At 54.5% G+C, this 56077-nt stretch carries 53 protein-coding genes and 1 other RNA gene (1 of these 54 running past the window's edge); 27 read left to right on the top strand and 27 right to left on the bottom strand.

The window, feature by feature from the left end; translation table 11 throughout:
• The 5 genes from ACJTMZ_RS08395 to panE form a co-directional block, all read right to left on the bottom strand.
• Window positions 1–517: the 5' portion of a 6-phosphogluconolactonase gene (locus ACJTMZ_RS08395; protein ID WP_214602287.1), read on the bottom strand. 206 nt of this gene lie to the left of the window's left edge; only the first 517 of its 723 coding nucleotides appear in the window; its start codon is at window positions 515–517; the stop codon falls past the left edge of the window.
• Complete coding sequence (locus tag ACJTMZ_RS08390) at window positions 514–1839, bottom strand: 6-phospho-beta-glucosidase (RefSeq protein WP_015571289.1); 1326 nt, start codon at window positions 1837–1839, stop codon at window positions 514–516. Before ACJTMZ_RS08390 ends, ACJTMZ_RS08395 begins: the two co-directional genes overlap by 4 nt.
• 12 nt (window positions 1840–1851) lie before the next feature.
• Entirely contained in the window at window positions 1852–3120 is a 1269-nt protein-coding gene (locus ACJTMZ_RS08385; RefSeq protein WP_408626899.1) for a PTS sugar transporter subunit IIC, read from the bottom strand.
• A gap of 300 nt (window positions 3121–3420) precedes the next feature.
• Entirely contained in the window at window positions 3421–4014 is a 594-nt protein-coding gene (gene yajL, locus ACJTMZ_RS08380) for a protein deglycase YajL (protein ID WP_015571288.1), read from the bottom strand.
• Window positions 3977–4888, bottom strand: a complete 912-nt coding sequence (gene panE / locus ACJTMZ_RS08375) for a 2-dehydropantoate 2-reductase (RefSeq protein WP_047051146.1) — start codon at window positions 4886–4888, stop codon at window positions 3977–3979. Before panE ends, yajL begins: the two co-directional genes overlap by 38 nt.
• A gap of 125 nt (window positions 4889–5013) precedes the next feature.
• Between panE and ACJTMZ_RS08370 the strand changes: the two genes are divergently transcribed.
• On the top strand, window positions 5014–5505 hold the full coding sequence (locus tag ACJTMZ_RS08370) for a YajQ family cyclic di-GMP-binding protein (RefSeq protein WP_017383179.1): 492 nt from the start codon (window positions 5014–5016) through the stop codon (window positions 5503–5505).
• 32 nt (window positions 5506–5537) lie between these two features.
• Here the strand turns inward: ACJTMZ_RS08370 and ACJTMZ_RS08365 are convergent, their stop codons facing one another.
• The 8 genes from ACJTMZ_RS08365 to ACJTMZ_RS08330 all read right to left on the bottom strand — a co-directional run bounded on the left by ACJTMZ_RS08365 (window position 5538) and on the right by ACJTMZ_RS08330 (window position 14410).
• On the bottom strand, window positions 5538–6899 hold the full coding sequence (locus tag ACJTMZ_RS08365) for an MFS transporter (protein ID WP_252010929.1): 1362 nt from the start codon (window positions 6897–6899) through the stop codon (window positions 5538–5540).
• 148 nt (window positions 6900–7047) lie between these two features.
• Window positions 7048–7935, bottom strand: coding sequence for a heme o synthase (gene cyoE / locus ACJTMZ_RS08360; protein ID WP_252010928.1), 888 nt, complete (start codon window positions 7933–7935; stop codon window positions 7048–7050).
• Between the two features lie 11 nt (window positions 7936–7946).
• The gene (locus tag ACJTMZ_RS08355) at window positions 7947–8273 is read right to left on the bottom strand and encodes a cytochrome o ubiquinol oxidase subunit IV (RefSeq protein WP_006809888.1); all 327 of its coding nucleotides are present in this window, start codon (window positions 8271–8273) and stop codon (window positions 7947–7949) included.
• The gene (locus ACJTMZ_RS08350) at window positions 8273–8887 is read right to left on the bottom strand and encodes a cytochrome o ubiquinol oxidase subunit III (protein ID WP_003859057.1); all 615 of its coding nucleotides are present in this window, start codon (window positions 8885–8887) and stop codon (window positions 8273–8275) included. The genes ACJTMZ_RS08355 and ACJTMZ_RS08350 overlap by 1 nt, the downstream gene beginning before the upstream one ends.
• Window positions 8877–10868: a cytochrome o ubiquinol oxidase subunit I gene (cyoB, locus tag ACJTMZ_RS08345; RefSeq protein WP_017383189.1), complete on the bottom strand. Its 1992-nt coding sequence runs from the start codon at window positions 10866–10868 to the stop codon at window positions 8877–8879. Before cyoB ends, ACJTMZ_RS08350 begins: the two co-directional genes overlap by 11 nt.
• A 16-nt stretch (window positions 10869–10884) precedes the next feature.
• Window positions 10885–11832, bottom strand: a complete 948-nt coding sequence (cyoA, locus tag ACJTMZ_RS08340; RefSeq protein WP_006809886.1) for a cytochrome o ubiquinol oxidase subunit II — start codon at window positions 11830–11832, stop codon at window positions 10885–10887.
• A 478-nt stretch (window positions 11833–12310) separates the two neighbouring features.
• Entirely contained in the window at window positions 12311–13786 is a 1476-nt protein-coding gene (gene ampG, locus ACJTMZ_RS08335) for a muropeptide MFS transporter AmpG (protein WP_047718592.1), read from the bottom strand.
• 45 nt (window positions 13787–13831) lie between these two features.
• The gene (locus ACJTMZ_RS08330) at window positions 13832–14410 is read right to left on the bottom strand and encodes a lipoprotein (RefSeq protein WP_003859052.1); all 579 of its coding nucleotides are present in this window, start codon (window positions 14408–14410) and stop codon (window positions 13832–13834) included.
• A gap of 303 nt (window positions 14411–14713) precedes the next feature.
• Between ACJTMZ_RS08330 and bolA the strand changes: the two genes are divergently transcribed.
• The 9 genes from bolA to ACJTMZ_RS08285 all read left to right on the top strand — a co-directional run bounded on the left by bolA (window position 14714) and on the right by ACJTMZ_RS08285 (window position 25079).
• Window positions 14714–15031: a transcriptional regulator BolA gene (gene bolA, locus ACJTMZ_RS08325; RefSeq protein ID WP_003859051.1), complete on the top strand. Its 318-nt coding sequence runs from the start codon at window positions 14714–14716 to the stop codon at window positions 15029–15031.
• 331 nt (window positions 15032–15362) lie between these two features.
• Window positions 15363–16661 (top strand): trigger factor, encoded by a 1299-nt coding sequence (gene tig / locus ACJTMZ_RS08320; protein ID WP_015571277.1) that lies wholly within the window; start codon window positions 15363–15365, stop codon window positions 16659–16661.
• A 260-nt stretch (window positions 16662–16921) separates the two neighbouring features.
• Window positions 16922–17545, top strand: coding sequence for an ATP-dependent Clp endopeptidase proteolytic subunit ClpP (clpP, locus tag ACJTMZ_RS08315; RefSeq protein ID WP_006809880.1), 624 nt, complete (start codon window positions 16922–16924; stop codon window positions 17543–17545).
• Window positions 17546–17673: 128 nt separating this feature from the next.
• Window positions 17674–18948, top strand: coding sequence for an ATP-dependent protease ATP-binding subunit ClpX (clpX, locus tag ACJTMZ_RS08310; protein ID WP_015571275.1), 1275 nt, complete (start codon window positions 17674–17676; stop codon window positions 18946–18948).
• 184 nt (window positions 18949–19132) lie between these two features.
• Complete coding sequence (gene lon / locus ACJTMZ_RS08305; protein WP_014882775.1) at window positions 19133–21487, top strand: endopeptidase La; 2355 nt, start codon at window positions 19133–19135, stop codon at window positions 21485–21487.
• Between the two features lie 210 nt (window positions 21488–21697).
• A complete protein-coding gene (hupB, locus tag ACJTMZ_RS08300) occupies window positions 21698–21970 on the top strand; it encodes a nucleoid-associated protein HU-beta (RefSeq protein WP_002444653.1) in 273 nt (90 codons plus the stop codon).
• 212 nt (window positions 21971–22182) lie between these two features.
• Window positions 22183–24054, top strand: a complete 1872-nt coding sequence (gene ppiD / locus ACJTMZ_RS08295) for a peptidylprolyl isomerase (protein ID WP_252010927.1) — start codon at window positions 22183–22185, stop codon at window positions 24052–24054.
• Between the two features lie 148 nt (window positions 24055–24202).
• Window positions 24203–24583, top strand: a complete 381-nt coding sequence (locus tag ACJTMZ_RS08290) for a helix-hairpin-helix domain-containing protein (RefSeq protein ID WP_017383193.1) — start codon at window positions 24203–24205, stop codon at window positions 24581–24583.
• Between the two features lie 97 nt (window positions 24584–24680).
• Window positions 24681–25079 (top strand): YbgC/FadM family acyl-CoA thioesterase, encoded by a 399-nt coding sequence (locus ACJTMZ_RS08285; protein WP_017694410.1) that lies wholly within the window; start codon window positions 24681–24683, stop codon window positions 25077–25079.
• A gap of 62 nt (window positions 25080–25141) precedes the next feature.
• Here the strand turns inward: ACJTMZ_RS08285 and queC are convergent, their stop codons facing one another.
• Both queC and ACJTMZ_RS08275 read right to left on the bottom strand, forming a co-directional pair.
• Window positions 25142–25837 carry a 7-cyano-7-deazaguanine synthase QueC gene (gene queC, locus ACJTMZ_RS08280; protein WP_015571271.1) on the bottom strand — a complete coding sequence of 232 codons (696 nt, stop codon included), beginning with the start codon at window positions 25835–25837 and terminating at the stop codon, window positions 25142–25144.
• A 66-nt stretch (window positions 25838–25903) separates the two neighbouring features.
• Window positions 25904–27718, bottom strand: a complete 1815-nt coding sequence (locus ACJTMZ_RS08275; protein ID WP_408626898.1) for an SgrR family transcriptional regulator — start codon at window positions 27716–27718, stop codon at window positions 25904–25906.
• Between the two features lie 101 nt (window positions 27719–27819).
• Here ACJTMZ_RS08275 and cof point away from each other — a divergent pair, with 101 nt between their 5' ends.
• Window positions 27820–28638, top strand: coding sequence for an HMP-PP phosphatase (gene cof, locus ACJTMZ_RS08270; protein ID WP_408626897.1), 819 nt, complete (start codon window positions 27820–27822; stop codon window positions 28636–28638).
• Between the two features lie 41 nt (window positions 28639–28679).
• Here cof and ACJTMZ_RS08265 read toward each other — a convergent pair whose 3' ends face one another.
• A complete protein-coding gene (locus ACJTMZ_RS08265; RefSeq protein ID WP_017694408.1) occupies window positions 28680–29726 on the bottom strand; it encodes a PLP-dependent cysteine synthase family protein in 1047 nt (348 codons plus the stop codon).
• A 115-nt stretch (window positions 29727–29841) separates the two neighbouring features.
• Here ACJTMZ_RS08265 and ACJTMZ_RS08260 point away from each other — a divergent pair, with 115 nt between their 5' ends.
• The 5 genes from ACJTMZ_RS08260 (at window position 29842) to amtB (ending at window position 35731) form a co-directional block, all read left to right on the top strand.
• Window positions 29842–30300 carry an Lrp/AsnC family transcriptional regulator gene (locus tag ACJTMZ_RS08260; RefSeq protein ID WP_015571267.1) on the top strand — a complete coding sequence of 153 codons (459 nt, stop codon included), beginning with the start codon at window positions 29842–29844 and terminating at the stop codon, window positions 30298–30300.
• A gap of 30 nt (window positions 30301–30330) precedes the next feature.
• Complete coding sequence (locus ACJTMZ_RS08255; protein ID WP_017383197.1) at window positions 30331–32085, top strand: SmdA family multidrug ABC transporter permease/ATP-binding protein; 1755 nt, start codon at window positions 30331–30333, stop codon at window positions 32083–32085.
• Complete coding sequence (locus ACJTMZ_RS08250; RefSeq protein ID WP_023296031.1) at window positions 32078–33859, top strand: SmdB family multidrug efflux ABC transporter permease/ATP-binding protein; 1782 nt, start codon at window positions 32078–32080, stop codon at window positions 33857–33859. The genes ACJTMZ_RS08255 and ACJTMZ_RS08250 overlap by 8 nt, the downstream gene beginning before the upstream one ends.
• Before the next feature lie 211 nt (window positions 33860–34070).
• A complete protein-coding gene (gene glnK, locus ACJTMZ_RS08245) occupies window positions 34071–34409 on the top strand; it encodes a P-II family nitrogen regulator (protein ID WP_006809867.1) in 339 nt (112 codons plus the stop codon).
• Between the two features lie 35 nt (window positions 34410–34444).
• Window positions 34445–35731, top strand: a complete 1287-nt coding sequence (gene amtB, locus ACJTMZ_RS08240) for an ammonium transporter AmtB (RefSeq protein WP_063933135.1) — start codon at window positions 34445–34447, stop codon at window positions 35729–35731.
• Between the two features lie 95 nt (window positions 35732–35826).
• Here amtB and tesB read toward each other — a convergent pair whose 3' ends face one another.
• Entirely contained in the window at window positions 35827–36687 is an 861-nt protein-coding gene (tesB, locus tag ACJTMZ_RS08235) for an acyl-CoA thioesterase II (protein WP_015571264.1), read from the bottom strand.
• Window positions 36688–36890: 203 nt separating this feature from the next.
• On the opposite strand from tesB, the gene ACJTMZ_RS08230 reads away from it, so the two are divergent.
• Window positions 36891–37418, top strand: coding sequence for a YbaY family lipoprotein (locus tag ACJTMZ_RS08230; RefSeq protein WP_023296032.1), 528 nt, complete (start codon window positions 36891–36893; stop codon window positions 37416–37418).
• Window positions 37419–37455: 37 nt separating this feature from the next.
• Here ACJTMZ_RS08230 and ACJTMZ_RS08225 read toward each other — a convergent pair whose 3' ends face one another.
• Window positions 37456–37767, bottom strand: a complete 312-nt coding sequence (locus tag ACJTMZ_RS08225; RefSeq protein WP_003859016.1) for an MGMT family protein — start codon at window positions 37765–37767, stop codon at window positions 37456–37458.
• Window positions 37768–37937: 170 nt separating this feature from the next.
• Between ACJTMZ_RS08225 and ffs the strand changes: the two genes are divergently transcribed.
• An RNA gene (ffs, locus tag ACJTMZ_RS08220) (signal recognition particle sRNA small type) lies at window positions 37938–38034 on the top strand.
• Between the two features lie 121 nt (window positions 38035–38155).
• On the opposite strand, the gene ACJTMZ_RS08215 is transcribed toward ffs, so the two are convergent.
• Entirely contained in the window at window positions 38156–40645 is a 2490-nt protein-coding gene (locus ACJTMZ_RS08215) for a BsuBI/PstI family type II restriction endonuclease (protein ID WP_408626896.1), read from the bottom strand.
• A 422-nt stretch (window positions 40646–41067) separates the two neighbouring features.
• Here ACJTMZ_RS08215 and ACJTMZ_RS08210 point away from each other — a divergent pair, with 422 nt between their 5' ends.
• Complete coding sequence (locus ACJTMZ_RS08210; RefSeq protein ID WP_006809862.1) at window positions 41068–41319, top strand: hypothetical protein; 252 nt, start codon at window positions 41068–41070, stop codon at window positions 41317–41319.
• On the top strand, window positions 41316–41531 hold the full coding sequence (locus tag ACJTMZ_RS08205; protein WP_015571263.1) for a hypothetical protein: 216 nt from the start codon (window positions 41316–41318) through the stop codon (window positions 41529–41531). The genes ACJTMZ_RS08210 and ACJTMZ_RS08205 overlap by 4 nt, the downstream gene beginning before the upstream one ends.
• Window positions 41532–41601: 70 nt before the next feature.
• On the opposite strand, the gene ACJTMZ_RS08200 is transcribed toward ACJTMZ_RS08205, so the two are convergent.
• The gene (locus ACJTMZ_RS08200; protein WP_252010922.1) at window positions 41602–43023 is read right to left on the bottom strand and encodes an aminotransferase class I/II-fold pyridoxal phosphate-dependent enzyme; all 1422 of its coding nucleotides are present in this window, start codon (window positions 43021–43023) and stop codon (window positions 41602–41604) included.
• Between the two features lie 84 nt (window positions 43024–43107).
• Here ACJTMZ_RS08200 and ACJTMZ_RS08195 point away from each other — a divergent pair, with 84 nt between their 5' ends.
• The 3 genes from ACJTMZ_RS08195 to ACJTMZ_RS08185 all read left to right on the top strand — a co-directional run bounded on the left by ACJTMZ_RS08195 (window position 43108) and on the right by ACJTMZ_RS08185 (window position 48060).
• Entirely contained in the window at window positions 43108–43719 is a 612-nt protein-coding gene (locus ACJTMZ_RS08195; RefSeq protein WP_015571261.1) for a YitT family protein, read from the top strand.
• 77 nt (window positions 43720–43796) lie between these two features.
• On the top strand, window positions 43797–44867 hold the full coding sequence (locus ACJTMZ_RS08190; protein ID WP_015571260.1) for a LacI family DNA-binding transcriptional regulator: 1071 nt from the start codon (window positions 43797–43799) through the stop codon (window positions 44865–44867).
• A 103-nt stretch (window positions 44868–44970) separates the two neighbouring features.
• On the top strand, window positions 44971–48060 hold the full coding sequence (locus ACJTMZ_RS08185) for a beta-galactosidase (protein WP_047365342.1): 3090 nt from the start codon (window positions 44971–44973) through the stop codon (window positions 48058–48060).
• Between the two features lie 35 nt (window positions 48061–48095).
• On the opposite strand, the gene ACJTMZ_RS08180 is transcribed toward ACJTMZ_RS08185, so the two are convergent.
• Window positions 48096–48929: a nickel/cobalt efflux transporter gene (locus ACJTMZ_RS08180; protein ID WP_252010921.1), complete on the bottom strand. Its 834-nt coding sequence runs from the start codon at window positions 48927–48929 to the stop codon at window positions 48096–48098.
• 134 nt (window positions 48930–49063) lie between these two features.
• On the opposite strand from ACJTMZ_RS08180, the gene ACJTMZ_RS08175 reads away from it, so the two are divergent.
• Window positions 49064–49336 carry a metal-sensing transcriptional repressor gene (locus tag ACJTMZ_RS08175; RefSeq protein WP_252010920.1) on the top strand — a complete coding sequence of 91 codons (273 nt, stop codon included), beginning with the start codon at window positions 49064–49066 and terminating at the stop codon, window positions 49334–49336.
• Here the strand turns inward: ACJTMZ_RS08175 and ACJTMZ_RS08170 are convergent.
• Complete coding sequence (locus ACJTMZ_RS08170) at window positions 49329–50897, bottom strand: EAL domain-containing protein (RefSeq protein ID WP_252010919.1); 1569 nt, start codon at window positions 50895–50897, stop codon at window positions 49329–49331. The genes ACJTMZ_RS08175 and ACJTMZ_RS08170 overlap by 8 nt on opposite strands.
• A gap of 217 nt (window positions 50898–51114) precedes the next feature.
• On the opposite strand from ACJTMZ_RS08170, the gene ACJTMZ_RS08165 reads away from it, so the two are divergent.
• Window positions 51115–51375, top strand: a complete 261-nt coding sequence (locus tag ACJTMZ_RS08165; protein WP_015571255.1) for a type B 50S ribosomal protein L31 — start codon at window positions 51115–51117, stop codon at window positions 51373–51375.
• Window positions 51376–51377: 2 nt separating this feature from the next.
• The gene (gene ykgO, locus ACJTMZ_RS08160) at window positions 51378–51518 is read left to right on the top strand and encodes a type B 50S ribosomal protein L36 (protein ID WP_003859006.1); all 141 of its coding nucleotides are present in this window, start codon (window positions 51378–51380) and stop codon (window positions 51516–51518) included.
• Here the strand turns inward: ykgO and ACJTMZ_RS08155 are convergent.
• Window positions 51515–52225: a GNAT family N-acetyltransferase gene (locus ACJTMZ_RS08155; RefSeq protein WP_045344589.1), complete on the bottom strand. Its 711-nt coding sequence runs from the start codon at window positions 52223–52225 to the stop codon at window positions 51515–51517. The two genes, ykgO and ACJTMZ_RS08155, sit on opposite strands and share 4 nt — an antisense overlap.
• A gap of 101 nt (window positions 52226–52326) precedes the next feature.
• Here ACJTMZ_RS08155 and ACJTMZ_RS08150 point away from each other — a divergent pair, with 101 nt between their 5' ends.
• On the top strand, window positions 52327–53787 hold the full coding sequence (locus ACJTMZ_RS08150; RefSeq protein WP_045338269.1) for a PLP-dependent aminotransferase family protein: 1461 nt from the start codon (window positions 52327–52329) through the stop codon (window positions 53785–53787).
• On the opposite strand, the gene ACJTMZ_RS08145 is transcribed toward ACJTMZ_RS08150, so the two are convergent.
• The 4 genes from ACJTMZ_RS08145 to tomB form a co-directional block, all read right to left on the bottom strand.
• Window positions 53759–54226 (bottom strand): YlaC family protein, encoded by a 468-nt coding sequence (locus ACJTMZ_RS08145; protein ID WP_023296041.1) that lies wholly within the window; start codon window positions 54224–54226, stop codon window positions 53759–53761. The genes ACJTMZ_RS08150 and ACJTMZ_RS08145 overlap by 29 nt on opposite strands.
• A 116-nt stretch (window positions 54227–54342) precedes the next feature.
• Complete coding sequence (maa, locus tag ACJTMZ_RS08140; RefSeq protein ID WP_015571251.1) at window positions 54343–54894, bottom strand: maltose O-acetyltransferase; 552 nt, start codon at window positions 54892–54894, stop codon at window positions 54343–54345.
• Between the two features lie 208 nt (window positions 54895–55102).
• Window positions 55103–55321 (bottom strand): HHA domain-containing protein, encoded by a 219-nt coding sequence (locus ACJTMZ_RS08135; RefSeq protein ID WP_015571250.1) that lies wholly within the window; start codon window positions 55319–55321, stop codon window positions 55103–55105.
• Between the two features lie 27 nt (window positions 55322–55348).
• A complete protein-coding gene (gene tomB / locus ACJTMZ_RS08130) occupies window positions 55349–55723 on the bottom strand; it encodes an Hha toxicity modulator TomB (protein ID WP_006809850.1) in 375 nt (124 codons plus the stop codon).
• Window positions 55724–56077: the final 354 nt, after the last annotated feature.

The raw sequence follows: 56077 nt of genomic DNA, 5'->3' as shown, positions 1-56077 counted from the left end.
GCTGCTGGCCGAAGTATTTAACCGAAACGGCCTGCGTCACCGCATCCAGGTCCACGACGTGGCAACAGGTATCGAGGGCGGCGCCCGGTTCATTGAAGCCGATATGGCCGTTCATACCGATCCCCAGCACAATGATGTCTGGCCCGCCGTGGGCCGCAATAAAGTTATCCACACGCTGACACTCTTCCTCGGGGGATTGCGTCAGGCCATCAAAGAAACAGATCTGATCGTCGCGCAGAGCCAGGTGGCTGAAGAAATGGCCCCATACCATCTCCCGGCAGCTGCCTTTATCGGCCTGACCCAGCCCCAGCCACTCATCCAGGCCAACAAATGCCGCACGGGAAAAATCGACCTTACCCTGTTTGCTGGCGTGCACCAGCGCGGCAAAAACGCCCAGCGGCGTATCTCCACCCGCGATGCAAATCAGCGCATCGGGTTTTTGCGTAACGGTTTCAATGACCGCTTTCGCCACGACGTCACTCAGCGCCGCATAATCTTCTGTCTGTTCTACGTTCATTGTGCGTCCTTACGTTTAGCATACTGGGGTAAATAACGGTGGTTGACCTCAAGATATTCATTAAGGATCTGTTCTGCCGCGGCGGCAGAAGGCACAAGGGGATTTACGCTCAGCGCCAGCAGCGCCGTGTCGTAATTTCCAGTGACAGCGGCCTCAACGGTGAGCTCTTCATAGGCCTTCACGCTCTGGATCAGGCCGCGGATCTTCACGGGCAGCCTGCCATAGGCGAGGGGATGCGCGCCGTTTCGGTCGATCATGGCGTTGGTTTCCAGCGTAACGTGATCCGGCAGATCGGGTGTTGTGCCCCTGTTAGGAACATTTACGACGTGGATCTCTTTTTTATCGTTATAAATAGCGCTGATGATCGAGCATGCAGTATCGGAGTACCAGGCGCCTCCGCGCTGCTCCAGCTCTTTCGGCTTGTGCGCGAGATGGGGGTCCTGATAAAGCGTAAAAAGCCGTTGCTCAATTTCGCGCGTCTGCTCGCCGCGGGTTCCCTTAGTATTTGCATCGCGCAGCGCGGCGTCGGTCATCTCGCGGGTCAAAAAATAGTATTTGAGGTAGGAGATAGGGTACATGTGGAGTGCCCTGGCAAAGCGGGCACTAAACCCAATGTCCGGTATATTTTTCAGGGAGTTATTTGCGCTGCCCTCGGCCAGTTTTTCAATAAAGTCGTCGGTATAATCCTCTCCCTTGAGGAAAATTTGGTCGGCAAAAATAAGATGGTTCAGACCAATAATGCGTGCGTAAACGTCCGACTTCTGCACGCCGTAGGCTTTGGCGATGTCCATCATCATGCTGTTTGCGCCACTGCAAATGCCTATGGTCCGAATGGCCGAGTGGCGGGTGATTGCCTCGGTGACAATCCCGGCCGGGTTGGTGAAGTTAATCAGCCAGCCGTTCGGGCACCATCTTTCCATGTCCTTACAGATATCCAGCAGGACCGGGATCGTGCGTTGAGCTTTCATAAACCCGCCGGGACCTGTCGTCTCTTGCCCCAGAACGCCGTATTTTAGCGGGATTTTTTCATCGTTGATGCGGGCATCAAGAAAGCCGACACGCAGCTGCGTGGTGACAAAATCGGCATCTTTCAGCGCCTCTTCCCGATCGAGCGTCAGGTGGATATTCATTGGGAGCCCGGCTTCAGCTACCATGCGCTGGGCCAGCTTTCCGACAATCTCCAGCTTCTCTTTTCCCTCTTCAATATCCAGCAAATAATAATCGGTGACCGGCAGCTCTGCGTAGCGTTTGATAAAACCGTCGATCAATTCTGGCGTGTAGCTGGAGCCGCCGCCAATAGTGACAACCTTGAGCTTTTTCATCGTGGTTCCTTTTTACAAGATGGGGTCGGAAAGCGTGTCCGCGTTGCGGCGGGCATTTTCTTCGGCCGCTTCGGTTTCAAGTTGTTTGCGCTCGGCCAGTTTGAAAAACGGCAGCCAGACCAGGGCGGAAATAACCAGCGTGCAGATGGACCAGATCACGGCAGGGATATTGCCGCCGGTCACGAACCATGCGGCGAAAATCGGCGGCATGGTCCAGGGGATCTGTAAGACGGGGCGACCAATGATGTCGAAGTACATCAGCGACCAGGTTGAGATGCACAGGATCATCGGCGTCAGGGTAAACGGGATCATCAGCAGTGGGTTGAAGACTATCGGGCAACCGAAAATGACAGGTTCGTTAATACAAAATATCGCGGAGGGCAGGGAGAGCTTACCCACTGATTTGTACAGCCGACTGCGGGAACGCAGCATGGCAATGACCAGCCCCATGGTCGCGCCCGTTCCGCCCAGGCACATAAAGACGATATAAAACCCGTCGGCGGTAATATGGGGAATGGGCTGATGATGCAGATAGGCCTGAGTATTTTCAGCGATGTATTTCAGGAAAATGGGACTGGTGATGCCGGAAAGCACGTTGTCGCCATGTATGCCGCAGCACCACAGCAGCGAAATCAGAAAAATAAGCACCAGCATGCCCGGCAGCGAACCGAGGCCGGAGACGAGCGGGCTGAGCAGCAGGGTGAAGAAGTGGTTGATATCAAAATTCAGGATGACCCTAATCGGCCAGATCAGAGTGATTGCTACCGCGGCGGGGATCAGGCTCGCAAAAGATTGCGCCACGGCAGGAGGCACGCCCTCCGGCAGGGTGATCACGACGTTGTGCCGGATAAAAAATCGCACGATGTGCACCGTCAAAATCGCCAGGATGATGGCAGAAAACAGCCCCGCCGCACCAAGATTGTCAACGTTGAGCTGATAGCTGTCGTTGAGTTGCGCCAGTAAGAAAACCACCAGCGTGACTATGCAGCAGGTGATAGCGTTGAGGTTGTACTCCTTCGCGAGGTTGTAGCTGATACCCACCGCAGAAATCAGCCCTATCGCACCAAAGGTAACGCCCACCGGGGCGCTGAGCTTTTCGGCAAACGGGCCAAGCCATTCACTCCAGCCGGGTATCGGTAGATTCGCGAGAATGAGAAACAGGCTACCGGTGATGGTGAAGGGTAAGGTCAGCGCAATACCGTTGCGCACGGCGACCAGTATTTTATTTTCGCCTACGCGAATCAGTACAGGAATGACTCTGTGCTCAAGAAATGTAATCACATTGCTTACTCCAGAAGAGATTTCTGCTCTCCCGCCGCTGTTGATGTTATCAGGCTTTGCTGGCGGATTTTTCAACTGGTATATACCAGTTGAATGCAGTTTTTCACGGTTCTTTTAGCCTGTCAAACAGGCATGTAATGCGGTGCAGATGTGATTATTTGTCTGAAAATAAAGGGTTTTTGAAAGGGTAAAACGGTGGGGAGACGCTTCAGGGCAGGAAAATGAATCGCAGAACTGTGACGCTGGCTGCACTATTTCTGTAGGGCAGACGGGCCAGCGCGTTGCCAGCCCGGGAGGACATCAGGCTTCGTAGAAATTATAAATCCCCGCCGCCATCACCAGCGATGACGCCACTTCGTACGCTTTTTCGCGCCCGACCAGCAGGTCAATAATCTTCAGGCCAAAATCAATGGCGGTGCCAGGCCCCTGGCTGGTGAGCAGGTTAACACGCGGATCCCAGACCACACGTTTATCCACCCACTGGTCTTCCGGAATTGTGTCCTTCAGGCCAGGGAAGCCGGTCATATTGCCGATGGGGAAAATGTCGTGCGGAACCAGCACCGTACCCGCGGCCGCACAGATTGCCGCGACGATACGCCCGGAAAGATGAAACTGACGAACGGTTTCAACCAGCAGCGGGCTGTCGCGGAAACACTCTGCCCCCTTCAGCCCACCCGGCAAAACGATCATGTCGTAATCACCGTCCGCCACCTGTACAAGCGGTGCATCCGCCAGGATCTTCACCCCACGCGAGCAGGTAATCGCCAGACTTCCGTCGCTGGCGACGCTGGCGGTAGTAACCTTAATACCACCACGCACCATCAAATCAATGGTGGTGACCGCTTCTGTCTCTTCGCTACCAGGGGCGAGGCATACCAGTGCCGATGCGCTCATACTCACTCTCCTTTCGTTTTACTAACTCAAACAGACGGCTGTTTTCCGCAACGGTAATGCCGTGTGCCCGGGCGCGTTTTAACAGATAACCGGTAATGTAATCAATTTCGGTATGCCGCATAGCCCGGATATCCTGCAACATTGAGGAGATATTTTCTGCCGTACTCTCAATGACCTGGTCGACATAATAACGTAAATCGGACTCTGAGGTGTGGTAGCCTTCGCGTTCAATGACGGCGGCAACTTCCCGGCAAATCAGCGCTACCCGATCGGGATGCTGGCGCAGTTCACCGTTAGGGCAATCCAGCAGGGCGGTCAGCGGATTGATCGCGCAGTTCACCGCCAGTTTGCGCCACAGTTCCGCGCGAATGTTATTGTGCCAGGCGACGTCAGGCAGCGTGCTTTGCAGGGTATCCGCAAGATAGCTGTAATCGCCGGGCTGTTCACGCGCAGGACCGATATGGGTGATACCACTGGCAACATGGATAATGACGTTACCGTCGCGACGTGCCGCGTGGGTGGTTGTCCCCATCAGCAGCGGTTGCCGGACAGATTTTAGCTCTTCAATGGTACCCATACCGTTGTGAATCAGCAGGATTGGCGTGCTTTCAGGTAACTGGGCGGCCAGGCTTTTCACCGCATCGGAGACCTGCCAGGCCTTCAGCGTGACCAGCAGCAAATCGCTGGTGGCAAGAAATTCCGGATCGTTTGCCGTCAAAGACTCGTTAAAAATTGAACCGTCTGTACCAATTACGTTCACACTGCAATAGGGCTGGGGAATTCGCAGCCAGCCCTGAACGTCGTGTCCCTGTTTGCATAGCGCTGTAAGCCAGAGTTGGCCAAGGGCTCCGCATCCAAGCACTGTTACTTTCATCGTTCCTCCTCACCTGCAACGGTGCCAGGTGCTATGACGCTAAGTATAGCGCCATCAGCTAAGCTTCTCGTTATGCCTCGTTGCGGGTATTATGCAACGCAACAAAAATGAAGGGAGAAGAAAAGATGCCATCTTTCGATATTGTTTCTGAAGTTGATTTGCAGGAAGCGCGTAACGGCGTAGAAAATGCTGTCCGTGAGGTTGAGTCACGTTTCGATTTTCGTGGCGTTGAGGCGACCATTGAACTGAACGACGCGAACAAGACGATCAAAGTCCTGAGCGAGTCTGATTTCCAGGTCAACCAGTTGCTGGATATCCTGCGCGCCAAGCTGCTCAAGCGCGGCATTGAAGGGACCTCACTCGATGTACCGGAAGATTTTGTTCACAGCGGCAAAACCTGGTTTGTGGAAGCGAAGCTGAAGCAGGGGATTGAGAGCGCGGTACAGAAAAAAATCGTTAAGCTTATCAAAGACAGTAAGCTCAAAGTGCAGGCGCAGATCCAGGGTGAAGAGATCCGCGTGACCGGAAAATCCCGTGATGACCTGCAATCCGTGATGGCGCTGGTGCGTGGCGGCGATCTCGGTCAGCCATTCCAGTTTAAAAACTTCCGCGATTAAGACAATCATGCCCGGCTAAACCGGGCATTTTTTCAGGCCTTCAGCGCCTGCTCCACCTCAAAGCGGTTAGTCACTTTGCTGTCAATTTTGACATAAGCACTGCGCTCTTCCGGGACAATCAACACTTCGCTCACGCCCTCTGTCGCTTCCAGACGCTGTTTTAACGCGTCACCGATTGCCACGTCATCGGGAATTTCTACCCGCAGGCTACTCACATAGCGCGGCTCTTTCATGGTGCTGGCAACAAACAGCCAGAGCATCGCCAGCAGCGCACCGACGAGGAAAACGGTCTGGGAGTCAAACAGACCGTCCACCCAGCCGCCGAGCGACCCGCCGATCGCCACGCCGAGAAACTGGCTGGTGGAGTAAATGCCCATCGCGGTGCCTTTGTATCCTGCCGGAGACTCTTTGCTGATAAGCGACGGCAGCAGGGCTTCCATCAGATTAAACGCCAGAAAGAACAGCTGTACGCCGGCGATCAGTTCCCAGAAATGCGGGCCAGCGCCCCACAGCACAATCTCGGCAATCAGCAATAACGCCACGCAGCCCACGAAGACGCGTTTCATTTTGCGCTTCACTTCGGCGTAAATAATGAAGGGCACAACGGAGACAAACGAGATCAGCATTGTGACCAGATAAATTTTCCAGTGCTCTGCCGCCGGGAAACCTGCTGCGGCAAGTTGACCGGGCAGGGCGACGAAGGTGGACATCAGCAGAATGTGCAGGCACATAATGCCGAAGTTCAGCTTAAGCAGGCGCGGCTCGGCGATGACTTTGCTGAAGCAGCCTTTCACCATCCCGGATTCACGGTTGAGGACGTGGTTTTTACTGTCAGGCACAACCCACAGCGTGAGTGCGATCCCGATGGTCGCCAGCACCGCAATCATCCAGAACAGGGCGTGCAGGCCGAGCGCATGAGTGATAACAGGCCCCAGCACCATGGCGATGGCAAACGTGACGCCGAAGCTGACGCCGATAAACGCCATGGCTTTGGTGCGGTTTTGCTCGCGGGTTAAGTCTGACAGCAGCGCCATCACGGCGGCGGCAATCGCCCCGGAACCTTGCAGGGCGCGCCCAAGAATAATTCCCCAGATGGAGTGGGAGAGGGCGGCGATGATGCTGCCAAGTACAAACACCAGCAGCCCGCCGACAATCAGCGGTTTGCGACCCACGCGGTCGGAGAGCAGGCCAAAGGGGATCTGGAATATCGCCTGCGCCAGGCCGTAGATACCAATCGCCAGACCAATCAGCGCTTCGCTGGCACCCTGTAACGCCATGCCATATGTGGTCAGAACGGGCAGGACCATAAACATGCCAAGCATCCGCAGCGAGAAAACAGTCCCTAAACCCCAGGTCGCACGCAGTTCGCCTGGCGTCATCTTATAATCGTTCATTACCACCTCAGTTCAAAAGCAGGCCATAGTGTAGTGCGGGGAAGGGGCCGGGTAAATAAAGGCTTATTTAACAAATATTACATGCGTGATTAATGGATTTTGTGAATAAAAAAGGGTGCCGAAGCACCCTTTTCATCATCACATAAACTTACCAGACGTAAGTCAGCAGGTTTTGCGAGTCCGGCACCATGAAGTCTACGGACATCATCACGGACAGGGAGGTGATGGCGACAATCGAGAACACAAACAGCTTGCGTGCCCAGACCTTGTCATCTTCCACTTTGTAACCGCGCAGGGCCATGCCGAGCCACCAGACGCTCACCGCAGCTGCTACCACCAGATATTTATATCCGGCGTAACCGCCCAGAGAGAGCATCAGCGTTGCCACGGCAAAAGCGATGATGTAGAGCGTAATGTGGTTCTTGGCAACCGAAATGCCTTTCACGACCGGCAGAACCGGAATGTTCGCCGCCTGATAATCCTTAAAGCGGAAAATCGCGATGGCGTAAGAGTGCGGCATCTGCCACAGGCTAAAGATAGCCAGCAGGATAGCCGCACCGCTGTCGAACTCGTTCGTGACGGCGCAGTAGCCAATCACCGGCGGCGCCGCGCCGGAGAGAGAACCAATCAGCGTGCCGTAGACGGAGTGACGTTTCATATACAGGCTGTAGACGCCCACATACACCACGAACCCCATCACCCCCAGCCAGCAGGCCAGCGGGTTAGCACCAAACCACAGCAGCATAAAGCCAGCAATACCCAGCAAGGTGGCGTACACCAGCGAGACGGAAGGAGCAATCAGGCCTTTAACCAGCACCCGATTTTTGGTCCTTTCCATCTTCTTGTCGATATCCATGTCGATGTAGTTGTTAAATACACAACCGGACGCAACCACCAGTGACACACCGACCAGCGTGTAAATAAAGAGGGTGTAATCAATGCTGCCTTTAGAGGCCAGCAGGAACCCTCCGATTACGGAGATCAGGTTGCCAAAGATGATGCCTGGTTTCGTGACTTGCAGGTATTGCTTAAACATACTCGCCGCTCTTAGTGAACCATCATGTTGTAGTTAAGGTTCCACATAATCCAGATGGAACCGACTACCAGGATAGCGATGATAATCACGGTAAAGATAAAGGCCGTCATGTTCCAGCCTTCATCGGACTTGGTGTTCATGTGCAGGAAGCAAACCAGATGCACCAGAATCTGAATCACCGCGGTCACCAGGATTGCGCCCAGGATAACCGGCTTAGATGCAGAACCGTTCATCACCATCCAGAACGGGATCACCGTCAGAATGATCGACAGGATGAAACCTGTCATGTAGGTTTTTACGCTGCCGTGGGAAGCGCCATGATCGTTAGAATGACTCATTACATCGCCCCCATCAGATAGACAACAGAGAACACACAGATCCATACCACGTCCAGGAAGTGCCAGAACAGGCTCAGGCACATAATACGGGTACGGTTAGTACTGGTCAGGCCGCGACGGGAGATCTGGAACATCAGCACCGCCATCCAGATCAGACCCGAGGTCACGTGCAGACCGTGGGTGCCTACCAGCGCGAAGAACGCTGACAGGAAGCCGCTACGATCCGGGCCGAAACCTTCCATGATCAGGTGATGGAATTCATAGATTTCCATCCCGATAAAGCCAGCACCAAACAGCCAGGTCAACGCCAGCCAGGAGACAACCTGGCTCTTGTTGTTTTTGTACATGGCGATAGCCGCCATGCCGTAGGTGATGGAGCTGAATAACAGCAGTGCGGTTTCAACCAGAACGAACGGCAGTTCAAAGATGTCCTTACCGGTCGGGCCGCCCGCTGTGCCGTTCACCAGAACGGCATAGGTTGCGAACAGACAGCAGAACAGGATGCAGTCGCTCATCAGGTAGATCCAGAAACCGAAGACTTTCGTCGGTCCTGTATCATGGTGCGCATGTTCATGCGCGTGGGCAGTTGAGTGCGCCAGAGTATCAGTTGCCATTTTTCAGCCCCGCTTTAGAAATCTCGTCAAAATGCTGGTTTTCCAGCTTTTCAACTTCACGGACTGGTACGTAGTAGTCCACGTCCTCGTCAAAGCTCTTTACAATCCAGCTGATTACGATGCCAGCGAAGCCAACAATCGCCATCCACCAGATGTGCCAGATCATTGCGAAACCAAATACCGTTGCGAAAGCGGCAATAACCATGCCCGCGGCGCTGTTTTTCGGCATATGGATCTCTTCGTAATGCTCAGGTTGCTTGTACGCTTCACCTTTTTCTTTCATTTCCCAGAATGCATCACGCTCGTGAATGTGCGGCACTACGGCAAAGTTATAGAACGGAGGCGGAGAAGAGGTCGCCCACTCCAGCGTACGGCCACCCCACGGGTCACCGGTCAGGTCGCGGTTCAGGTTACGGTCACGGATAGACACGTAGTACTGAATCAGCTGGCACAGAATACCGCAGGCAATCAGCGCTGCGCCGCCCGCTGCAACCATCAGCATTGGGTGGAACTGCGGATCGATCTGCTGGCTCAGACGACGGGTCATCCCCATGAAGCCCAGCACGTACAGCGGCATAAACGCCACGAAGAAGCCGATGATCCAGAACCAGAACGCGCGTTTACCCCATTTTTCGTTCAGGGTGAAACCGAACGCTTTTGGCCACCAGTAGGTCACACCAGCGAAGCAGCCGAAGACCACGCCACCGATGATAACGTTATGGAAGTGCGCAATCAGGAACAGGCTGTTGTGCAGAACGAAGTCAGCACCTGGTACCGCTAGCAGTACGCCGGTCATCCCACCTACGGAGAAGGTCACGATGAAGCCGATGGTCCACAGCATAGCTGAGTGGAACACGATACGACCCTGGTACATGGTGAACAGCCAGTTGAAGATCTTAACCCCGGTCGGGATCGCGATAATCATGGTGGTAATACCGAAGAAGGCGTTTACGTTGGCGCCCGCACCCATGGTGAAGAAGTGGTGCAGCCAGACGATGAACGACAGTACGGTAATACATACGGTTGCCCACACCAGAGAGGTGTAACCAAACAGGCGTTTACGCGAGAAGGTTGCCGCGATTTCGGAGAACACACCGAACACCGGCAGAACCAGGATGTACACTTCCGGGTGACCCCAGGCCCAAATCAGGTTGATGTACATCATCATGTTGCCACCCATATCATTCGTGAAGAAATGGGTGCCCAGATAGCGATCCAGGGTCAGCAGCGCGATGGTGACGGTCAGAATTGGGAACGACGCGATAATCAGGACGTTGGCGCACAGAGATGCCCAGGTAAATACTGGCATCTTGAACATCGTCATACCTGGTGCACGCATCTTCAGGATGGTCACGAAGAAGTTAATACCGGTCAGGGTGGTACCGACACCGGAGAGCTGAAGCGCCCAAATCCAGTAGTCAACGCCCACGCCCGGACTGTACTCAATTCCTGATAGCGGCGGGTAGGCCAGCCAGCCAGTCTGAGCAAATTCGCCCACACCCAGTGACAGGTTAACCAGGATAACGCCGACAACCGTGAACCAGAAGCTCAGGTTGTTCAGGAACGGGAACGCAACGTCGCGCGCGCCGATTTGCAGCGGAACGACCACGTTCATCAGACCGATTACCAGCGGCATCGCCACGAAGAAGATCATGATAACGCCGTGGGCGGTAAAGATCTGATCGTAGTGGTGCGGTGGCAGGAAGCCGGCTTCGCCCGCAGACGCAAGCGCCTGCTGGCTACGCATCATGATTGCATCCGCAAAGCCACGAATTAACATGACGATACCGACGATGCAGTACATGATACCGAGTTTTTTGTGGTCAACCGAAGTCAGCCACTCATTCCACAGGTAGCTCCACTTACCGAAGTAAGTGATCAGGCCAACTAAGGCCGCGCCACCAATGATAATTGCAGCCACCGTAACCATAATAATCGGTTCATGGTAGGGCACTGCATCCAGTGTCAATTTTCCGAACATTTTCTTCCTCGGCCCCTTAGTGAGCGGTTTCCGCGTGGCTCATGTCCATGCCTTCCATACCCTGGTGCGTGTTGTGCTCGCCTTCAGGCTGGGTCATGTCCATGCTCATGCCGTGATCCATAAATTTGCCAATAACGTCTTTGAACAGATTCGGTTTCACGTTAGAGAAGTACTCCACCTTGTTGTATTCGCTAGGTGCAGCCACTTTTTCGAACGCCGCCATGTCAGACATGGTGTTTGGAGACTGCTTCGCTTTTGCAACCCACTGGTCGAAAGTCGCGCGGTCTGGCGTAGCGATAGCTTTGAACTTCATACCCGAGAAGCCCGGGCCACTATAGCTGGCGGAGATACCGTCGTAGGTGCCTGCTTCATTCGCGATCAGGTGCAGGTTAGTCTGCATACCGGCCATCGCGTAAATCTGGCTGCCCAGACGTGGGATGAAGAAGGAGTTCATTACGGAGTTGGAGGTCACTTTGAACTGAACCGGAGTGTTCGCCGGGAAGGCGATTTCATTCACGGTAGCAATGCCCTGTTCTGGATAGATGAAGAACCATTTCCAGTCCATGGAGACCACTTCAATGGTAATAGGTTTTTCATCGTGAACCAGCGGTTTGCTCGGCTCAAGTGCGTGAGTGGTTTTCCAGGTCAGTACAGCAAGGAACAGGATGATCAGAATAGGTACCGTCCAGACCACAGCTTCCACTTTATTGGAGTGTGACCAGTTAGGGCTATACTTCGCATCTTTATTGCTCGCACGATACTTCCAGGCGAAACCAACAGCCATCAAGATGGCAGGAATAACCACAATCAACATCAGGCCAAAAGCCGTCAGTATCAATGAACGTTGTTCCAGTCCAATCTGTCCTTTGGGGTCTAGTAGTGCAGAATCGCAGCCACTGAGTAATACAGTGCCTGCGAATAATGACAACCATCCCAAACTTTTATTGTATTTCCTGAGTCTCATTTAACGACCTCAATTCCACGGGAGTCTGGTGGCGTTTAAAGTGTGGGGGCATTTTACGGGAAGGTTACATTACTGTAAACATCATTAGCCCTGTGTCAGGAAGGTGTTACCGGGTTCTGCCGCACATGTCACAAGTGTTGCAAATTATGTCGCGTTTCCCGGGGGAAGCCGCACGGAGCGGGCGTTATAACGAAAGGGTGCCCCAGCATACCGCAAAAGGGACAATTGGTATAACCATTGTGAAAAATACACAAATAATTAACAATTAATTATCAATAACAAGACAACTAAAAAACGAAAATTCAATCTTTCGAATGCTGAATCGTTTAACGGAAAATAGCGTAGCGAAATAAGCTCCAATAATTTCCGAATGCTATCCCGCACAAAACAACAAATATTTTTTTTGCCGATGGCGGTTATTTCGCCGTTATAATTTCGTGTCGTTATTACAACGGGAAATAACCTTTCGCTTTTTACTTCATGTCATCTGCGTTTTCCGCAATGACATGAAATCCAGCATCCCACCGGTCAGGATACCCACGATGGCGAGTAACACCCCTGCATCAAGCAGCTGGGTTTCAAACGGAAGCGACAAGGTGGTCGTCGCATTCAAGATGAGTACCGCGAGCCACACTATCAGCGCAAGACAACCAGCCATCAGCAGACGCAGGGCAAACCGATAGGCAGCCTGATATTCCGTGCGCGGCATGAAGTGTTCCGTCCGCTGGGTATATTCCAGCGTCTGGCGACAGACCAGCAGCAATAAAATCCCCGGCACGGCCGCCACCACTGAGAAGAGATAAAACGTCGGCCAGCCGTGGGCTTCAACAAACCAGCCCGCGACGGGGCCAACGTATACGCGCCCGACGGCAGAAAGGGCAGACAGTAGCGCAAACTGGGTGGCAGAAAATGACTTATTGCACAGCGTCATCAGCAGGGCGACAAATGCCGCAGTGCCCATACCGCCACACAGGTTTTCAAAGAATACCGCCGTCGCCATGCTGATCATATGCTTGTCGGTGATCGACAGCAGCCAGTAACCGGCATTCGATGCGCCCTGAAGGATGCCGAAGATCAGCAGAGCGCGGAACAGCGTCAGGCGCTGCATCAATACACCGCCGTACAGCGCGCCGACGATCGTGGCAAACAGTCCCAGGGTTTTGTTCACCACGCCGACTTCGCCCGCATCAAACCCGACGCCGCGGATCAGGAAGGTGGTGGTCAGACTCATGGCGAAAGCGTCGCCAAGCTTATAAAGGACAATCAGCAGCAGGATCAGCCAGGCATTATTGCGACCAAAGAAGTCGCGGAGCGGTGCGGCGACGGCCTGCTCCAGCGAGCGGGGGACCGGAATCACATCGCTCGGTTCGGGCGCGAATAGCGTGGCAATAATGCAGGGGATCAGCAGAGCGGCCATCAGCCAGTACATTCCCTGCCAGCCGAGATAGCGGTCGGCAAGCCAGAGGGCCAGCCCGCCGGAAACCAGCATACCCAGGCGGTAGCCAAGCACGCTGATTGCCGCACCGGCGCCACGCTCTTCCGCTGGCAGGACGTCCGTCTTCCAGGCGTCAAAAACAATGTCCTGCGAAGCGGAACAGAAGGCGATGACTACCGCAAGCGCGGCCATCCAGCGCAGCTGTGTTGACGGCTCAAGGAAACCCATTGCGGCAATGGCCAGTAACAGCAGCACCTGCGTCATCACTAACCAGCCGCGACGGCGCCCGAGGAACGGTGGGGTATAGCGATCCATCACCGGCGACCACAGGAACTTAAAGACGTAAGCCTGGCCGACGAGCGAGAAGAAACCAATGGTTTTAAGATCGATGTTCTCAACCGTCATCCACGCCTGTAACGTGCCGGAGGTGAGCGCAAGCGGTAAACCGGAGGCGAAACCAAGGATCAGCAGAATAGCTGATTTCGGTTGCTGGAAAATGCGTAAGTAGTGACTGGACATGTTCTTATGAACTGACCCGGTGAAGCACCGGGCCAGTCAGCAGGATTAACGGGCGTTCTGCTTGATGAAGTCGTGAATGCTGGTGTCCTGTGCCATGTCGGCAATGGTGTCAGTCAGCACGCTGTTAACCGCGTCAGCGATATTTTTGTTGGAGGCCTGGAATGCGCCTTCAACGGAATAGCTTGCACGGTAGTTTTTGTTCATTTTGTTGCCGTTCTTCGCGGTAGCGATGATGGCGATATCGGCTTTGGTCGCAATGTTGTAGCGAACGTTACCCTGGGAGACGTCAGCGTACAGGTTGTTCACGATGATTTGCAGATCAACCGCGCCGCTTGGGCCAATCATGTAGCCACGGGAGGTCATCTGTTTTTCCAGCACTTCCTGCAACAGGAAGCGCAGGTCGCGGGAGGCGGTCAGCGTGACCTGCTGGTTGTCGCGAGTCACTTTCGCCAGCGCCTGGTCCTGACGCTGATCGGCGCCATTAATGCTGACCGTGACGCCCATAAGGCTTGGATCCTGCTGAGGCAGGGTAATTTTTGGTGAAACGTCAATGGTCGTCGGCGGAGTCGCGCAGCCGGCGAGCATAAAGAGTGCTACCAACGGAAAGAAGAGTTTTTTTAACATTTTCGGGTTCTCAACGAATCGTAAGCAAAGAGAGAAAAATTGCCGCCATCATAACATCGCTAACGGCCAGGGGAAGTGGTCAACGCATGTAAATTCATCGCCTTGTCCGAAAACTGACCACCTTTCCGCTTTTCTCTGCCTGTAAGTGACAAAACGTATGAACCTCATAGTGAACTTCATTCGTTTGGATGAGAAAATCAGACGAAAGCTAAATATTTGTTGTCAAGGTGTAATGGAACCGGTAAAAGCGGCTAATATTTAAAGGGATGGGTGACATCTTAGCGTTGTCGGAGGAGTGATTTCATGATGATACGTGAACAGATAGAAGAAAAATTAAGGGCAGCGTTCAACCCTGTGTTTCTCGAAGTTGTCGACGAAAGCTATCGTCATAACGTGCCGGCAGGTTCTGAAAGCCACTTTAAAGTGGTTCTGGTCAGCGATCGCTTCACGGGAGAACGTTTCCTGAACCGACACCGCTTGATCTACAGCACCTTGACGGAAGAACTCTCCACAACCGTACATGCGCTGGCGCTGCATACCTACACCATTAAGGAATGGGAAGGGCTACAGGATACGGTATTCGCATCACCGCCTTGTCGGGGTGCAGGCACCATCGCCTGATAAATCGGATTTGCAACCGCCGGAGTTTTTCCAGTATGTTGCTTACAGATTTCGTCAAAACGGCCTTCGGGCCGTTTTGTTTTGTCTGAGTTTTGAGCGGATGGCGCGTTTTTAAGGCTAAAAATAGCCTTAAAGTGTGAAAAAAGCCGCAGCAACATGCTCCAACCGTTCTCGACTCACCTAAGTGATGCCGCTATAATGCCGCGTCTTATTGAATGTCTTCGGGATGATTCTGGCGACAGGGAATGTGAATCTGCACATAAGAGAGCATCCCGGTATAACAGACAGATTCAGAGTTGACCGAGCACTGTGATTTTTTTGAGGTAACAAGATGCAAGTTTCAGTTGAAACCACTCAAGGCCTTGGCCGCCGTGTAACGATTACTATCGCTGCTGACAGCATCGAAACTGCTGTGAAAAGCGAGCTGGTCAACGTAGCAAAAAAAGTACGTATTGACGGCTTCCGCAAGGGCAAAGTACCAATGAATGTTGTTGCTCAGCGTTATGGCGCTTCCGTGCGTCAAGATGTGCTGGGTGAACTGATGAGCCGCAACTTTATCGACGCGATCATCAAAGAAAAAATCAATCCAGCCGGCGCGCCGAACTACGTTCCAGGTGAATACAAGCAGGGCGAAGACTTCACCTACTCCGTAGAGTTCGAAGTGTACCCGGAAGTTGAGCTGAAAGGTCTGGAATCTATCGAAGTTGAAAAACCGATCGTTTCCGTGACTGACGAAGACGTTGACGGCATGCTGGATACCCTGCGCAAGCAGCAGGCGAACTGGAAAGAGAAAGAAGGCGCTGTTGACGCGGAAGACCGCGTAACCATCGACTTCACCGGTTCTGTAGACGGCGAAGAGTTCGAAGGCGGTAAAGCGTCTGACTTCGTACTGGCGATGGGCCAGGGTCGTATGATCCCAGGCTTCGAAGACGGTATCAAAGGCCACAAAGCGGGCGAAGAGTTCACCATTGACGTGACCTTCCCTGAAGAATACCACGCTGAAAACCTGAAAGGTAAAGCAGCGAAGTTCGTTATCAACCTGAAGAAAGTGGAAGAGCGCGAACTGCCAGAACTGACTGAAGAATTCATCAAGCGTTTCGGCGTGGAAGATGGTTCTGTTGCGGGCCTGCGTACCGAAGTGCGTAAAAACATGGAGCGCGAGCTGAACGGCGCTGTACGTAACCGCGTGAAGTCTCAGGCGATTGAAGGTCTGGTGAAAGCGAACGACATCGACGTTCCTGCTGCCCTGATCGACAGCGAAATCGACGTTCTGCGCCGTCAGGCTGCACAGCGCTTCGGTGGCAACCAGCAGCAAGCGATGGAACTGCCACGCGAGCTGTTCGAAGAGCAAGCGAAACGTCGCGTTGTTGTCGGCCTGCTGCTGGGCGAAGTGATTCGTACCCACGAGCTGAAAGCTGACGAAGAGCGTGTGAAAGGCCTGATCGAAGAGATGGCTTCTGCATACGAAGATCCATCAGAAGTGATCGAGTTCTACGGCAAGAACAAAGAGCTGATGGACAACATGCGCAACGTCGCACTGGAAGAGCAGGCTGTTGAAGCGGTACTGGCGAAAGCGAAAGTGACCGAAAAAGAGACCTCTTTCACCGAACTGATGAACCAGCAGGCGTAATTTCGCCCCGACGGTTTAAAGTTTGAACAAAAAACCCGTTGCCCTCCGGCGACGGGTTTTTTTTATCACAGCTTTAGTCCTGGAAGGGTGCTAAAACGCCCTTTCAGTGTTAGCGTTACAACAAAACGTTGTTATGCTTGAAATAGGGCATAACGACCCCCATTAGTATGTAATCACGATGATTGAGACTGGCTGATAATCCGTCCATAAGGTTACAATCAGTACAGCAGGTGTTTTCAATTTTGAACCAGGAGACGGAAATGTCATACAGTGGCGAACGAGATAACTTTGCACCCCATATGGCGCTGGTGCCAATGGTTATTGAACAGACCTCACGCGGTGAGCGTTCTTTCGATATCTATTCCCGTCTGCTCAAGGAACGCGTTATCTTTCTGACCGGCCAGGTGGAAGACCATATGGCTAACCTGATCGTGGCGCAGATGCTGTTCCTGGAAGCGGAAAACCCGGAAAAAGACATTTACCTGTACATCAACTCGCCAGGCGGTGTGATTACGGCGGGCATGTCAATTTATGACACCATGCAATTCATCAAGCCGGATGTCAGCACCATCTGTATGGGGCAGGCGGCATCCATGGGTGCTTTCCTGTTAACCGCAGGGGCGAAAGGTAAGCGTTTCTGCCTGCCTAACTCGCGCGTGATGATTCACCAGCCGCTGGGTGGTTACCAGGGCCAGGCGACGGATATTGAAATCCACGCCCGAGAAATTCTGAAAGTAAAAGCGCGCATGAATGAACTTATGGCGCAGCATACGGGTCAACCTCTCGAGCAGATCGAGCGCGATACCGAGCGCGATCGCTTCCTCTCTGCACCAGAGGCAGTTGAGTACGGCTTAGTCGACTCCATTTTGACCCATCGTAATTGATGCCCGCGACGCGAGTGTGCCGCTATACTAAGGTAGGGCGGCACGTTGCCTGTAAGCAGCTTGCGTCTGAGAATGGCATTTGCGTCGTCATGTGCGGCACATAGAACTTAAAAAAGAGGTTTGGACTCATGACAGATAAACGCAAAGATGGTTCGGGCAAACTGCTGTACTGCTCTTTTTGCGGCAAAAGCCAGCATGAAGTGCGTAAACTGATTGCCGGGCCGTCCGTGTATATCTGCGACGAATGCGTCGATTTATGTAACGACATCATTCGCGAAGAGATTAAAGAAGTCGCGCCGCACCGTGAGCGCAGCGCGTTACCAACGCCACACGAGATTCGCCACCACCTGGACGACTATGTCATTGGTCAGGAGCAGGCGAAAAAAGTGCTGGCGGTGGCGGTATACAACCACTACAAACGTCTGCGTAACGGCGATACCAGCAATGGCGTAGAGCTGGGCAAAAGTAACATTCTGCTGATCGGGCCTACGGGTTCTGGTAAAACCCTGCTGGCGGAAACGCTGGCGCGCCTGCTGGATGTTCCGTTCACCATGGCGGACGCCACCACCCTGACCGAAGCCGGTTATGTGGGTGAAGACGTTGAAAATATTATCCAGAAGCTGCTCCAGAAGTGCGATTACGACGTACAGAAAGCCCAGCGCGGGATCGTCTATATCGATGAGATCGACAAAATCTCCCGTAAATCAGACAACCCGTCGATCACCCGTGACGTCTCGGGCGAGGGCGTGCAGCAGGCGCTGCTGAAGCTGATCGAAGGTACGGTTGCGGCTGTTCCACCGCAGGGTGGGCGTAAACATCCGCAGCAGGAATTCTTGCAGGTTGATACCTCCAAGATCCTGTTTATCTGTGGTGGTGCGTTTGCAGGCCTGGATAAAGTGATCTCTCACCGTGTGGAAACCGGCTCCGGCATTGGTTTTGGCGCAACGGTGAAAGCCACGTCTGAAAAACCAAATGAAGGTCAGCTGCTGGCGCAGGTTGAACCGGAAGATCTGATCAAATTCGGTTTGATTCCAGAATTTATCGGCCGTCTGCCGGTTGTGGCGACCCTGAACGAACTGAGCGAAGACGCGCTGATTCAGATCCTGAAAGAGCCGAAAAACGCGCTGACCAAGCAGTATCAGGCGCTGTTTAATCTGGAAGGCGTTGAGCTGGAATTCCGTGACGAAGCACTGGACGCGATTGCCAAGAAAGCGATGGCGCGTAAAACCGGTGCTCGTGGCCTGCGTTCTATCGTAGAAGCAGCATTGCTCGACACGATGTACGATCTTCCTTCTATGGAAGACGTTGAAAAAGTCGTGATCGACGAGTCCGTCATTGGTGGCCAGTCCAAGCCGTTACTGATTTACGGTAAACCGGAAGCGCAGCAGGCATCTGGCGAATAATTCACCATTTCATACAATCAGTTAATCAAAAAGGGGGGATTTTATCTCCCCTTTACTTTTTCCGTATTCATGGCGTTGAATGTATGGGAAACATCCCCATATACTGGATTACATGTTAATGGTTGTGTGAAGCACAGTTACATGACCAGTTTACCTGGCGGACACTAAACTAAGAGAGAGCTCTATGAATCCTGAGCGTTCTGAACGCATTGAAATCCCCGTATTGCCGTTGCGCGATGTGGTGGTTTATCCGCACATGGTCATACCCTTATTTGTAGGGCGGGAAAAATCTATCCGTTGCCTCGAAGCCGCCATGGATCATGATAAAAAAATCATGTTGGTCGCGCAGAAGGAAGCATCAACGGATGAGCCGGGTGTAAACGATCTTTTCACCGTCGGGACCGTGGCCTCTATTTTGCAGATGCTGAAGCTGCCAGACGGCACCGTGAAGGTGCTGGTGGAAGGCTTACAGCGTGCGCGTATTACCACTCTGTCAGACGATGGCGAGCACTTCTCTGCGAAGGCAGAGTACCTTGATTCACCGGAACTTGATGAGCGCGAACAGGAAGTGCTGGTACGCACCGCGATCAGCCAGTTCGAAGGCTACATCAAGCTGAATAAGAAAATCCCACCTGAAGTGCTGACGTCGCTGAACAGCATCGACGATCCTGCACGTCTGGCGGATACCATCGCTGCGCACATGCCGCTGAAGCTGGCTGACAAACAGTCCGTGCTGGAAATGTCCGACGTTAACGAACGTCTGGAATACCTGATGGCGATGATGGAGTCTGAGATCGATCTGCTCCAGGTTGAGAAGCGCATTCGCAACCGCGTCAAAAAGCAGATGGAAAAATCGCAGCGTGAGTACTATCTGAACGAGCAAATGAAAGCCATTCAGAAAGAGCTCGGCGAGATGGACGATGCGCCGGATGAAAACGAAGCGCTGAAGCGTAAGATCGACGCGGCGAAGATGCCGAAAGAGGCGAAAGAGAAAGCCGAAGCTGAGTTGCAGAAGCTGAAAATGATGTCTCCGATGTCGGCAGAGGCGACCGTCGTGCGCGGCTATATTGAGTGGATGGTGCAGGTTCCGTGGAATGCCCGCAGCAAGGTCAAAAAAGACCTGCGTCAGGCGCAGGAAATCCTCGATACCGACCACTACGGCCTGGAACGCGTGAAAGACCGCATTCTTGAGTACCTCGCGGTACAGAGCCGTGTGAACAAAATCAAAGGTCCAATTCTGTGCCTGGTAGGGCCTCCAGGCGTGGGTAAAACCTCTCTGGGCCAGTCCATCGCCAAAGCGACCGGACGTAAGTATATCCGTATGGCGCTGGGCGGCGTACGCGATGAAGCGGAAATCCGCGGCCATCGTCGCACCTATATCGGTTCCATGCCGGGCAAGCTGATCCAGAAGATGGCGAAAGTGGGGGTTAAAAACCCGCTGTTCCTGCTCGATGAGATCGACAAAATGTCTTCGGACATGCGTGGCGATCCGGCGTCGGCGCTGCTGGAAGTGCTTGATCCAGAACAGAACGTGGCGTTCAGCGATCACTACCTGGAAGTGGACTACGACCTGAGCGATGTGATGTTCGTGGCGACCTCCAACTCCATGAACATTCCGGCCCCGCTGCTGGACCGTATGGAAGTGATCCGTCTCTCCGGTTATACCGAAGATGAGAAGCTGAACATTGCTAAGCAGCACCTGCTGCCGAAACAGATTGAGCGTAACGCGCTGAAAGCCAACGAGCTGACCGTCGAGGACAGCGCGATTATTGGCATCATTCGCTATTACACCCGTGAAGCGGGCGTGCGTAGCCTCGAGCGTGAGATCTCTAAGCTGTGCCGTAAGGCGGTGAAACAGCTGCTGCTGGATAAGAGCCTGAAGCACATTGTGATTAACGGCGACAATCTGCATGCTTACCTTGGCGTTCAGCGCTTCGACTACGGTCGTGCGGACAACGAAAACCGCGTTGGTCAGGTGACCGGTCTGGCATGGACGGAAGTGGGCGGCGATCTGCTGACCATCGAAACCGCCTGTGTCCCGGGCAAAGGCAAGCTGACCTACACCGGTTCACTGGGTGAAGTGATGCAGGAGTCCATCCAGGCGGCGCTGACCGTGGTGCGCGCGCGCGCGGAAAAACTGGGTATCAACCCGGATTTCTACGAAAAACGCGACATTCACGTTCACGTTCCGGAAGGGGCGACGCCGAAAGATGGCCCAAGCGCGGGTATTGCCATGTGTACGGCGCTGGTTTCCTGCCTGACAGGGAACCCGGTTCGTGCTGATGTGGCCATGACCGGTGAAATTACGCTGCGTGGTCAGGTACTGCCTATCGGCGGGTTAAAAGAAAAACTGCTGGCGGCACACCGCGGTGGGATCAAAACCGTATTGATCCCTTACGAAAATAAACGCGATCTAGAAGAGATTCCGGACAACGTTATTGCCGATTTGCAGATCCATCCGGTGAAACGCATTGAGGAAGTTCTGACTCTCGCACTGCAAAATGAACCGTCCGGAATGCAGGTTGTAACCGCAAAATAGTGACCTCGCGCAAAGAGCGCCAATAAAAACAAGGCTGGTAAGTCATTTCGTACTTGCCAGCCTTTTTTTGTATAGCTAATTTAGATTGCTGATTGGGTTAGCCATCAACAACGGGTGTTGTAAGGTCATAGCAGGACTGATATAACTGCTGCGCGGTCGCGCTGTGAAGGATTCAGGTGCGATATAAATTATAAAGAGAGGAAGAGAACAGTGAATAAATCTCAACTGATTGACAAAATTGCTGCGGGTGCTGATATTTCTAAAGCTGCAGCGGGACGTGCTTTAGATGCTTTAATTGCTTCTGTTACTGAATCTCTGCAAGCTGGGGACGACGTTGCACTGGTAGGCTTCGGTACTTTTGCGGTTAAAGAGCGTGCAGCCCGTACTGGCCGCAACCCTCAGACCGGTAAAGAGATCACCATTGCTGCCGCTAAAGTGCCGGGTTTCCGTGCAGGTAAAGCGCTGAAAGACGCAGTAAACTGATTGCTTTCCCGCTCCAGGGAAGCTGAAAAGTACAAGGGCGCATCGTTTGATGTGCCTTTTTTGTTTGTCCAGACCTGATTTGTGCGAGTTTATGCGAGTTGTGGGCTGACAATTGCCCTGTTTTCTTGTCACAATACGCCTTTACGCGCGACGGTCAGGATTTTCCGTCAGCGTCAGGTAACCAGTCACCTACAGCGGAGTGTTGTTACACCATGATGGACAGCTTACGCACGGCTGCTAACAGTCTCGTGCTCAAGATTATTTTCGGTATCATTATCGTGTCGTTCATATTGACCGGTGTGAGTAGTTACCTCATCGGCGGTGGCGCGAACTACGCCGCAAAAGTGAATGGCCAGGAAATTAGCCGTGGGCAGTTCGAGAACGCTTTTGCTGGTGAACGTAACCGCATGCAGCAGCAACTGGGCGACCAATACTCTGAACTTGCAGCCAACGAAGGCTATATGAAAAACCTGCGTCAGCAGACGCTGAACCGCCTTATCGACGAAGCGCTGTTGGATCAGTACGCGAAAAGCCTGGGTCTGGGCATCAGCGATGAGCAGGTTAAAAAAGCCATCTTCTCGACGCAGGCTTTCCAGTCTAATGGGAAGTTCGACAACGCGCGTTACAACAGCATTGTTAACCAGATGGGTATGACGGCTGACCAGTACGCTCAGGCGCTGCGTAACCAGTTGACCACGCAACAGCTGATCAACGCGGTGGTGGGCACCGATTTCATGCTGAAAGGCGAAACTGAAGAGCTGGCGGCACTGGTGGCGCAGCAACGCGTGGTGCGTGAAGCGACGATTGATGTCAACGCACTGGCAGCGAAACAGCAGGTTAGCGACGCTGAAGTTAATGCTTACTACGAGCAAAACAAGAACAACTTCATCTCTCCGGAACAGTTCCGCGTAAGCTATATCAAGCTGGATGCAGCTGCGATGCAGGAAAACGCGACTGACGCCGAGATCCAGTCTTATTACGACCAGCATCAGGATCAGTTCACTCAGCCGCAGCGTAACCGTTACAGCGTGATCCAGACCAAAACGGAAGCAGAAGCGAAAGCCGTGCTGGACGAGCTGAACAAAGGCGCTGATTTCGCCACCTTAGCGAAAGCAAAATCCACCGACATTATTTCTGCCAAAAACGGCGGTGATATGGGCTGGCTGGAAGAGTCCACTACCCCGGACGAGCTGAAAAATGCAGGCCTGAAAGAGAAAGGCCAACTGTCTGGTGTAATCAAATCCTCCGTTGGTTTCCTGGTGGCGCGTCTGGACGATGTTGTGGCGGCGAAAACCAAGCCGCTGGCTGACGTTCGTGATGATATCGCTGCGAAAGTGAAGCAGGAGAAAGCGCTGGACTCCTTCTATGCTCTGCAACAGAAAGTGAGCGATGCCGCAAGCAACGACAACGAATCACTGGCGGGTGCTGAGCAGGCTGCTGGCGTTAAAGCGGTTGAGACGGGCTGGTTCAGCCACGAAAACCTGCCGGAAGAACTGAACTTCAAACCAGTTTCAGATGCCATTTTCAATGGTGGTCTGGTCGGTGAGAACGGTACGCCGGGCAGCAACTCAGACATCATTACCGTTGACGGTGACCGAGCGTTCGTACTGCGCGTCAGCGAGCACAAAGCCGAGGCAGTGAAGCCCCTGGCGGAAGTGAAAGATCAGGTGGTGGCGCTGGTCAAACACAACAAAGCGGCACAGCAGGCAAAACTGGATGCAGAGAAAATTCTGGCCGATCTGAAAGCCGGTAAGAACGATGCGCTGAAAGCGGCTGGCCTGAGCTTTGGCGAAGCAAAAACGCTGAGCCGTACCGGTCAGGATCCTGTCAGCCAGGCGGCGTTTGGCCTGAGCCTGCCGGCGAAAGACAAACCTGTCTATGGTACCACGACCGATATGCAGGGTAATGTGGTGCTTTTGGCGCTGGATGAAGTAAAAGCCGGTACGCTGCCAGACGCGCAGAAGAAGGCCATGGTTCAGGGAATTACCCAGAACAATGCCCAGATTGCTTTCGAAGCGATGATGAGCAACCTGCGTAAAGAAGCCAAAATCAAACTGGGTGATGTGGTCACTCAGGAGCAATAATTACGTATCTGCTCGCAGATTTTCGTAACGCTCTGCAAAAACTAAAGGCCGCTTTCGCGGCCTTTTCCATTTCTGCAATCTGTTGTTTGTCCCTGTTTTCCCGTGCGGTTATCGTGGCGTGGCTGTCAACAAACAAGGAGAAAACAGCATGAAATGTGGAATCAAAGCACTGTTAATTACACTGGCTATTGCCACTTCCGGGATGAGTGCGGGCGCGCTGGCGGCGTCCCCCTCGGTTAAAGCGCAGGCTGCACAAAACCAGGCCGATGCAACGTCACAAGGTCATGTTAAAGCCAACGCGACGGCCAGCACGAAAGCCATTGAGGACGAGGGTACGCGGGTCAGTATCAATACTGCCTCTGCGGACGATCTTGCCCGCGTTATGAATGGTGTGGGTCTAAAAAAAGCGCAGGCCATCGTCAGCTATCGTGAAGAGTATGGCCCTTTCAAAACCCTTGACGATCTCAAGCAGGTGCCGGGTATGGGCAGCGCGCTGGTTGAGCGCAATCTCGCACACCTGACGCTGTAATCGCGTAATCACTTGCACTGCGGCAAAAATTTGCCAGGATAAAGAGGTCATACCAGTTATGACCTCTGAACCTATAACAACGAAAGGCTATTGCGCTATGCAGACACAAATCAAAGTCCGTGGTTATCACCTCGATGTTTACCAGCACGTCAATAACGCCCGCTACCTTGAATTTCTTGAAGAGGCGCGCTGGGACGGCCTGGAGAACAGCGAAAGCTTCCAGTGGCTGACCGCACACAACATCGCGTTTGTGGTCGTCAATATCAACATTAACTACCGCCGCCCGGCTGTGCTGGGGGATGTGCTCACCGTGACCAGTGAGGTCCAACAACTGAATGGCAAAAGTGGTGTATTGAGCCAGGTCGTTACGCTGGAGCCAGAAGGGCAGGTGGTGGCCGATGCGCTGATCACCTTTGTCTGTATCGATCTCAAAACCCAGAAAGCGTTGCCGCTGGAAGGGGAGTTGCGCGAAAAGCTGGAGCTGATGATCGCGTAAGAAATGTTCAGGAATAACTGTGCTGTCGACACTTACCGTTCGACAGCACGGTCAGGTAGCCCTTATTTCAGCCCGGTCTTTTTCTGCATCGCGGCCATCACGCCCGCTTTATCCGCAAAATAATGATTCAGACCGTTCGCGCGCAGGTTACAGGCGGCACACTGCCCGCAGCCGTCCCCTTTAATGCCGTTGTAGCAGGTCAGGGTCTCGTTGCGAACAACATCCAGCTTGCCCCAGTAGTCGGCCAGGGCCCAGGTTTCAGCCTTATCCAGCCACATCAGCGGCGTTTCGAAGCGGGTCTCTTTTGCCATTCCCAGATCGACGGCGTGATTGAGTGCTTTCACGAATTCATCCCGGCAGTCCGGGTAGCCAGAGAAGTCGGTCTCACACACGCCCGTGATCACCGCTTCGGCTTTCACCTGGTAGGCATAGATCGCCGTCAGGGTCAGGAAGAGAATGTTGCGGCCCGGTACGAAGGTGTTCGGAATGCCGCTGGCATCCGGTTCGTAATCAGGCACCGGAATGCTGTCGCGGGTGAGGCTGCTGACGGCCAGTTCATTTAACAGCGTCACGTCCAGCACTTTATGAGCGCGGGCGCCCAGTTTGAGGGCCAGTTCACGAGCGACATCGATTTCAGCGCGATGACGCTGACCATAATCAAAAGTGACGCAGTGCACTTCATCATACTGGTGAAGCGCCTGAATCAGGCAGGTGGTGGAATCTTGTCCTCCGCTGAACACGACGACGGCACGTTTCATAGATCATCTCGACAGTTACAGTAAAAGCGTCATGTTAACGCCTGGCTAAAGCGGCGACCAGCTTCTTCACGCGTTTGGGGGAGGAAGCCAGGCTTCGGTGAAGTCAAACCAGCCGCGAGTGTTAAGGCGTATGCCGTTGACGCCCGGAGGCGCGCTGATTTGATACTGGTAGTTAAAGAGCGGCGTCAGGACGGCTGTCTCCATTAACCGGCTGAAGATAGCCTGAAGTCCTGCGTGTCGGTCACGTTCGTCGGCCTGCGTCTGCACCGCATCCAGCGTGGCCTGCAAATGGGCGTATGCCGGTGCGCTCAGCAGATGCGGCCAGAGCGCATCGCAGCGGAGCCACTGCTCAAGCGTGTACGCTGGCGCTTCGCCAATCAGTCTGTCTCCCATCATGATGTCTGCATCGGCAAGCTGCTGGCACCCGTCCCACGTTTTGGCGTCGTGAAAGATGACGGTCAGTTCACAACCCTGCCGCGCAAGGTATGCTTTTAACTGGCTGGCCATGGTGTGAAGCTCAACCGGCAGGTGGTAGACGAGCGTCAATGCCTCTGGCAGCGCAACGTCGGTTAAATCAGGCCATTGGGGGATCGTCCAGCCGGGAAGCAGTTCCTCGGTAGGGGTGATGAGCCCTTCGTTCAGGGGAAGCGTGTGCAGCAGCGTTGAGAGATGAATGATATTAATCAGCCGCTTTGCCTGAAGTTCGCTCAGACGCGGGCTCTGTTTCAGCGTGAGGTAGCAGAAACCCAGACTGGTGCTGTTACTCACCAGCCGCAGGCTGGCCAGCTCGTCGGCCTCGCCAATGGCGATTTGCACCGGGTGGCGACAGCTGGTGCCCAGACTGTAGTCAAAAAGCTGGGGCGTGATCCAGTACTCGATAGCCTTAAGCAACGGATGGCCAAGGTGATACTGCTCGTGGCTTTCCAGACGCACCAGTTCAGGCTCAAAAACGCTCAGCCGGAAGGGACCGCTGCCCACCACGGGGTAATCGGGATGCGCCAGACGGCTACAGTAGGTTGCCAGCCTGTGCGCCAGCCAGTAGTCAGGTTGATGGAGAATAAACGTCAGGCACTGCGGATGCGTGGTTTCGATACGTAAGACGCTGCGGAAAAGCGTGCCCATGCCGGGCTGCGATAACAGCGCCGTCAGGCTTTGCCGGAGCTGTGCCGTCTCTATTTTATCGCCGTTATGCCAGTGCAGGGTGGAGCGAATGTAGAAATGCCAGCGCAGNCCCATGCCGGGCTGCGATAACAGCGCCGTCAGGCTTTGCCGGAGCTGTGCCGTCTCTATTTTATCGCCGTTATGCCAGTGCAGGGTGGAGCGAATGTAGAAATGCCAGCGCAGGCCGTCAGCGGAGATTTCCCAGTGATGCGCCAGATCGCCCGTGGGTTCACTGCTGTTACCATTAAAACGCGTCAAACCAGAGAATACCTGTCCCGCCAGATGCTGCTCCGCCCGGCCAGGGAGAAACCCTGGCTGAAGCGGCTCCAGCGAGCGATAGTAGGGAATACGCAGCGTCGGCGTATCGTTCTGCCACTGCCCGCCCATAAACGGATGCAGCAGCGATCGCAAATCTTCAGGCGCGAGCTGGGCCAGCTCCAGCGCGTTGTGCTGCTGTCCACTTTTCAGGGCCTCTTCCATCATCGTATTACGCAACGAGTCCGGGGTGACGTGAAAGCGTAATTCCCCACGCTTACCTCGTCCGGAGCGGGCGTGCCAGCTTAGCCAGCCCGCCTCCTGCGCCTGGCGCAGCAGGGTGCGAACATGTCGCTCGCTGCAAAAGCAGCGGCTGGCAAGTTCACTGATGGTAACCTGCTGCGGTGCGCCGGCGGAAGGGTGCCACAGACGCTGATACTGGTTAAGACGATTAAGCTGGCGCATGAAAAACCCGGAACAATAATTATCATCTATTCACTATTACTTCCGTATATCTCACGTAATACTGATGCACAAGTTAACCGCATCACATTTCGGGAGTAATTATGGCTCGGCTCGCTGCATTTGATATGGACGGCACGCTGTTAATGCCGGATCACCGTTTAGGGGAGAAAACCCTGAACACACTTAAGCGCCTGCGCGAGCGTGAAGTCACCCTGACGTTTGCCACTGGTCGTCATGTTCTCGAGATGCGCCATCTGCTGGGAACATTTGCCCTCGATGCGTTCCTGATCACCGGCAACGGGACGCGCATTCACTCCGTCGACGGCAATATGCTGCACCGTCAGGATCTGAATCCGGAAGTGGCGGACATTGCCCTGCACAGCACCTGGGATACGCAGGCCAGCGTGCATGTTTTTAATGATGAAGGCTGGTTTACCGGGCGTGAGATCCCGGCCTTGCTGCACGCTCACGTTTACAGCGGCTTTAAATATCAGCTTATCGATTTGCGCCGCATTCCGGCACACAAGGTGACCAAGATCTGCTTCTGTGGCGATCACGACGATCTCTGCCGCCTGCGTATTCAGCTTAACGAGGCGCTGGGCGACCGGGCGCACCTGACCTTCTCGGCGGTGGACTGCCTTGAAGTGCTGCCGGTGGGCTGTAACAAAGGATCTGCGCTGGCGGTGCTGAGCGATCATCTGGGGCTGACGATGCAGGACTGTATGGCCTTTGGTGACGCCATGAACGACCACGAGATGCTGAGCAGCGTAGGGCGTGGGCTGATTATGGGGAACGCGATGCCGCAACTTATCGCCGCGCTCCCGCATTTACCGGTTATCGGACACTGTCGTAACGAAGCGGTGTCCCATTTTTTGACACATTGGCTGGACAAAAATAACCTCCCATATTCCCCCGAATAGTGAGACCCTTCCAGCAAGCCAGGCTAAAGCCTGGCTTTTTTTTATTTCACCAGCTGCGAAATCTGCGCTTTCCACGGTTCTACATCGCCAATATTGGCCTGTACCCATTCTGCGTTGTAATAGGTGTCCAGGTAGCGCTCCCCGCTGTCACACAGCAGCGTGACGACAGAGCCGGTACGGCCTTCTTCGCGCATCCTCGCGGCCAGCTGTAGCGCGCCCCACATATTGGTGCCGGTGGAAGCCCCGACTTTACGGCCAAGCTGTGTCTCCAGCCAGTGCGCCGTCGCGACGCTGGCGGCGTCCGGCACGCGGAGCATCTCATCCACAACGTCCGGAATGAACGAGGGTTCGACGCGCGGGCGACCAATCCCTTCGATCTTGCTCCCCACGGGGCTGCGCAGGCTGGCATCGCGGGATTGCCAGTAATCGAGGAACACCGAGTTTTGCGGGTCAACCACCATCAGCTGCGTATCATAACCCTGACAGCGGATATAACGTCCGATGGTGGCGGAGGTTCCGCCCGTGCCCGCGCTCATGACAATGTAAGAGGGAACAGGATGCGGCTCGTGGGTCATCTGGCGGAAAATGCTGTCCGCAATGTTATTATTGCCGCGCCAGTCGGTGGCGCGCTCGGCGAAGGTGAACTGGTCCATATAGTGACCATTCAGTTCGCGGGCCAGCATTTCGGAGGCCGCATAGATTTCGCAGGCGCTTTCCACAAAGTGGCAGCGTCCGCCGTAAAATTCGATCTGTTCGACTTTACGTTTCGCCGTGCAGGAGGGCATCACGGCGATAAACGGGAGGCCCAGCAGGCGGGCAAAGTAGGCTTCGGAGACGGCAGTTGATCCGGACGACGATTCAATAATCGTGGTGCCTTCTTTAATCCAGCCGTTACATAAACCGTATAAAAAGAGTGAACGCGCCAGGCGATGCTTCAGGCTGCCGGTAGGATGGGTGCTTTCATCCTTCAGGTAAAGCTGAATGCCGGGAAATCCAGGCAGAGGCAGGCGGATCAAGTGGGTGTCTGCCGAGCGCTGATAGTCGGCATTTATTTCGCTGATGGCATGTTTAACCCAGGTGCTATTCATCGTAGTTATCCGTTTGTCATTTTGTGCCCAGCATAGCGAAAAGCACAGAAAAAATTGTTGCTATCTGACCTTTAAAATAGAATGTAAGGAGAATAATTTTCTCTTCGAGGTGGCTATGTTAGATAAAATTGATCGTAAGCTGCTTTCTTTGCTGCAAAGCGACTGCACCCTCTCTTTGCAGGCGCTGGCAGATGCCGTTAATCTGACCACCACACCGTGCTGGAAGCGCCTCAAGAAGCTGGAAGATGATGGCATTCTGCTGGGACGCGTGGCGTTGCTGGATCCCGAAAAACTGGGGCTTGGACTGACCGCCTTCGTCCTGATAAAAACGCAGCATCACAGTAGCGAATGGTACTGCCGCTTCGTCACCCAGGTTTCCGACATGCCCGAAGTGCTCGGCTTCTGGCGCATGGCGGGGGAATACGACTATCTGATGCGCGTTCAGGTGGCAGACATGAAGCGCTACGATGATTTCTACAAGCGGCTGGTCAATAGCGTACCAGGCTTGTCCGATGTCACCTCCAGTTTCGCCATGGAACAGATTAAATACACCACAGCGTTACCCATTGAATAACTTCTTAAAATACCTTCAGGAAAAGACCGCGTGCGATTATTTGCCCAATTAAGCTGGTACTTTCGTCGGGAGTGGCAACGCTACCTCGGCGCGGTGGCCCTGCTTATTATCATTGCCATTCTGCAACTAATCCCGCCCAAAGTGGTGGGTTACGTCGTGGATGGCGTTACGGAACAACATTACACCGCCGCACGGGTGATGATGTGGGGCGGTACGCTGGTGCTGACGGCCGTGGTGGTTTACCTGCTGCGTTATGTCTGGCGCGTGCTGCTGTTCGGCGCGTCCTATCAGCTTGCCGTTGAGCTGCGTGAGGACTTTTACCGCCAGCTGAGCCGCCAGCACCCTGAGTTTTATCTGCGTCACCGTACCGGGGATCTCATCGCCCGCGCCACTAACGATGTAGACCGCGTGGTGTTTGCCGCCGGTGAAGGGGTGCTAACGCTGGTGGATTCCCTGGTGATGGGCTGTGCGGTACTGATTGTGATGTCTACGCAAATTAGCTGGGAGCTCACGCTGCTGGCGCTGCTGCCGATGCCGCTGATGGCGCTGGCAATTAACCGCTACGGCGAGCAGCTCCATGAACGCTTTAAGCTGGCGCAGGCGGCGTTCTCGTCGCTGAACGATCGCACCCAGGAGAGCATGACCAGCATCCGCATGATTAAAGCGTTTGGTCTGGAAGACCGCCAGTCCGCGCTGTTTGCCGCCGACGCCGCCGATACCGGCGCGAAAAACATGCGCGTGGCGCGTATTGATGCCCGTTTCGATCCGACAATTTATATTGCGATTGGCATGGCGAACCTGCTGGCAGTGGGCGGCGGCAGCTGGATGGTGGTGCAAGGCACGATGACCCTCGGGCAGTTAACCAGCTTTGCGATGTACCTTGGGCTGATGATCTGGCCGATGCTGGCGCTGGCCTGGATGTTTAATATCGTTGAACGCGGGAGCGCCGCTTACAGCCGTATCCGCGCCATGCTGGCGGAAGTGCCGGTCGTGAACGATGGCAGCGAGCCGGTGCCGGAAGGTCCGGGTATTCTCAAGGCTGATATCCGCGCCTTTATCTACCCGCAAACGGAACATCCGGTGCTTGAGAACGTCAGTTTCACGCTGCGTCCTGGTCAGATGCTGGGCATCTGTGGCCCGACGGGTTCCGGTAAAAGCACCATTCTGTCACTGATTCAGCGCCATTTTGACGTGAGCGAAGGCGATATCCGTTTCCACGACGTCCCTCTGCCACGTCTGCTGCTGGATGACTGGCGCAGCCGCCTGGCGGTCGTCAGCCAGACGCCGTTTTTGTTTTCAGACACCATTGCCAACAATATCGCGCTCGGGTGTCCGACGGCGACACAGGACCAGATCGAGCACGTGGCGCGTCTGGCCAGCGTCCACGAGGATATTCTGCGCCTGCCGCAGGGCTACGACACGGAAGTGGGTGAGCGGGGCGTTATGCTCTCCGGCGGACAAAAACAGCGTATCTCTATTGCCCGCGCGCTGCTGCTGGACGCTGAGATCCTGATACTGGATGATGCGCTGTCCGCGGTTGACGGACGTACTGAACATCAAATTTTGCATAACCTTCGCCAGTGGGGAGAGGGGCGCACGGTCATTATCAGCGCGCACCGTCTGTCGGCCCTTACCGAAGCCAGTGAAATTCTGGTGCTTCAGCACGGGCATATTGCTCAGCGTGGTCAGCATGAGCAGCTTGCCGGGCAGACCGGATGGTATCGGGATATGTACCGCTATCAACAGCTTGAAGCCGCGCTGGATGAGGAGGTCGCCGATGCGTAAGTTTGGACAGATGTGGCCGACGTTAAAACGGCTGCTGGCCTATGGCTCACCGTGGCGCAAACCGCTTTCCATCGCCGTGCTGTTGCTGTGGATCGCCGCGATTGCGGAGGTGACCGGTCCGCTGCTTATCAGCTATTTCATCGACAATATGGTGGCGAAAAACTATCTGCCGCTGGGGCTGGTGGCGGGGCTGGGCGTGGCGTATGTCGGCCTACAGCTGACGGCGGCGGGGCTGCACTATGCGCAGTCGCTGCTGTTTAACCGGGCTGCCGTGGGCGTGGTCCAGCAGCTACGCACGGATGTGATGGATGCCGCGCTGCGCCAGCCGCTGAGCGAGTTTGATACCCAGCCGGTCGGACAGGTTATTTCGCGCGTCACCAATGACACCGAGGTGATCCGCGACCTCTATGTAACCGTTGTCGCAACGGTTCTGCGCAGTGCCGCGTTAATTGGCGCGATGCTGGTGGCGATGTTCAGCCTGGACTGGCGTATGGCGCTGGTGGCGATCGCTATTTTCCCGGCGGTGCTGATTGTGATGGTAATTTACCAGCGCTACAGCACGCCGATTGTTCGTCGCGTGCGCGCTTACCTCGCAGATATCAATGATGGCTTCAACGAAGTAATCAACGGCATGAGCGTTATCCAGCAGTTTCGCCAGCAGGCGCGTTTTGGCGAGCGAATGGGAGAAGCCAGCCGCTCGCACTATATGGCGCGGATGCAGACGTTACGGCTGGATGGCTTCCTGTTACGCCCGCTGCTGAGCCTCTTCTCTGCGCTGGTGCTGTGCGGGCTGTTGATGCTGTTTGGCCTGACGACGCGCGGAACCATCGAGGTGGGGGTACTGTACGCATTTATCAGCTACCTTGGACGCCTTAACGAACCGCTGATTGAACTCACCACGCAGCAATCGATGCTGCAACAGGCAGTGGTCGCGGGCGAACGTGTATTCGAGCTGATGGACAGGCCGCGTCAGACCTATGGCGATGACGAACGCCCGCTGGAAAGTGGATCCATAGCGTTTGATCATGTCTCGTTTGCCTACCGCGACGACCAGCTTGTCTTGCAGGATATCAACCTCGAGGTACCGTCGCGCGGTTTTGTCGCCCTGGTTGGGCATACCGGTAGCGGCAAAAGCACGCTCGCCAGTTTGCTGATGGGCTACTATCCGTTGACGCAAGGGGAGATCCGTCTGGACGGACGGCCGCTTGCCGCGCTTAGCCACAACGCGTTACGTAAGGGCGTCGCGATGGTGCAGCAGGATCCGGTGGTACTGGCGGATACCTTTTATGCCAACGTGACGCTGGGACGACCTTTCACGCCTGAGCAGGTATGGGAGGTGCTGGAAACGGTACAGCTTGCGGATCTGGCGCGCGGGTTAAGCGAGGGGATCCATACCCGGCTGGGTGAGCAGGGCAATAATCTCTCGGTCGGGCAAAAGCAACTTCTTGCGCTGGCGCGCGTGCTGATTGAGACGCCACAGGTGTTAATTCTGGATGAAGCGACCGCAAGCATTGACTCCGGTACCGAGCAGGCGATCCAGCAGGCGCTGGCTGCCGTGCGGGATCGCACTACGCTGGTGGTGATCGCCCACCGCCTCTCAACCATCGTCGATGCCGATACCATTCTGGTGCTGCACCGTGGCCAGGCCGTTGAACGGGGGACGCACAGAGCGCTGCTTGAGGCAAAAGGACGCTACTGGCAGATGTATCAGTTGCAGCTGGCAGGCGACGAACTGGCCGCCAGCGAGCGCGAGGAAGAGTCACTCAGCGCCTGATGCACCATAACAAGGCAATGCGCTAACAGACTTAACCGTTGGTGCAAAACTGAAACGCACCCTGCACTGCCATGGTGCGTTTTTTTTCATCCCTACCCGGCGCATGCGCGCCGCGGCGCTTTCCTCCTCACCTTTCACTTCTGGCACACCCTTTGCAATATCCCTTTCGTGTTAGCTGCGGCCATTACCGAATTCTGACTGGAGGGGATATATGAAGCTGGTTACGGTGGTAATCAAACCATTCAAACTCGAAGACGTGCGTGAAGCGCTGTCTTCCATGGGTATTCAGGGACTGACTGTCACCGAAGTGAAAGGCTTTGGGCGTCAGAAAGGTCATGCCGAGCTTTATCGCGGGGCGGAATACAGCGTTAACTTCCTGCCAAAAGTGAAGATTGATGTGGCGATTGCCGACGATCAGCTTGATGAGGTGATTGATGTCGTCAGCAAAGCAGCCTACACCGGAAAAATTGGCGACGGCAAAATTTTCGTTGCCGAACTACAGCGCGTCATTCGCATCCGTACCGGCGAATCTGACGAAGCGGCGTTGTAAGTAACTCCTGGCACACAGTGATAGGGATCGAGAAAATGAAGAAAGCAACAATGAAAACAGGTCTGGGTTCGCTGGCACTGCTGCCGGGCCTGGCAATGGCTGCACCTGCTGTGGCAGACAAAGCCGATAACGCCTTTATGATGATTTGCACCGCGCTGGTGCTGTTCATGACGATTCCGGGGATCGCGCTGTTTTACGGCGGCCTGATCCGCGGCAAGAACGTACTCTCCATGCTGACGCAGGTTGCCGTCACGTTCGCGCTGGTGTGCGTGCTGTGGGTGGTTTACGGTTACTCGCTGGCCTTCGGGGAGGGCAACGCCTTCTTCGGCAACGTTAACTGGGCGATGCTGAAAAATATCGAACTGACCGCGGTGATGGGCAGTTTTTATCAGTATATTCATGTCGCGTTCCAGGGCTCATTCGCCTGCATCACCGTGGGGCTGATTGTGGGCGCGCTGGCTGAGCGTATCCGCTTCTCTGCGGTACTGATTTTCGTGGTGGTCTGGCTGACGCTCTCCTATATCCCGATTGCGCATATGGTCTGGGGAGGTGGTCTGTTGGCTTCCCATGGCGCGCTGGACTTTGCGGGCGGTACCGTTGTGCACATCAACGCCGCGGTAGCAGGTCTGGTAGGCGCATACCTGATTGGTAAGCGCGTGGGCTTCGGGAAGGAAGCATTTAAGCCGCACAATCTGCCGATGGTCTTTACCGGCACCGCCATCCTCTATTTTGGCTGGTTCGGCTTCAACGCAGGTTCAGCCAGCGCCGCTAACGAAATCGCTGCGCTGGCCTTCGTGAATACCGTTGTGGCAACCGCCGGCGCTATCCTCTCATGGGTATTTGGCGAGTGGGCCGTTCGCGGCAAGCCATCGCTGCTGGGTGCCTGTTCCGGGGCGATTGCCGGTCTGGTAGGTATTACGCCAGCGTGCGGTTACGTGGGTGTGGGCGGTGCGCTGCTGATCGGTATCGTCGCAGGACTGGCGGGGCTGTGGGGCGTTACCGCACTGAAACGTATTCTGCGCGTTGACGATCCGTGTGACGTATTCGGCGTACACGGTGTGTGCGGCATCGTCGGCTGTATCATGACCGGTATCTTTGCTGCCCAATCTCTGGGCGGTGTGGGTTACGCAGAAGGCGTGACCATGATGCATCAGGTGCTGGTACAGCTGGAAAGCATCGCGATCACCGTTGTCTGGTCGGGTGTTGTGGCCTTTATCGGTTACAAGCTGGCTGATATGACCGTTGGGCTGCGCGTGCCGGAAGAGCAGGAGCGCGAAGGCCTGGACGTCAACAGCCACGGCGAGAATGCCTATAACGCATAATTTGAGTGCCTTGCCGGGCGGCGGCTTCGCCTTACCCGGCCTGAAAAAGCACAATTCGCAGGCCCGGTGAGCGCAGCTCCACCGGGCTTTTTACATCACCCGCGATTACGCATCACACCTTCCTGCACGGTAGAAGCAACCAGCACGCCATCCTGAGTGTAAAACTCCCCGCGTACAAAGCCGCGCGCGCTGGACGCAGAGGTACTTTCCACGCTGTAAAGCAGCCATTCATTCATATCGAATGGACGGTGGAACCACATGGAATGGTCAATTGTGGCTACCTGCATCCCTTTTTCGAGGAAGCCCACACCGTGCGGCTGTAGCGCAACCGGCAGGAAGTTGAAATCCGACGCATACCCCAGCAGGTACTGATGCACGCGTAAATCTGCGGGTACGCTGCCGTTGGCGCGGATCCACACCTGGCGGGCGGGCTCAGCGGTATGCCCCTTCATTGGGTTATGAAATTCGACCGGGCGGATCTCCAGCGGTTTATCGCACAGAAACTTCTCTTTTACCTGCGGCGGCAGCAGATGCGCGAGAGCGCGGGCAATTTCGGTTTCCGATTTTAGATCGTCCGGCGACGGGGCAGACGGCATCTTTTTTTGATGCTCATAGCCCGGCTCTGGCGCCTGGAACGAGGCGGTCATATAGAAGATGGGTTTGCCATGCTGAATGGCCGCCACGCGACGGGCGCTGAAGCTTTGACCGTCACGCAGAACTTCCACGTCGTAAACAATCGGTTTAGCGCTGTCACCGGGGCGTAAAAAGTAGCTGTGAAACGAGTGCACCAGACGGTCTGCCGGGACGGTCTCCTTGGCGGCATACAGCGCTTGCCCCACGACCTGGCCGCCAAAAACCTGGCGTAAGCCTAAATCTTCGCTCTGTCCGCGAAATAGCCCTTCTTCTATTTTTTCCAGGTTCAGTAATGTCAGCAGATTGTTCAGTGCCTGACTCATAGTGGTCCTCAATAAACGCCGTGGCGAAAGATACGCTGAGTATAACCCAGAAATGAAAGTGGTCCGATGGGTAGAATAATCTTAATATCTGGACGAAATTAGGCATAAATCCGTGATTTGTGCCACACTTGTATTCGTTGTGTGAATAAAACGACATCAGATGGGATCGATCCCGCTGGTGCATTGATGATAAGGAGACTTCAATGAAACTCGTGCCTATGCTCAGTGGTGTAGCAATTGCGGTAGCGTTGTCCGCCTGTGCTGGTAAGAGTGCCGATGTACCGGTGCCAACAGCAAGCGCAAACGGGATTAACACCCTTTCACAGCAAGCTATTCAGCAGCCAAATGTTTCCGGTACGATCTGGATCAAACAGAAGGTTGCGCTGCCGCCGGATGCGGTTTTAACGGTCACGCTGTCTGATGCTTCCCTGGCGGATGCGCCGTCCAAAGTGCTTGCGCAGCGCGCGGTTCGTACGGAGGGTAAACAGGCGCCGTTCAGCTTTGTGCTGCCGTACAACCCGTCTGACGTGCAACCCAATGCGCGTATCCTCCTGAGCGCGGCGGTAACGATCAACGATAAGCTGGTCTTTATCACCGATACCGTGCAGGAAGCGGTCAACAAAGGCGGCACCAAAATCGACCTGACCCTGGTACCGGTGCAGCAAACTGAAGTACCTGTTGCAACGCAGACCAATCAGCCGACTCTGCCTACACCGCCAACACAGCTGTAATTCTCTTTCGCCCTCTCCATGTTGACGGGAGAGGGCGTCAGTACTCCCAGCGATACTTCTGCATATCAATCTGTCCTGCCCCGGACACCTGCACCCCTTCTGAAAGTAAAGCCTGACGCTGGCGCTGCAAGTCTGGCCCGGTGAGGGAAATGGCGCCATGGCGATTGACGACCCGGTGCCACGGTAACGTGCTTCCTTCCGGTAGCCTCCTTAGCACGCCGCCTACCTGACGCGCCGCGCGCGGAGAACCCGCCAGCCGGGCGACTTCCCCATAGGTCGTGACACAGCCTTCCGGGATCGAGGCTACGATTTGCCACACTCGCTGTGGGAAAGTGTCATGTTCGTCCATTGTTACTCCTGCGGGAAATCAGCGAAGGGTAATGTTATACGAAGATAAAGAAGATTGTCGGGGCAGTTTGCGCAATAATCCAGCATCCGGTTGCCAGCGGCTTGCAATTGAGGTGCTCCACAGGGATAATGCGCCAGCGCGTTGGTTATCAACGCTCTCAATGGGGGCTCTGTTGGTTCTCCCGCAACGCTACTCTGTTCACCAGGTCAGGTCCGGAAGGAAGCAGCCAGGGCAGACGACGTGGGTGCCGGGATGTAGCTGGCAGGGCCCCCACCCATTTGAGCTTACGCTAAGTCGTATAGCTTAAAACCTCATCTCTTTGCCAACAATCATTCTGATATAGAGCCGATTATATCCGGCTCCCTTAATCGAAGATGACGTTTTCGGTTTAAGTATGGGGTCCAAGGAATCGATCGCCGTTCAGGTGGATCATATGGGTTGGAGCATCAGCTACCCAGACCTCTGTTTCCCAGGATAATTCCATCAGATATTTTGCCATCACTTTCCGGTCAGGGAAGGCTGTAACGTATACCAATCCGGGTTTAGCAGAAGCAAATAAATTTGCTAACTCACCGTGACGCTTTCCATCGACGGGCCCGTGGGAAGTAACTGATTCAATTAACAGTAGCCAGTTGCGTTTTTGCCAATAAAGAACAACATCGGGCAGTTTACCTTTTCGATCAACACTTACTCCCAGTTCCGCAAGTCGGTCTTTTCTAAAATGATCTTCCTTCGCGCCAGTATCTCCGATGTAAATAACTTCTGCTTCAGGAGCGAAACGAGGACCAAATTCAACGATGATATCCTTGATGAGCTGGCTATGCGCACCGGGGCTTAATTCTAATTCAGTACCGTCATTCAGCTTTAATGGCACCATTTCCATTTTTCGCGCCATGGCATACTGCTCAACTAAGGTCGGTACGTTGCCCATATGTTCTTCAAGCGCTGTTTCCCATTTGGCAGAACCATAGTTTAATAACACGGTATGCAGTTCAGGCGCTATCTGATAGCAAGCTTTAGGGGAGTTAACGGGGCGATCGGGTTTATCCGGATTGTATATAGCTATTCCGCCATCACAAAACTGATGGAGCGTTTGTCGACGGAAGGTTTCACGCGTGTTTGGGGCGTACTCTTTTCCGTAAACGTCTCTACACCAATCCATGATCGGTGTCACACCCAACATTGGGCGTTCAATTTTCTCCCACTCGCCATCAGGATGAAGATCAAGCAATGCGAGCAAAGTTAAAGCCGAACGCTCGTTTATTTGAGCACGAGGCATTCCAAGTTGACGCAACACATCAAGAGCTTGCTCTATTTTTTCCTGCGCTTTCAACGGGTCAGCGATTTTCCCTTTCGTCATAAGATCTAACTCCCTGTTAATAATTTCGTCAATTTGGTTCTGTTTAAGCACTTCATCATCGAACTCACTACCCATTTTTCGCAATACTTGCATTGATGGATAATGAATTGATCTTAGATCAGAGGCATTTACCTGAGTATGCCCACCAAACTGACGGTAATACTTATCCAGCAAAGTGCAGTTCAGATAGACATAAAGCCCGCGGGCGAGATCCGCATCCATACCCATCTTCTGAATATGGAAGACATTGGTTTTATTATCGAAACCGATCAACTCGCCAGGAAGTGAGGAGTCATATAATGTTGCGACAATGCGACGCTTTTCCTCTTTGCTGCTAAATCTTTTTAAAATCAGGAAGTAGCCCTGGTTTTTCCATAACCAGGGACGTGATGATTCGGAAACCCTAATTGCATTAGGCTTTTTCCCATCAAGGGGCCAATTCACTTTGCCGTTCAAATGCTGAGGAAAAAGTAGCGGCACTGACCCGGAATCCATTCTTTCTCTGAGGTCATTTTTAAGGCGAAAGTCAACTACCGGCCCAGTACTAACCTGAACATTAAGCTCGTCCAGAGTTGTTGTAAAAGGGGATAATCTCTCGATTATGTCCTGTTCTCTGGGACTTGCAGCGATATGAATGAACTTTTGTTTGTCTGCTGGGTTAACTATTTTGTCTATCGACACCTTGCGCTGCGTCATATCGGTGGCCGTGATTTGCCCGGATTCTTCATCAAGATGAAAATCTGATGTTGGGCTGGAGGTGATAATAACCTGCCCCTGCGGAACGCCTTTAACACAGTGAATGATGATATTTTCTTGAAGTACTTCATCCTCAGCAAATGCCGCATTACGGGAGTCGAAAATGTGGATGTGCTTGATGGACGTTTCAGAGAGTAAATGCTCACGGAAAGGCTGATAGTAAGGGCCATTACAGAAAGAGCGTGGAATAATCGCCACTAACTCTCCTCCCTTTTTCAGCTGTTTCAAAGCTAACGCCACAAACCCAGAGTATAGGTTGACCGTTTCTATGCCTGCATTGCGTAAAGAGGCCCGGTGAGCGCTCGACGAGAGAATTTTTTTATAAGGGGGATTCATAATCACATGGCTATAAGTCCCTGGCTCTTCACTGGTCGATATATTTTTAGCCAGAAGACTTGCCTCAAGTATGTAATCTACCTTACTAATTTTATGGGTTAATTTTCCATTTGCAGCCTCATCACAGGCTTTCAGTGTCTTGCTAAGATACGGAAGCATCACATCTGCAATGTCGATGGCGTCGAGCTCCATCATGTCGACATCAAGGCGCAACGCTCGTTCTACGAACGCCGCAGAGAGCGACCCCACTCCGCAGCCTGGATCGAGTAGCTTGATGTCACCTTTTATGTTGTCAAACAGGCTTGCCATGAACAGACAAATCGGAGCCGGTGTCATAAACTGACCGAGTGCAGATTTTGTCTTTGGATTTAACAGCTTATTCGCTTCTTTTCTATGCTGATCAGCCAGTTCCAACAAGCGCATCATATTTCCACTAGGTAACAAAAAAGTTCAAATTGCATACTGCTCCTGTGTCATCCGGAACAATATTAAGAGTCAGAATGCGTTACATGCCGACAATGTTACTACAAACAGAGCAGCGATCAGGATATCTTTAGTCCGTAAAAGGCCGCTTTGCCGATCGCCAGCCTAGCCTGCGCCACCGCTAATGGTAAACCCAGCGTCAACAGTCCGTAGCTGTTCAACGGTTGCTTTACCGGTTCTGCTATCCTGGCGTGTAATACAGACTTCATTTAACTGAAATAATAATGTCATAAACTTGTAATAATAGACTGTCATTTTATTTTCGGATGCCTTTATTCTGTCATAAGCTAAAAAATATATATCTGGATAACAAACTTATCTTCGTGTATTAAATTAAACACGTGTTCCGAAAGGATGTGACAATCATGGTTACTGCGGTTTTAAACGTTAAAATTGATGAAGCGCTAAAAGAAAGACTTCGCCACTATGCGGAAGACAATAATGAGAATTTAAGCGTGACCACAGAGAAACTGCTGCTGCTGGCATTTGAAGCAGTAGAAGAGGCGGGAGTATCGGAAGAGGATGTTGATAATCAGCATACGGAAGAAGAGAGTGTAACTCCATTTACTCCTAAAGAAATCAAAGCACTACGTAAACTTCTGAAGAAGAGAAAATGAAACAACAACTATCGACTGCCAGTGACTACAACGAGGCCTGCAATCTGTTACGTTCCGGCTACGTGAAACATGTTCGTCTTGGCTGGAATGTAGGAAGTGATGAGTTCTTTCGTATTGCGTCTGACTGGTGTGATACCGGTGCAAAAATAAAGAAAGAAGGGGATAATTTCATTATTTCGCTGAAAGGCTTCCCGATTCCACCTCAACATTAAGCTGTTCTTCATGAAAATTGCTGACTGCATGCGATACAGTCAGCAGTTTTTATTGTTTCTGGCGAATAATTTACACCAGGCTCCGTTTTACTGGCGCTACACTTTTATTTAATGCACGCCACAGCGGTTTGATCCGCAATAATGCCTCTTCAAGTTCTGGCGGACTGAGTGAGAAGGGCATACGCAGGTAGCGGTCAAACGCGCCTGATAGTCCAAAACGCGTGCCGGTGCCCATAATGATGCCTGTCGTTTCGGCGCGTGCCGCCAGCTGTGTCGCCAGCATGCCGGGTAATTCAATCCAATATGAAAGCCCTCCCTCCGCCTCCTGAAACCGCCATTCGGGGAAATGTTCCCGCAGCATTTGGCCGCAGCGGTCGCGCCGTTCTGCCAGCATTTGCCGCCGGGCAGGCAGGAAGGTTTCACTGTTTTCGATAAGCCACAGCGTGGCCAGCTGTTCCAGCACCGGAGAACCCAGATCCAGCGTGTCGCGCGCCTGCGCGAGGGTGGCGATAGTGCGTGACGAGGCGCGGATCCAGCCGAGACGCAGCCCACCCCAGAAGCTTTTACCTGCGGAACCCAGCGTCATCACAGCGGCCTCCGGGTTAAAGGCGGCCAGCGGCGGCGGCGGGGGAACATCGAACCAGAGATCGACCATGGTTTCATCCACCACCAGCGTGGTGCGGGTCTGCGCGGCGATGTCGGTTATGGTCTGGCGCGTCGCGGCATCCATGCAACGTCCGGTCGGATTATGAAAATCCGGCATCAGATAGGCCAGACGCGGGGCGGTCTGGGCAAGCGTTGCGGCAAAACCGTCGGTATCCCAGCCCGTTTCAGGCAGCGAGACGCCCACGGGCCGGCATAGCGCCCCCTGAATAGCGGCTATCGCCAGCGGGTAGGTAGGATGATCCACCACCACGCGATCCCCGGGGCCGGTCATCATTCTTAAGATCAGGGCGAAGCCGCTGACGGCGCCGTTCACCACCATCACTTCGTCTGCCCGGGTGGGCAGACCGCGTGCGGTGTAGCGGGCGGCGATAGCTTCACGCAGCACCGGAAGCCCAAGCTGATCGTACCCGGTCAGCGCCAGGTTCGGCGTGATGGCCGTCAGCGCGTGGGCGTAGGCCTGGTGGATCTCTGGTCCCGCGTTGAGTGCGGCGGTTGAGAGATCCAGCGCCGCGCTGGCAGTAGAAAGCGTGGGCACGGCGCGGCGGTCTGGCAGGATCGCCCGCGAACCGCTGCCGTGACGGCTCTCCAGATAACCCTCTTCCCGCAGATGCGCCAGCGCGCTGCTGATGGTCGTGCGGCTTACGCTCAGAGCGGCGGCCAGTTCCCGCTCTCCGGGCAGGCGCGTGTTTAACGCCAGCCTGCCATCCAGAATTAACAGGCGTAACGCGTCAGCCAGCTGGCGCCACAGCGGGGTGCGGGAAGAGGCTTGCTGCCAGTGCCCTAACAGGCGTACCAGAGACTGGCTTCCAAAACGACGTGATGACATATGCAGTCCACTATTTGAAAACTGGACATTAATCATAGTGCCATTTTCACCGAAGATGGAACCTGGTTCTTCGGAGAAGAGAAAATGGTACGTCGTCTGGTACAACTTTATGTCGGTTTAGGCCTGTACGGGCTTTCAACCGCGATGTTTATTCGTTCGGATCTGGGTGTCGACCCGTGGGATGTCTTTCACCTTGGCGTCGCCATCCAGACCGGGATGAGCATCGGCACGGTGATTATTTTAACCGGGGCCGCGGTGCTGCTGCTGTGGATCCCGCTGCGTCAGCTGCCGGGACTGGGTACTATCAGTAATGTGATTTGTATTGGTCTGGCGGCCGATGCGTCAATGGCGCTGATCCCTGAGCTCACCTCGCTGCCCGTGCGCATCACCCTGCTGGTTTCCGGCATTGTGGTTAACGCCCTTGCCACCGGGATGTATATCGGCGCGGGTTTTGGCGCAGGCCCGCGCGACGGTCTGATGACCGGCATACATGCCCGGCTGGGCTGGTCGATCCGCAGCGTGCGTACCGCGATCGAGGTGACCGTGTTGATCGTCGGCTACCTCCTCGGGGGAGCGTTTGGCGTTGGAACCGTACTGTATGCATTAACCATCGGCCCGCTGATCCAGCTCTGTTTGCCGTGGTTTCGTCAGGGACCGCGCATTCAGAAAGCCGCGCGGCCGGAGCGGATTGTTTAATTTTGCGAAGCGCTCACAGGCTATGATGGCGTAACTGTGTCAGAATAGAGACTTCTCTTTTTACGACGCCAGAATGTATGAAAGCGATCACTCTTTATGACGTTGCCCGCGTGGCGGGCGTTTCCTATCAGACCGTTTCCCGGGTGATTAACGACGCAGAACACGTTTCTGCCCGTACGCGGGAAAAGGTCCGGCAGGCCATGGCGGCGCTACACTATGTGCCTAACCGTGGCGCGCAGCAGCTGGCCGGGAAACGTACCCGCACGCTGGGGCTGATGACCAGCGATCTGGCGCTGCATGCGCCGTCGCAAATCGCCTCAGCTGTAAAATCCCGGGCAGTGGAGCAGGGGGCTAGCGTACTCATCTCCATGGTGGAGCAACCCGCGCAGTGTCAGGCTGCTTTGCAGGAATTACTGGCGCAGCGCGTGGAGGCGCTGCTGGTGAACGTTCCGCTGGAAGATGCACAGGCAGAAATGCTTCAGGAAATGGCCTCGCCGACCCCGGTTCTTTTTCTCGATGTTTCCCCCACAGCTCGGGTTAACAGCCTTGTTTTCAATGCCGAACAGGGCGCTGGCCTGGGGGCAGAGCATCTGCTTTCGCTGGGGCACCAGCGAATTGCGCTGCTCGCCGGGCCGGAAAGTTCTGTCTCTGCCCGGGCTCGTCTGGCGGGATGGAAAACCACGCTGGCCCGGGCCGGCGTGGAGGCGTTTGCGGTGGCGCAGGGCGACTGGAGCGCGGCCTCGGGCTATGAGAAAGGGCATCAGCTCCTGGCGGGCGCGCAGCTGCCGGAGGCGATCCTCGTCGCTAACGATCAGATGGCGCTTGGCGTTTTACGCGCCTGTGCGGAAAAAGGCGTTGCGGTACCGGGGCAGATCTCGGTTGTCGGGTTTGATGATACGGCTGACAGCGCGTGGTTTTCACCTCCGCTCACCACCGTTCGGCAGGCGTTCCGCGAGGCCGGTGAGCGCAGCGTGGAGTGGCTGATGGCACCTGACCATCACGACGAATGCTGGCAGGAACAACTTCCTGTTACGTTGATAGTACGTCATTCCACCGCGCCGCGCGCCGCACAGCAGGCCGATCGTGAAGATCTGGCGCAACAGCTCAGAACGCTGGCGCTGCTGGCGGAGAAACTGGCGCGCAGCTAGCACTTTTGTGATCGTGCTCGCCTGGTGACGATCAAAGTCTTTACCGCCACCGTTTACCAGGGCATGTTGGCTGAAATTGTGAGCGCTTCGCAAAGAGGTTGATATGTCTTCTACATTGCCGCTGACCCTCAGCGCACTTCTGGCGCGTCGTGACTGGGAAAACCCGGGCGTGACGCAGTGGAATCGTCTGGCTACACACGCGCCTTTTCATAGCTGGCGCGATGAAACCTTCGCCCGCGAGGATAAACTTTCGCTAAGCAAGCGTCTGCTTAACGGCGTCTGGCGATTCAGCTTTTTCCCGGCGCCAGAGCAGGTTCCCGAGGCATGGATAACGGACGATCTGGCTGACGCCGTTGGGATGCCCGTGCCGTCGAACTGGCAGATGGAGGGATTTGACACTCCCATCTATACCAACGTCACCTATCCGATAAATGTGAACCCGCCGTATGTTCCGGCTGAAAACCCAACTGGTTGTTACTCGCTCACATTTGAGATGAATGACGCCTGGCTGTGCAGTGGGCAAACCCGCATTATTTTTGACGGGGTGAATTCAGCTTTTCATCTGTGGTGTAACGGCCAGTGGGTGGGCTATTCGCAGGACAGCCGTCTGCCTGCGGAGTTCGATCTTAGCGCGGTGCTGCGACCGGGGCAGAACCGTCTGGCGGTGATGGTGTTACGCTGGTGCGACGGAAGCTACCTGGAAGATCAGGACATGTGGCGGATGAGCGGCATTTTCCGTGACGTCTCGCTGCTGCACAAGCCGGAAACGCGAATTGCCGATTATCAGATCGTGACCGATCTGAATGCCGAATGCGATCGGGCGATACTCCGGGTTGACGTTGCGCTGGAAGGCTCACGCTACGCCGAATGCGAGGTGGCGTTTACCCTGTGGCGTAACGGCGAAGCCTGCGCGCAAACCACGCAGCAGCCCGGATCGGCCATCGTGGACGAACGCGGCAGTTGGGCAGAACGGCTCACGGTGGCGATCCCCGTGAACGCTCCCGCGCTGTGGAGCGCTGAAACACCGGAATGCTATCGGCTGACAATGTCGCTTCGGGATGCGCAGGGTAACGTGCTGGAAACTGAAGCCTGCGATGTCGGTTTCAGACGCGTCGAAATCAGCAACGGCCTGCTGAAGCTTAACGGCAAACCGCTGCTGATCCGCGGCGTGAACCGTCACGAACATCATCCTGAGAAGGGGCAGGTGATGGATGAGGCGACCATGCGCCGCGACATCGAACTGATGAAGCAGCATAACTTCAACGCCGTGCGCTGCTCGCATTATCCGAACCATCCTCTGTGGTACACGCTTTGCGATCGCTACGGCCTGTACGTGGTCGATGAGGCGAATATTGAAACCCACGGCATGGTGCCGATGAGCCGCCTGGCGGACGATCCGCGCTGGCTGCCTGCCATGAGCGAACGCGTAACGCGTATGGTGCAGCGGGACCGGAATCATCCGTCCATCATCATCTGGTCCCTGGGGAATGAGTCCGGGCATGGGGCGAATCACGATGCGCTGTACCGCTGGCTGAAAACCGCCGATCCCACGCGGCCGGTGCAGTACGAAGGCGGTGGCGCCAGTACGGCCGCTACCGATATTGTCTGCCCGATGTATGCCCGCGTCGATCAGGATCAGCCATTCCCGGCGGTGCCAAAGTGGTCGATTAAAAAGTGGATCGGCATGCCGGACGAAACCCGTCCGCTGATCCTGTGCGAGTATGCCCACGCGATGGGCAACAGCTTTGGCGGCTTTGCCAGCTACTGGCAGGCATTCCGCAGCCATCCCCGGTTGCAGGGCGGGTTTGTCTGGGACTGGGTCGATCAGGCGCTGACGAAAAAAGCGGAAGACGGCACGGCATTCTGGGCCTACGGCGGCGATTTTGGCGATAAGCCCAACGACCGTCAGTTCTGCCTCAACGGGCTGGTGTTTCCCGATCGCACTCCGCACCCCGCCCTTTACGAGGCGCAGCGTGCCCAGCAGTTCTTTACCTTTACGCTGGTGAGCACCGCTCCGCTGGTCGTCGAGATCCAGAGCGATTATCTGTTCCGTCATACTGACAACGAGCATCTGCGATGGTCAGTGGCACGTGACGGTGCGGTATTGGCCTCCGGCGAAACACCCCTTTCTGTTGCGCCTCAGGAGACGCAGCGCGTTGAGATCCCGCTGCCTGAGCTTGTCGCTGAGCCGGGCGAGGTCTGGCTCAACGTGGAGATCGTTCAGCCGCAGGCCACGCCGTGGTCGCCGCCCGGCCACCGTTGTGCCTGGGATCAGTGGCCGCTCCCGGTTCCGCTGTACCTTGCGCCACCGAAAGCGGGCGGAACCCCTCCGCAGCTAACGGTGCAGGACGAGGCGCTGGACATCACTCATCAGCAGCAGCGCTGGCAGTTTAGCCGTCTCACCGGAAACCTGACCCAGTGGTGGAACGAGGGCGCTGAAACGCTCCGTTCCCCGCTAACGGATAACTTCACCCGCGCGCCGCTGGACAATGACATTGGCGTCAGCGAGGCGACCCGCATCGATCCGAACGCGTGGGTGGAACGCTGGAAAGCGGCGGGGATGTATGAGATGTCCTCGCGCCTCCTCCAGTGTGAAGCGGAGCAGCATGCCCGTGAGGTGGTGGTGACCACGCAGCACGTCTGGGAACATCAGGGAAAAGCGCTGTTTATCAGCTGCAAGGTCTGGCGGATTGATGACCACGGGGTACTGCACGGTGATGTGCAGGTGACGGTGGCATCTGACATTCCTGAGCCCGCTCGCGTGGGCCTGAGCGTTATGCTGGCGGATATCCCGGAAACGGTGCGCTGGCTGGGGCTCGGGCCACTAGAGAACTATCCGGACAGAAAACTGGCGGCGCAGCAGGGGCGCTGGGCGTTACCGCTGGAAGAGATGCAGACGCCGTATATCTTCCCGACGGAGAACGGTTTGCGCTGCGACACCCGCGAGCTGACGTTTGGCTCCCATCAGTGGCAGGGACAGTTCCATTTCTCCCTGAGCCGTTATAGCCAGCGGCAGCTGCATGAGACAACGCATCAGCATTTTCTGCGGGAAGAGGCTGGCTGCTGGTTGAATCTTGATGCGTTTCACATGGGCGTAGGGGGGGACGACTCATGGAGCCCGAGCGTAGCCCCGGCCTTCATTCTGCAAAACCGCCGGCTGCGCTTCACGTTTAGCTGGCAGCAGAACGGCTGAGCCGACACGTGCGGCCACTACCGTGGCCGCAATGCTTATCTCAGGATCCCGCTTACGCCGTGAATGCTCATATAAATTCCGACTACCGCGATCAGTGCCGCTGAGATCCACGGCGCCTTGCGCGAAAAGGCGCTAAAGCCGGGCCAGCGCTTCGCCGCATGTTTCATGCTTAATGCGGCAATTGCGCCAGAGGCGACGAGAGTGAGCGCCAGCCCGATACTGAAACTGAACACCAGCGTGGCGCCGAGCGCGAAATGTTTCAGTTGCAGGCAGATCAGCAGCACCGTAATGGAGGCCGGACAGGGGATAAGCCCACCGGTCAGGCCGAATAGCGCGATTTGCCCGGTGGTGACCTCTTTACCATTGAAGCGCCGGTTAATGTCCTGGGCGTGTGCGCGCTGGTGGGCATCCTGCCACTCCTCTTCAACCAGAGGAGACGTGTGGTCGTGATGATGCGCGTGGTCGTGATGATGCGCGTGGTCGTGATGATCATGATGGTGATGATGATCATCATGGTGGTGATGCGGCTGGCTCTCCTGCCAGGTTCGCCACGCCATCCACAGGGCGATCAACACGATCAGAACCCCGGAAATCAACTGAAACCAGGGCTCAGAAGTATCTGCATCCCATCCCCGACCAAACCCTAATCCTGCCATCGCAATGATCCAGACGACCGCCGTATGAGACAGCGTTGCGGACAACCCAAGCAACACAGCCTGTTTCAGCGTACCGCGGATCGCCACAATGAAAGCCGCCATCATTGTTTTTGAATGGCCTGGCTCGAGGCCGTGGAGCGCGCCAAGCAGGATGGCGCTGGGGACAAACAGCCAGGCGTTACCCTGCTGAAGAAGAGAAGAAAAAGCGTTCATTGAACATTCCGGGGTGGAAAACATGCCGAGAATACTACTCCCCCCCAGTAGTATAATACTACCCCCCAGTAGAAAAATACCCAGGGGGAGTAGAGCGTGATATGCTTTTTACGCCACCAAAGAGGAGCTAAGCGATGTCACACACAGTTTGTGATAAAAAGAAGTTATTGACCCGCCTGAAAAAAATTCAGGGGCAAAGCGCTGCGCTGGAAAAAATGCTCAACAGCGATCATGAATGCGCCGAGGTGTTACAGCAGCTGGCGGCGATCAGGGGCGCGGTAAACGGCATGATGATGCAAGTAATTGAGGGACATTTAACCGATCACGTGGTGAAAGAGCCAGAGGAAGCGCAGCGCGAGGCCGATCTCGGGGTCGTGATGCAGGTGATCAAATCGTACCTTAAGTAATGTGCTTCTCCAGATTGTGCCCGGCCCAGAGAATGAAATCCTCTTTAGGCAGCGCCTTGCTGAAATACCAGCCCTGGCCGTACTGCACGCCGTGGCGATGCAACCATTCGATCTGCCCTTCAGTTTCAATGCCTTCTGCGACCATCGCCAGTTTAAGCGATTTGGCCATTTCGATGATGTGGGGAGTCACGTTCTTGTACTCCAGCGCATCCACAAAGGATTTATCAATCTTCAGGGTATCGACATCCAGATCCTGCAAATAGCTCAGGCTGGAGTAACCCGTACCAAAATCATCAATGTAGATAGCGTGCCCGGCGCGGCGAAACGCAGCGATGGCAGGCACGCTGACGGCGGGATCGGCAAAGCCGCGCTCGGTTAATTCAAGGGCGATCTGGCGCGGGTGGACGCCCCATTTGTTGAGCAACTGACTCAGCTGGCGAGGCAGCTCGGGGGACGTTAAATCCGATGGCGCAAGGTTGACAGAAATGTGCAGTTCCGGGTGATGGTGCAGCCAGGCGCCTAGATCCTCAAACACCTCATTCACCACCAGCTGCGTGAGCTTTGAAATAAGCCCCGTCTGCTCAGCCAGCGGAACAAAGAGATTAGGCGACAGGTTACTGCCATCCGGCTGCGGCCAGCGCATCAGCGCTTCAGCACCCACCAGTTTTCCACTACACAGCGCCACGATGGGCTGGTAGTGAACCTCGATCTCCCGGTTGTTGATCGCGTCGATCAGGCGGTGACGCGGGGACAGCAAACGGCGGAGGATGCGCAGGACAATAAGGGCACCAGCCAGGCTTAGCAAGATGCCAGCCGGTAGCCAGATGATCAGCTGCTGGTGCCACGATTCCGCCAGCGGTTTTAACGACGCCCACGCGATCACCGTAAACCCCAGTTCGGGTACAGGTTTCAACACGTACATCGAGCCGTTGTATTGCACGCGCGTAACGTCCTGCTGCTCCTTAACGACAGAAAGAATATACGGGTCGACAATATTGCTTCTGGCAAATATCCGATGGGTTTCGCTGCCCACCAGGGCGGCATCCATCGAAATATCACCGAAAGGGACAACATCCACAAGCGAGGCCGGATCAACCATCACCAGATAATGTCCTTTCCCCAGAACGGCCATATAACGGTGAATGCCGAGGTCGTTTTGTGAGGTGAGCCACGCGCTATACCCGTCTGCGGTGATCCGCATCGGGGGCGGTAAGATCGCCGTATTACTGGATTGTTCCAGGGATGAGCAGAGCGGCTTCAGGTTATCGGTATACATCACTTCCTGAATATAGCGCCAGGAGAACGCGACCCGGCGCATTTCGCGTAAATGCGGGGGAGTGCAGGGTGGGGCGTGGAATGTCTGTAGGTGCGTGAGCGCCTGTTTTGCCTGCGCAACGACTCTGTCGGTACGGATCAGGACGCGCGAGGCATAGCTGTCCAGAGCGTCCACAAATTTATCCTCTGCCTGACGATGCGCCAGCCAGATACTGAGGCACACAGGGACCAGCACAGAGAAGATCAGTATGCCTGTTACCAGGCTGGCCAGATGTCGGGTTCGCATGCTGCTTTATCCTTTCCATATGCCCACCTTGGGCCTGGAGTTTGCGCGCCAGAAGAAAAAGTTTTTTATCGCTAAATGATATAGTTATAGCATGTGACAGTCTCAGGCAGGTATCTCTATCAACCTTTCAAAAACAGGCTCTGCGTGACAGGGGTTGTTTTTGCAGTAAAGCTCAGATAGTATTTTGTTATGTTATAACAATACATGAAGGCCAGAGATGAAACCGAATATCCATCCAACCTATCGCACCGTTGTGTTTCACGACACCACGGCGAATGAATACTTTAAAGTCGGCTCAACAATTAAGACAGACCGTGAAATTGAGCTGGAGGGGAAAACGTATCCCTACGTTACCCTTGATGTCTCCTCTAAATCACATCCGTTTTATACCGGGAAGCAGAAGACCTTCTCGACGGATGGCAGCGCGGCACGCTTCCGCAAGCGTTTTGGTGGCTTTCTTGATGCGAAGCGAGGCTAATCATGCAGGTGCTGAACTCATTGCGCAGTGCAAAACAGCGTCACCCGGATTGCCAGATAGTCAAACGCAAGGGACGCTTATACGTGATTTGCAAATCTAACCCGCGCTTTAAGGCGGTGCAGGGACGTAAAAAAAGACGCTAGACGCGCGTCTCTCGCCAGCTTTCCAGGGATCTTTTCTGTTTGCCATCGGCGGTAAAATTGTCGGTGGCAAGCCAGCTTTCAAACGCGCTCGCCAGCGCTGGCCACTCTTTGTCGAGAATTGAAAACCAGTCGGTGTCCCGGTTTCGGCCTTTAATGACCAGCGCCTGGCGAAAACGCCCTTCAAACTGAAAGCCCAGACGCAGAGCCGCTTTGCGGGATGGTTCGTTCAGGCTGTTGCACTTCCATTCATAACGCCGGTAGCCCAGGGTATCGAACACGTACCGCATCAGCAGATACTGCGCTTCTGTCGACATGGGCGTGCGACTTAACAGTGACGAGAAGTGAACATGTCCCACTTCCACAACGCCGTTTTTAGGATCGATCCGCATCAGGGACAGCGTCCCGACAGGAGACTGGGTCTGGTTATCGATAACGGTAAAGTGGATGGGATCGGCTAATTCGCTCACGCTCGCCACCCATTCGGCAAACTCCTCTGCGGTGGCATCGGGTTCACGCAGCAGCCACGTCCAGCTTCGGGTATCTCCGGCCAGGGAATACGCAGAGAACAACGCCGGGGCATGCTCCACGCGCAGCGGCTCAAGCCGACAATAGCGACCCTGAAGTATCACCCGGGACGGGTGCGGGCGAGGCTGCCAGTCGAAAAGGCTTTCACCTACAGGTTGTCCAAACTCATTGAATGTATTCATCTTTATTCCCGTCAAATTGAAAAGATCTCCAGATTAATGAATTGCTGGTTCCTTAAAAAGAACCACCAGGCTATGTTTTTCTGGTACCACGAGGAGGAAAGATGAATATACCGGGTGATGAGCTTTACACCTTGCTCCATGCTGCGCTGAAAAAACGTGGGGAAGAGACGCTCCAGCGTGCGCTCTATCTTGCTTTGCGGGAGGCCATACTGTGCGGAAGGCTTCGGTCCGGCAGCCATTTGCCCGGCTCGCGAACGCTGGCGCAGCAGATCTCGGTGTCCCGAAACACCGTCAATGCGGCGCTGGACCAGCTCACGCTCGAAGGTTATTTGCTGCGTAGCCGCCAGGGTACGCGGGTGGGGCAATTCGCTCCTCGGACGATTACCCGGACATTACCGGACCCGGACGTCAGGCTGACAAAACGTGTCGCCCTGCTGCCCGCGCCTGTGCCGCGCGACACCCCGGTGATGGCGTTTACGCCGGGAACGCCTGCCATCAACTATTTCCCCTTACCGCTGTGGCGGCGGTTGTACGATCGTGTTCTGCGCGAGGAGGGAAGCACCCTGTTAGGGTATGGCGACCCGGCCGGCGAGCCGACGCTGCGGGCCGCCGTTGCCCGCCATCTTGCGCTGTCCCGCGGCATTGACTGCGATGCCAGCCAGATTGTGATAACCGAAGGGGCGCTGGAGGGCGTCAATCTGTGCACGATGCTGTTAAGCGAGCCGGGGGATGTTGCCTGGGTGGAAAATCCCGGCTATAGCGGCGCCAAAAGCGCTTTCGTCAAAACCGGCCTGGCGATGACCGGCATACCGGTGGATGACGAGGGGATGTGCTGGGAAGGGCTGTCTGCGCCTTCACCCACGCTGATTTTTACCTCGCCATCGCATCAGTTCCCTTGCGGAAGCGTGCTCAGCGCGCGGCGGCGTCTGGCGCTGCTGGAACTGGCCCGGCAGCACAGCGCGTGGATCATTGAGGATGATTACGACAGCGAATTTCGTTATACCGGTGAGCCCGTCCCGGCGATGCTCGGAATGGTCAACAATGCGCCCGTTGTGTATCTGGGGACGTTCAGCAAAACGCTGTTTCCATCGCTCCGGATGGGGTTCATGGTGTTACCGCCAGCGCTGGCGAAGGCGGCGCGTCCGGCCATCGGCTCGCTGCTGCGCGGCGGGCATCGCGCTGAACAGCGCACCCTGGCGCTGTTTATTGAGGAAGGCCACTATGCACGACATCTTGCCGCCATGCGCCGCCTTTATCGTAAGCGTTACCGCCAGCTGCGGGAGGTGCTGAGCGCAGAGCTTCATACGCCGCACCGTGTTCTTGCCGGGGAAGGGGGAATGCATCTGACGCTGGCAATTGACGGTATCGACGACCAGCGGCTGGTGGAGCAGGCGAGAGCGTTTCAGCTGGCACCCGCTGCGCTGAGCGGGTATTACCTTGAGACGAAGCAGGGGCAAACCGGTCTGGTTTTAGGTTACGGTAATACCTCTGCTTCGCAGTTTGCGCCGGGTATCCGACGTCTTCAGGCGCTCATTACACAGCAGTGGGGCGGGAAAGGGTAAAGACATCATAAAAAGAGAGCTGGCCCTTAGTGATGACCATTTTCTGCAACTTCTCTTTTTGCCCGGCTTCGACGGCCGGCGAGAGCAGGATATTGTCGATCAGCTCCTTCGGCACGTAACGCGTGTTGTACCACTCCCCGTTGTAGCACACGCGGAAATCGAGTACGTCGATATCTTCATACCGGTAACGCGGATTGACGTCGAAAAAGAAAAATGCGTTAAACACCACGAACAGCACAACCAGTAGCCAGACGGAATCGACCAGTGTTTCAGACTTCAGCATGACGATAAGCGTTGCCAGCCAGGCGGCGTACATGGCGACGAACAATCCGGGGTGTTTGCGAATAAAGCTGATGCTAAAACGCGGGCGATTGTCGCGCTTTTCGCGGGTATTGAGATCGTCGATGGTGGCGGTAAGCAGGCGCTGTATCTCTGTCATTTTTTGCCTTTATGATTGTTAAAAATACAGGTGATCTGCCTATTTTATGAGAGGGGTTTATGCGATGAAAGTAACAGTTATGCCAGGAAAAAGCATAACAGTTACTCAGGATGCGCTTAGATCATTTTAATGATTTTCGCCGGATTCCCGCCCACTACCGCATTGGCCGGCACGTCTTTGGTCACTACCGCGCCGGAAGCGATAACCGCATTATCGCCAATGGTCACGCCTGGATTAATCACCGCGCGTCCGCCGATCCAGACATTATCACCAATGGTGACCGGTTTACCGTACTCCAGCCCGCTGTTACGTTCGGTCGCATCCAGAGGATGCGTGGCCGTATAAATGTGCACTCCCGGCGCAAGCATACAGTTATCGCCAATGCGGACAGGGCAGACGTCCAGCATGACGCAATCGAAGTTAGCGTAAAAATTGTTACCCAGATAGATGTTATACCCGTAGTCGCAGCGGAAGCTTGGCTCTATATAGGCACCTTCGCTTTGACCCAGTAGGTCAGCTAATAAGGCGCGACGTTCGGCCTTCTCATCGGGTGCGGTATGGTTATAGCGGTGAACAAGATGACGCGCGCGTAAACGGTCAGCCCTCAGCGTGTCATCGCCAGGGCGGTAATATTCACCTGCAATCATCTTCTGTTTTTCTTCACTCATGGGAACCTCTCTGGAATCGTTTTACGCAGCGTAAAGAGGATTAACCAGAAAGGGAACGTTCCCTAAAAGTGGCTGTGACGGGAGTCACAACATTCTTGCGCATAAATACGTTTTATACGGGAACCTGGCGTTTGCATTTGAAGCGTAATTCGAAAGGTAAATTCAGCTTAACAACGGGCGTAATGCCTTTACAGTCTCTCTTCAACGATTAACGAACAAATTTCCACACCGAAGAGGGGATCTTGTCATACAGTTTATTCATGGTCAGCTCAGCAAGACGATGGTCGGCAGCTGAATAAAATACCGCCAGTTCATTATCAGACAGCTCGTATTTATTTTTCTCAATAACTCGTTCAAGGGTGTCAATTGACTGGCAGCGTCGCAGGCGCATCAAATAATCGACTTTTGTTAATGGTTTATCAGACATAAATTCACCTTAGTAATTGTAATAATTTTAACAGGAAAGACTAACCGGATTAGCTCTGCTGACATTAGTGAAGCAGCGAAATAGACGGTTTCCTGATTTACGCCATTTCTGCAAATCCTGTGCGTTAATGCCGTAGCTGCTGAACAACATAAAGGTGTCGTCCAGGTATTCATCAATTTGCTCTATCAACTTATTATCTTCATTGTACTTAATTTTATAATTAAGTGCGAAGGTGGCGATATGCTCGATCAGCTCGTTAAGCTGTAAATTGATAGCAGACGTTGGATCGTTCACCCAGCCATGGTTACTTTCTTCAAGATTGGCAAGGCAGTCATGGTACAAGGATTCGCAGAGAAATTTCAACTGCGCGATATCATGCCTTTTTGGCGAGTACTCGTCCATAGCGCATCCCCTTCTGAGTGATTTTTTACTCACCGAACATCATGTCGGGATGGATACAACTTGCTTAGCCACACGGGAGCTGTGTTCCTGATAACTCTAACTATAAGCCACTCTGATCAAGATTTCACCGCGCTATTACGAAAAATTACAATTAAATCGTTACTGTTCGAGCCTTTACGCAAATCTACCTTTTGCAGCGAACGCGTTAATCAATAAAAAAAGCCGATTTTTATCGGTTCCTTAAAATTCATTGAGTTAGCGCAAAGTTTCATGTGAAGTCCGAAACCAGATATCTTCAGATATTTTCCATTGCTTAGGAATAGTCCGAATAATTTACGTCACGAAATGATAATA

Origin of the sequence: Enterobacter sp. DN, from assembly GCF_046054285.1 — a bacterium.
GTDB classification, from domain to species: Bacteria; Pseudomonadota; Gammaproteobacteria; order Enterobacterales; family Enterobacteriaceae; genus Enterobacter; species Enterobacter hormaechei_C.
The sequence above is the reverse complement of the archived record's forward strand: the minus strand, read 5'-3'. Positions and strand labels throughout refer to the sequence as shown.

What these genes read in the sequence shown, in the direction of transcription:
- ACJTMZ_RS08330 (WP_003859052.1), bottom strand. Translation starts at nt 14,410, where the DNA reads ATGTTAAAAAAACTCTTCTTTCCGTTGGTAGCACTCTTTATGCTCGCC.
- ACJTMZ_RS08190 (WP_015571260.1), top strand. Translation starts at nt 43,797, where the DNA reads ATGAAAGCGATCACTCTTTATGACGTTGCCCGCGTGGCGGGCGTTTCC.
- ACJTMZ_RS08165 (WP_015571255.1), top strand. Translation starts at nt 51,115, where the DNA reads ATGAAACCGAATATCCATCCAACCTATCGCACCGTTGTGTTTCACGAC.
- tomB (WP_006809850.1), bottom strand. Translation starts at nt 55,723, where the DNA reads ATGGACGAGTACTCGCCAAAAAGGCATGATATCGCGCAGTTGAAATTT.
- ACJTMZ_RS08260 (WP_015571267.1), top strand. Translation starts at nt 29,842, where the DNA reads ATGTTAGATAAAATTGATCGTAAGCTGCTTTCTTTGCTGCAAAGCGAC.
- ACJTMZ_RS08215 (WP_408626896.1), bottom strand. Translation starts at nt 40,645, where the DNA reads ATGATGCGCTTGTTGGAACTGGCTGATCAGCATAGAAAAGAAGCGAAT.
- ACJTMZ_RS08155 (WP_045344589.1), bottom strand. Translation starts at nt 52,225, where the DNA reads ATGAATACATTCAATGAGTTTGGACAACCTGTAGGTGAAAGCCTTTTC.
- panE (WP_047051146.1), bottom strand. Translation starts at nt 4,888, where the DNA reads ATGAAAGTAACAGTGCTTGGATGCGGAGCCCTTGGCCAACTCTGGCTT.
- tig (WP_015571277.1), top strand. Translation starts at nt 15,363, where the DNA reads ATGCAAGTTTCAGTTGAAACCACTCAAGGCCTTGGCCGCCGTGTAACG.
- queC (WP_015571271.1), bottom strand. Translation starts at nt 25,837, where the DNA reads ATGAAACGTGCCGTCGTCGTGTTCAGCGGAGGACAAGATTCCACCACC.
- ACJTMZ_RS08265 (WP_017694408.1), bottom strand. Translation starts at nt 29,726, where the DNA reads ATGAATAGCACCTGGGTTAAACATGCCATCAGCGAAATAAATGCCGAC.
- ACJTMZ_RS08370 (WP_017383179.1), top strand. Translation starts at nt 5,014, where the DNA reads ATGCCATCTTTCGATATTGTTTCTGAAGTTGATTTGCAGGAAGCGCGT.
- ACJTMZ_RS08225 (WP_003859016.1), bottom strand. Translation starts at nt 37,767, where the DNA reads ATGGACGAACATGACACTTTCCCACAGCGAGTGTGGCAAATCGTAGCC.
- lon (WP_014882775.1), top strand. Translation starts at nt 19,133, where the DNA reads ATGAATCCTGAGCGTTCTGAACGCATTGAAATCCCCGTATTGCCGTTG.
- ykgO (WP_003859006.1), top strand. Translation starts at nt 51,378, where the DNA reads ATGCAGGTGCTGAACTCATTGCGCAGTGCAAAACAGCGTCACCCGGAT.
- cyoB (WP_017383189.1), bottom strand. Translation starts at nt 10,868, where the DNA reads ATGTTCGGAAAATTGACACTGGATGCAGTGCCCTACCATGAACCGATT.
- cof (WP_408626897.1), top strand. Translation starts at nt 27,820, where the DNA reads ATGGCTCGGCTCGCTGCATTTGATATGGACGGCACGCTGTTAATGCCG.
- ACJTMZ_RS08200 (WP_252010922.1), bottom strand. Translation starts at nt 43,023, where the DNA reads ATGTCATCACGTCGTTTTGGAAGCCAGTCTCTGGTACGCCTGTTAGGG.
- cyoA (WP_006809886.1), bottom strand. Translation starts at nt 11,832, where the DNA reads ATGAGACTCAGGAAATACAATAAAAGTTTGGGATGGTTGTCATTATTC.
- ampG (WP_047718592.1), bottom strand. Translation starts at nt 13,786, where the DNA reads ATGTCCAGTCACTACTTACGCATTTTCCAGCAACCGAAATCAGCTATT.
- glnK (WP_006809867.1), top strand. Translation starts at nt 34,071, where the DNA reads ATGAAGCTGGTTACGGTGGTAATCAAACCATTCAAACTCGAAGACGTG.
- ACJTMZ_RS08135 (WP_015571250.1), bottom strand. Translation starts at nt 55,321, where the DNA reads ATGTCTGATAAACCATTAACAAAAGTCGATTATTTGATGCGCCTGCGA.
- ACJTMZ_RS08145 (WP_023296041.1), bottom strand. Translation starts at nt 54,226, where the DNA reads ATGACAGAGATACAGCGCCTGCTTACCGCCACCATCGACGATCTCAAT.
- maa (WP_015571251.1), bottom strand. Translation starts at nt 54,894, where the DNA reads ATGAGTGAAGAAAAACAGAAGATGATTGCAGGTGAATATTACCGCCCT.
- amtB (WP_063933135.1), top strand. Translation starts at nt 34,445, where the DNA reads ATGAAGAAAGCAACAATGAAAACAGGTCTGGGTTCGCTGGCACTGCTG.
- ACJTMZ_RS08175 (WP_252010920.1), top strand. Translation starts at nt 49,064, where the DNA reads ATGTCACACACAGTTTGTGATAAAAAGAAGTTATTGACCCGCCTGAAA.
- ACJTMZ_RS08355 (WP_006809888.1), bottom strand. Translation starts at nt 8,273, where the DNA reads ATGAGTCATTCTAACGATCATGGCGCTTCCCACGGCAGCGTAAAAACC.
- bolA (WP_003859051.1), top strand. Translation starts at nt 14,714, where the DNA reads ATGATGATACGTGAACAGATAGAAGAAAAATTAAGGGCAGCGTTCAAC.
- ACJTMZ_RS08195 (WP_015571261.1), top strand. Translation starts at nt 43,108, where the DNA reads ATGGTACGTCGTCTGGTACAACTTTATGTCGGTTTAGGCCTGTACGGG.
- cyoE (WP_252010928.1), bottom strand. Translation starts at nt 7,935, where the DNA reads ATGTTTAAGCAATACCTGCAAGTCACGAAACCAGGCATCATCTTTGGC.
- ACJTMZ_RS08230 (WP_023296032.1), top strand. Translation starts at nt 36,891, where the DNA reads ATGAAACTCGTGCCTATGCTCAGTGGTGTAGCAATTGCGGTAGCGTTG.
- clpX (WP_015571275.1), top strand. Translation starts at nt 17,674, where the DNA reads ATGACAGATAAACGCAAAGATGGTTCGGGCAAACTGCTGTACTGCTCT.
- clpP (WP_006809880.1), top strand. Translation starts at nt 16,922, where the DNA reads ATGTCATACAGTGGCGAACGAGATAACTTTGCACCCCATATGGCGCTG.
- ACJTMZ_RS08150 (WP_045338269.1), top strand. Translation starts at nt 52,327, where the DNA reads ATGAATATACCGGGTGATGAGCTTTACACCTTGCTCCATGCTGCGCTG.
- ACJTMZ_RS08290 (WP_017383193.1), top strand. Translation starts at nt 24,203, where the DNA reads ATGAAATGTGGAATCAAAGCACTGTTAATTACACTGGCTATTGCCACT.
- ACJTMZ_RS08205 (WP_015571263.1), top strand. Translation starts at nt 41,316, where the DNA reads ATGAAACAACAACTATCGACTGCCAGTGACTACAACGAGGCCTGCAAT.
- ACJTMZ_RS08390 (WP_015571289.1), bottom strand. Translation starts at nt 1,839, where the DNA reads ATGAAAAAGCTCAAGGTTGTCACTATTGGCGGCGGCTCCAGCTACACG.
- ACJTMZ_RS08250 (WP_023296031.1), top strand. Translation starts at nt 32,078, where the DNA reads ATGCGTAAGTTTGGACAGATGTGGCCGACGTTAAAACGGCTGCTGGCC.
- ACJTMZ_RS08365 (WP_252010929.1), bottom strand. Translation starts at nt 6,899, where the DNA reads ATGAACGATTATAAGATGACGCCAGGCGAACTGCGTGCGACCTGGGGT.
- ACJTMZ_RS08180 (WP_252010921.1), bottom strand. Translation starts at nt 48,929, where the DNA reads ATGAACGCTTTTTCTTCTCTTCTTCAGCAGGGTAACGCCTGGCTGTTT.
- ACJTMZ_RS08170 (WP_252010919.1), bottom strand. Translation starts at nt 50,897, where the DNA reads ATGCGAACCCGACATCTGGCCAGCCTGGTAACAGGCATACTGATCTTC.
- yajL (WP_015571288.1), bottom strand. Translation starts at nt 4,014, where the DNA reads ATGAGCGCATCGGCACTGGTATGCCTCGCCCCTGGTAGCGAAGAGACA.
- ACJTMZ_RS08285 (WP_017694410.1), top strand. Translation starts at nt 24,681, where the DNA reads ATGCAGACACAAATCAAAGTCCGTGGTTATCACCTCGATGTTTACCAG.
- ACJTMZ_RS08350 (WP_003859057.1), bottom strand. Translation starts at nt 8,887, where the DNA reads ATGGCAACTGATACTCTGGCGCACTCAACTGCCCACGCGCATGAACAT.
- ACJTMZ_RS08210 (WP_006809862.1), top strand. Translation starts at nt 41,068, where the DNA reads ATGGTTACTGCGGTTTTAAACGTTAAAATTGATGAAGCGCTAAAAGAA.
- tesB (WP_015571264.1), bottom strand. Translation starts at nt 36,687, where the DNA reads ATGAGTCAGGCACTGAACAATCTGCTGACATTACTGAACCTGGAAAAA.
- ppiD (WP_252010927.1), top strand. Translation starts at nt 22,183, where the DNA reads ATGATGGACAGCTTACGCACGGCTGCTAACAGTCTCGTGCTCAAGATT.
- ACJTMZ_RS08185 (WP_047365342.1), top strand. Translation starts at nt 44,971, where the DNA reads ATGTCTTCTACATTGCCGCTGACCCTCAGCGCACTTCTGGCGCGTCGT.